Raw genomic sequence first — 55,747 nt, forward strand, 5'->3', positions numbered from 1 at the left:
GCGGGGCACGATGCCTGTCGAGGCGAGGCCCCAGACGACAAGGAAGCAGCCCGCGAAGATCCCGAAGCGCATCAGCGTGTAGCGGAGCATGTCAATCCACTCTTCCGTTCCGAATCGGTCCTACGCACCACCCAGTGAAGCATGCGGCCCCGGAAGGGCATTGAGCGGTACTGCAAGTAATGGTTAGAGTGGCCCAATGACCCTTACGTTTCAGCTGGACCCGCCGATCGATCCGGCGCTGCGGGACGACGTCCTCGCGCTCTGGGCCGACGTGTCCAACGCGGGCGGAGCGGTCGGCTTCGTCCCGCCCGTCACCACCGAGGACATCCGCCCCGAGCTGGTCAGGCACCTCGCCGCGATAGCCGAGGGCCGCACCCGGCTCCTGGTCGGGCGCGACGAGGAGGGCGCCGTCGCGGCGACGGCCTTCTTCACGTACAACCAGCATCGCCTGCAGAAGCACTACATCTGGCTGTACACGGTGATGGTCCACCCGCGGCACCAGGGCAAGGGGTACGGGCGGGAGCTGATGGCCGCCGCGGCCGACGCCGCCCGTGCCTTCGACGGTATCGAGGCGATCCGCCTCACCTGCCGCGGCGGCACCGGCGCCGACCGCTTCTACGCGGCGTGCGGCTACAAGGAGGTCGGCCGCGTCCCCGGCGCGATCCGGGTGGCCCCGGGCGACGACCGCGACGACATCACGATGCTGCTGCCGGTGGCCTGATCCGTGAACGGGCGAAGCCCCGGCCGGCGGCCGGGGCTTCACTCAACTCACCTGTGCCTCAGACGCGCATCGCCTGCGGCGTCTCGCGCCGCGCCGGGTCCGGGCCGTCGTACTCGCGGATGATCTCGTACCGGGTGTTCCGCTCGACGGGCCGGAAGCCGGCGTCGCGGATCAGGTCGAGCAGGTCCTCGCGGGTCAGCTTGTTCGGCGTCCCGTAGTTGTCCGCGTCGTGCGTGATCTTGTACTCGACGACCGAGCCGTCCATGTCGTCGGCGCCGTGCTGGAGCGCGAGCTGGGTGGTCTGCACACCGTGCATGACCCAGAAGCACTTCACGTGCGGCACGTTGTCGAACAGGAGCCGGGAGACCGCGAAGGTCTTGAGCGCCTCGGCGCCGGTCGCCATGGTCGTACGCGCCTGGAGGCGGTTGCGGACCTTGCCGTCCTTCATGTCGACGAAGTCGTGCTGGTAGCGCAGCGGGATGAAGACCTGGAAACCGCCGGTCTCGTCCTGGAGTTCGCGCAGGCGCAGCACGTGGTCGACGCGGTGACGGGGCTCCTCGATGTGCCCGTACAGCATCGTGGACGGGGTCTTGAGCCCCTTCTCGTGCGCGAGGCGGTGAATCCGCGACCAGTCCTCCCAGTGGGTGGCGTGGTCGACGATGTGCTGGCGGACCTCCCAGTCGAAGATCTCCGCGCCGCCGCCGGTCAGCGACTCGAGACCGGCGTCGATCAGCTCGTCGAGGATCTCGGAGGCGGAGAGCCCGGAGATCGTCTCGAAGTGGTGGATCTCCGTCGCCGTGAACGCCTTCAGCGCGACGTTCGGCAGCGCCTCCTTGAGGGCCTTCAGGGAGCGCGGGTAGTAACGCCAGGGCAGCGTCGGGTGCAGGCCGTTGACGATGTGCAGCTCGGTGAGGTTCTCGTTCTCCATCGCCTTGGCGAGGCGGACGGCCTCCTCGATGCGCATCGTGTACGCGTCCTTCTCGCCCGGCTTGCGCTGGAACGAGCAGTACGCGCACGACGCGGTGCACACGTTCGTCATGTTGAGGTGGCGGTTGACGTTGAAGTGGACGACGTCGCCGTTCTTGCGCGTGCGCACCTCGTGGGCGAGCCCGCCCAGCCAGGCCAGGTCGTCCGACTCGTACAGCGCGACGCCGTCCTCACGGGACAGCCGCTCGCCGTCCCGCACCTTCTGCTCCAGCTCGCGCTTGAGCCCTACGTCCATTGCCATTGCTCCTCACCAAAGACTGCGGCCAACCGTACTCCCCCGCCCTTCGGGCGGGAGGGGCCCCCATCAGGCCCTTCGCGCCCGCCTCTACTCCTCCTCCGGCAACTCCCCCACCCGGTTCTCCCACTTGGTGGACAGCACGATCGTGGTGCGCGTGCGCGAGACGCCCTTCGTGCCGCTGAGCCGGCGGATGGTGCGCTCCAGGCCGTCCACGTCGCCGACCCGCACCTTGAGCATGTACGAGTCGTCGCCCGCGATGAACCAGCAGTCCTCGATCTCGTGCAGGTCCTTGAGCCGGCGCGCCACGTCCTCGTGGTCGGCGGCGTCGGAGAGCGAGATGCCGATCAGGGCGGTGACGCCGAGACCGAGCGAGGGCGAGTCGACGGTCGCGCGGTAGCCGGTGATGACGCCGGCCGCTTCGAGGCGGTTGATGCGGTCGGTGACGCTGGGCCCGGACAGGCCTACGAGGCGTCCCAGCTCGGCATACGAGGCGCGGCCGTTCTCGCGCAGAGCCTGAATGAGCTGCCTGTCCACGGCGTCCATAGGTCCATGCCTTTCATTAATCTGCGATGACGCGAGTTTACGTGTAGAATCCAAGGCGTGCAGGGCATTGACCCTGTGAATCTTTCAGCCGAAACCCGGTTTCACCTTCGGCTGACCTTCCAAGCGATCTTCGACTACCGATCAAAGACGATCATTCAGGAGTGTTGCCACCGTGTACACGATCGAGATGGCCTACGCCCGTATGCGCGAGCTGCAGGACCAGGCCAACCGCTCGCGTGCCCACCAGTCCGCCGTCGAGGCGCGTGCCGCCGAGAAGCGGGCCGTGCGCGCCAAGAAGCGCTAACGGTCCCGAGAGCCGCCCCCGAGCTCTCCCTGCCACCGGCGGTAGAGCCGATGCGGCACCCCCGCCGCGTCGAGCGCCCGCCCGGCGACGAAGTCCACCAGATCCTGGATGTGCGTCGCCCCCGCGTAGAACGCCGGAGAGGCGGGCAGCACCACGGCGCCCGCCTCGTCCAGCGTCACCAGATGCTTGAGCGTCTGTCCGTTCAGCGGTGTCTCGCGCACCGCGACGACCAGCCTGCGCCCTTCCTTGAGCGTCACGCTCGCCGCGCGCTGGAGCAGATCCTTCGACAGGCCGAGCGCCACGCCCGCCACGCACGCCGTGGACGCGGGCACGATGATCATGCCCTTCGCCGGATACGACCCGGACGACGGCCCCGCCGCCAGATCCCCGGCGGACCAGTACCTGACCTGGCCGAGCCGGTCGCCCACCGCGAACGTGTCCGGCTTCCCGTCCGCCCCGCGCGCCAGCCACTCACCCAGGTCCTCGCGCCAGTGCGCGTCCCGGAACGCGATGCCCGTCTCATCGAGCAGCGTCAGCCGCGAGGCCCGCGAGACGACGAGGTCCACGCTCTCCCCCGCGTCGAGCAGCGCGCGCAGAACCGCGGCGGCATACGGCGTCCCCGACGCGCCGGACACCCCCACGATCCAAGGCCGGCGCCCAATTTCTCCTGCGGTCATGCCGTCGAGCCTATCCGGCACCCGGCCGCGGTCAGACAGTCAGGCCGCGCACGAGGAGGTCGAGCAGCGCGCACACGAACAGGGCGATCCCGATGAAGCCGTTGACCTGGAAGAAGGCCCGGTTGAGCCGGGACAGGTCGCGCGGCCGCACGATCGTGTGCTCGTAGAGGAAGGCGCCCGCGACGATGACGAGGCCGAGCCAGAAGAACGCACCCGCGTCCGTGGCGAGGGCGTACCAGACGAACAGCGCCGTGGTGAGCGTGTGGCAGCCGCGCGCTCCCCAGATCGCCGCCGGGATACCGAAGCGGGCCGGCACCGACATCACGCCGACCTCACGGTCCGTCTCCACGTCCTGGCAGGCGTAGATGAGGTCGAAGCCGCCGATCCAGATGCCGACCGCGAGCCCGAGGACCACCGCGTCCCACGACCACTCGCCGGTGATCGCCAGCCAGGCGCCGACCGGCCCCATCGCCTGGGCGAGACCCAGGATGGCCTGCGGGAAGTTCGTGAACCGCTTGCCGTACGGATAGACGACCATCGGGATCACCGCGATGGGCGCGAGCGCCAGGCACAGCGGGTTGAGCAGGGCGGCCGAGCCGAGGAAGACGACGAGTGCGATGAGCGCGCCGGTCCAGGCGGACTTCACGGACATCGCGCCCGTGACGAGTTCGCGGTGCGCGGTCCTCGGGTTACGGGCGTCGATCTCGCGGTCGATGATCCGGTTCACGGCCATCGCGAACGTGCGCAGGCCGATCATCGCGATCGTCACGAGCAGCAGCCGCCACCAGTGGATGTTCCCGTCCATACGGAACATCGCGGTGAGCGCGGCGATGTACGCGAAGGGCAGCGCGAACACCGAGTGCTCGATCATGACGAGCCGCAGGAACGCCTTGGTGCGGCCCGGCTGCGGGATCGCGGCGGAAGCGCTGGTCACAGGCCGTACTCCTTCCAGCGGCGGTCGACCGTCGCCGCCGTCTGCGGGTCGGACAGCACCATCTCGGGCCAGCCGCCGTCCCGTGTGTAGCCCTCCTCGGGCCACTTCTTCGTCGCGTCGATGCCCGCCTTGCCGCCCCAGAACTGCTGGTACGACGCGTGGTCGAGGTGGTCGACGGGACCCTCGGCGACCGTCAGGTCACGGGCGTAGTCCGTGTTCCCGAGCGCCCGCCACGCGACCTCGTGCAGATCGTGCACGTCGCAGTCCGAGTCGACGACCACGATCAGCTTGGTCAGCGACATCATGTGGGCGCCCCACACGGCGTGCATCACCTTCTGCGCGTGTTTCGGGTACTTCTTGTCGATCGAGACGATCGCGCAGTTGTGGAAGCCGCCCGACTCGGGCAGGTGGTAGTCCACGATGTCCGGCACGATGATCTTGAGGAGCGGCAGGAAGAAGCGCTCCGTGGCCCGGCCGAGGGGACCGTCCTCCGTAGGCGGGCGCCCCACCACGATGGACTGCAGCAGCGGACGCTTGCGCATCGTCACGCAGTCGATCGTCAGCGCGGGGAAGGGTTCCTGCGGCGTGTAGAAACCGGTGTGGTCGCCGAACGGGCCCTCGGGGAGCATCTCCCCGGGCTCCAGCCACCCCTCGAGGACGACCTCGGCGTTCGCCGGTACCTGGAGCGGCACCGTCTTGCAGTCGACCATCTCGATCCGCTTGCCCTGGACGAACCCGGCGAAGAGGTACTCGTCGATGTCCCCGGGCAGCGGCGCCGTCGACGCGTACGTCACGGCGGGCGGGCAGCCGAAGGCGATCGCGACCGGCAGCTTCTCGCCCTTCCTGGCGGCCACCTGGTAGTGGTTGCGGCTGTCCTTGTGGATCTGCCAGTGCATGCCGATGGTGCGCCGGTCGTGGCGCTGGAGCCGGTAGAGCCCGAGGTTGCGGATGCCGCTCTCGGGGTCCTTGGTGTGCGTGAGGCCGAGGTTGAAGAAGGAGCCGCCGTCCTCGGGCCAGGTGAACAGGGCCGGGAGCTGGTCCAGGTCCACGTCGTCGCCGCGCAGGACGACCTCCTGAACCGGCGCGTCCTTCACCTTCTTCGGCGGCACGTGCACCATCGAGCCGAGCTTGCCGAACGCCTCGCGCACGCCCACGAAGCCGTGCGGCAGCTCGGGGCGCAGCAGGCCGCCGATCTTGTCGCTGATCTCCTCGTAGGACTTCAGGCCGAGCGCCTTGAGCAGGCGCCGGTCCGTCCCGTACACATTCATCGCGAGCGGCATCGAGGAGCCGCGCACGTTCTCGAAGAGGAGAGCGGGGCCGCCGGACTTCTGCACCCGGTCGACGATCTCACCGACCTCCAGGTAGGGGTCGACCTCGGCCTTGATGCGCTTGAGGTCACCCTCGCGCTCCAGCGCCCGCAGGAGGGAGCGAAGATCGTCGTAAGCCATGCGTCCCAGTATCGAGCACCGGCTACCCTGACCCGGTCACCGGGGGCCTGCGTCGTCCCCACGCCGCTCCTTGGGGGATCGCGACACCATGCTCCGCTACTTGCCGTTCCTGCTGGTCCTGGCGTTGTGGATCTACGCCTTCATCGACTGCCTGAACACTCCTGAGGAGGAGGTCAGGGGCCTGCCGAAGGTCGTGTGGGTCATCATCATCCTGCTCTTCGGCGAGGTGCTCGTCGGCCCGATCGCCTGGCTCGTCGCGGGCAGGCACCGGCACGCGCCCGCGAACGGCTCGACACCGTCCGAGTGGCACCGCAGCCACCGCACCACGTTCGTCGCGCCCGACGACAACCCCGAGTTCCTGCACTCCCTGCGCGAGGAGAACAAGAGGGACGAGGCGCTCCTCAAGGACTGGGAGGCCGATCTGCGCCGCCGCGAGGAGGAGCTCAAGAAGCGCGAGGGCGAGCAGGGCGGCGAGCAGGCGTGAGCGCCTTCGACCCCGAACTGGCGCGGACCTGGCTGGCCACGGCCGTCGAGGAGGCGCGGGCGGGGCTCGCCGAGGGCGGCATCCCGATCGGCGCGGCCCTCTACTCGGCGGACGGGAAGGTCCTCGGGCGCGGGCACAACCGCCGTGTGCAGGACGCGGATCCGTCCGTGCACGGCGAGACCGACGCCTTCCGCAACGCGGGCCGGCAGCGCTCGTACAAGGGCACGACGATGGTGACGACGCTCTCGCCGTGCTGGTACTGCTCCGGCCTGGTGCGGCAGTTCGGCATCTCGCGGGTCGTCGTCGGTGAGGCCCGGACGTTCCACGGAGGCCACGACTGGCTGGCCGAGCACGGGGTGGAGATCGTGGTCCTCGACGATCCCGAGTGTGTCGCCATGATGGAGGAGTTCATCGCGGCCCGCCCCGAGCTGTGGAACGAGGACATCGGGGAGTAGGGGGTGCCCGGCCGGTCGGGCGTCGTTGCCCAGGTGCCGCGGCGCGTCCACAGTGGGGTCATGACGGAACCCCGTACTCCACAGCCCCGTATCCCCACGATCGATCTGCGGCCGTGGCTCCTGGGCGGTCCGAACGCGCGCGCCGGGATCGCCCGTACCGTCGACGAGGCGCTGCGGACGGCCGGGTTCCTGCTGGTCACCGGGCACGGCGTGGACCCGGGCCTGCGCTCCGGGATCCGGGAGGCGGCGCGTGGGTTCTTCCGGCTGCCGCCCGCGGCGAAGGAGCCGTACGCCGTGAAGGTCGGCGGGCGCGGCTGGCTGGGCCCCGGCGCCGAGGCGAACGGCTACGCGGAGGGCACCGAGACCCCGCCCGACCTCAAGGAGTCCCTGTCGTACGCCTCCGAACTGCCCACCGGGGACGCGGAGATCGACGCGGAGTGGTTCCTGCCCAACACCTGGCCCGCCGAGACGCCCGGGCTGCGCGCGCTCGTCGAGACGTACCTCGGGCGGATGCGGGAGCTGTCCGACCTGCTGCTCGAACTCCTCGCGGTCGCGCTCGGCGAGGAGGAGGACTTCTTCACCCGGCACACCACGCACCCCACCTGGGGCTTCAACATCAACTGGTACCCGGGCACGGACGTCGTGGGCGAGCCCGAGGAGGGCCAGTTCCGCATCGGCCCGCACACCGACTTCGGGACCGTCACGGTCCTCGACCGGCAGGCCGGCAAGGGCGGGCTCCAGGTCTACACCGACGAGGGCGGGTGGGAGGACGCGCCGTTCGACCCGGACGCGTTCACCATCAACATCGGTGACCTGATGGCGCGTTGGACCGGCGACCGCTGGCGCTCCGGCCGCCACCGCGTCCTGCCGCCCCCGGCCGACCTGCCCGCCGAGGAACTGATGTCGCTCGTCTACTTCTACGAGTGCGACCCGCGCACGACCGTCGAGTCCGTGCCCGCGCCGAAGGGCCGGGTCGCGCACGAGCCGGTCGACTCGCACACGTATCTGCGGGCGAAGCTGGACGCCATCACCGTGGAGCCTTGATCACTGCGGGGTCTGATCCTTGAGAGGCCTGATTTCTGGGGGGCCTGATTTCTGGGGGGCCGATTTCTGAGAGGCCTGCTGAGGGCCTGATCATTTCGGGGTCTCGAGGTAGCCGTCCCTGAGCTCCTGCCAGCGGGACGGGGTCCAGGCCGCCCAGGCGCGCTCGTCCGTGGGGCGCCCGTCGAGCGCGGCGGCCAGGTGCTCGAAGTGGTCGTGCCAGGCGGCCAGGTAGTCCAGGCGCGCCGCGTCGTCACCGTCGATCTCCCTGGTGAACCGCAGGGTCGTCGCGTCGCGGGCCGTCGGCTCCAGGTGGAAGCGCATGCGGCCGTGCGGGCCTTCGAGCGTGTACTCGGCGACGCGCTCGCCGTCCCAGGCGGTGACACGGCCCTGGTGGGCGCGCCCGTTGTTGAGCCACCGCAGCGTGACCGCGCCGCCGAGCCGTGGTTCGAGCACATCGGCGGCGGCCAGCCACCCCGGCAGACCCTCCGGGGTGGCCACCGCCGCCCAGACCTCCTCCACGGGATGCGGAAGAGGGATCGTGAAGTGCAGGGTGTGGGTGTGACCCTCGGTCCGGCTCGTGCCGGGCGCGACGGGTGTGGCGGGTGCCGCGGACTCGGTGGGGTGGCTGGATTCGGTCATACCTCCAGGCTGGCGCGCCCGCGCGCTTCGCGCACCCTTGGGCGCCGGGATCCGTGCTCCGCTCCGCCCTCACACCCTCCCCGGCCGTCCGTACACCGACGGCCCACCCCTTGTGACTCGCATCGCAAAGGGTGGGCCGTCGTCGGCTGTCGCGGTCTCAGACGCCGGCGTAGGAGTGCTTGCCGGTGACGAAGATGTTCACGCCGTAGTAGTTGAACAGCCAGCAGGCGAAGGCGATGAGGGCCAGGTAGGCGGCCTTGCGGCCCTTCCATCCGGCGGTCGCGCGGGCGTGCAGGTAGCAGGCGTAGGCGACCCAGGTGATGAACGACCAGGTCTCCTTGGGGTCCCAGCCCCAGTAGCGGCCCCACGCGTCGCCGGCCCAGATCGCGCCCGCGATGATCGTGAACGTCCACAGCGGGAAGACTGCCGCGTTCACGCGGTAGGAGAACTTGTCGAGCGAGGACGCGGCGGGCAGGCGCTCCATGACCGAGGTCGCGAACTTCCCGGGCTTGCCGCCGTTCGCCAGCTTGTTCTCGTACGAGTCGCGGAACAGGTAGAGCAGCGTGCTGACCGCGCCGACGTAGAACACCGCGCCGCAGAAGATCGCCGTGGAGACGTGGATGTACAGCCAGTACGAGTGAAGGGCGGGAACCAACTGGTCGCTGGCGGTGTACAGGACAGTGACAGCGAGGCCGAGATCGAGGAGGACCGTGGTGACCAGCGGGAGGCCGAGCCAGCCGATGTTCTTCTTCGCCACGAGCAGGCCGAGGTACACAGCGACGGCGACGGTGGAGAAGGTGATGTTGAACTCGTACATGTTGCCCCACGGCGCGCGCTGCACGGAGAGCGCGCGGGTGAGCACACCGCTCGCCTCGACGAGGAACGCGAGCACGGTGAGGGACACCGCGATACGGCCGTAGAGGTCGCCCTGCTCGTCGCCGCCTGAGGCGCCGGGGCCGTCCGGCACGTCACGCGTGCCGGAGACGGCGCGCGTCACGACGCTGGGCCGCTCCAGGACGGCGGTGCCGCCGTTCTTCTCCTTGACCTGCACCTTCACGGAGCCGGCCGCGGCCTGCGCGGTGGCCTTCTGCGTCAGCGCGGCAGCGGTGCGGCCGACCTTGCTGCGGCTGCCGAAGAGCCACTCGGCCATGTGCGCGAAGAAGGCCAGGAGGTACACGGCCATCGACGAGTAGATCAGCACATTGCTGATGTGCGCGAGATTCTCGTTGGTTGCGGCGGCGAGATTCACTTCTCAGCCCCTTCGGCAGGAACAGCAGGTTGGGGATCGGCGGCGCTGGGCGCCTGTTCGTGGAGGTGTGCGGCCAGGTCGCCGAGTTCTTCGGCCACCTTCGAGGACTCGCTGCGGCCGAGACCGCCCATCTCGACGACGGTGACTCCGTCGGCTCCGGGGGTCGCCCGGACCCAGACGCGGCGGCGCTGGATGAACAGGGAGCCGGCGAGGCCCGCGATGGCGGCGAGCGCTCCGGCGAGGGCCCAGCCGTCGCCGGGCTGGTGGGTGATCTGGAAGCTCGCCCACTGCTTGATGTCCTTGTCGAACGTGATCGACCCGGCGCCGTCCGGAAGCTTCATGGTCTCGCCGGGCCGCAGCCGCGTCTTGAGCAGCTCCCCCTTCGAGTCCGTGAACTTCTTCATCTTGGAGGTGTCCAGTTGGTACACGTTCTGCGGGATACCGGAGTCGACACCCAGGCTTCCGTGGTACGCGGACAGCGCGAGGACGGGATAGTCGAGCGCGGGGAACTGGGAGAACATGTTGCCCTTGCCGGACCCCGCGAAGGTCGGCACGAAGAAGGCGTTGAAGCCGAGCTGTTCCTTCTTGCCGTTCTTGTCGCGGTAGCCGTCCATGATCTTGATGGCACCGGTGGAGGTGACGTTCGAGTCGATGGGCAGCAGCGCCACGGCCTGCCGGGAGACGATCTTGCCGCGGCCGTCCCGGACGGTGACGGTGGGCGCGTAGCCGTGGCCGTTGAGGTAGACCTTGGTGCCGTCGATCTCGAGCGGGTCGTTGACCTGGATCGCGGTCTTCTGCTCCTTGCCGGTCGCGCCGACGCTGTAGGTCACGTCGGCGCGGTAGACGCGCGGGCTGCCCTTGTTCGGCCCGTTGCGCTCGTACGTTCCGTCGAACTTGTCGAGCTGGAAGCTGAACGGCGTCAGGTCGGTGTCGGAGTTGAAGAGGTTGCCGGACTTGAAGTCGTCGTACATCGGCAGGGCGTTGGAGAAGCCTCCGTCGCCCTCGACCATCAGCTTGCCGCCCTCGGACTTGAAGAGCTGGCCCCAGGCGAAGGCGATCAGCATCACGATCAGCGCGATGTGGAAGACCAGGTTGCCGGCCTCGCGCAGATAGCCCTTCTCGGAGGCGACGGAGTCACCGGAGATGTGGGCGCGGAAGCGGCGCTTGCGAAGGATGGTGAGGGCCGCCGCGCGGACCTGCTCCGGCTCGGCGTCGGTGCGCCAGGTCGCGGACGCGGGCAGGTGCGTGAAGCGCTTGGGGGCGGCCGGGGCGCGGCCGCGCAGCTGTCCGACGAACTGCCAGGTGCGCGGGACGATGCAGCCGATGAGGGAGATGAACAGCAGGATGTAGATCGCGGAGAACCACACCGAGCTGTAGACGTGGAACAGGCCCAGCTTGTCGTAGACCGGCGAGACCGTGGTGTGCGCGTCCTTGAACGTCTGCACCTTCATCTCGTCGACCCCGGACTGCGGGATCAGCGAGCCGGGGATGGCCCCGAGCGAGAGCAGGAAGAGCAGGATCAGCGCGACGCGCATCGAGGTGAGCTGCCGCCAGAACCAGCGGGCCCAGCCGATGACCCCCAGGCTGGGCAGGTTCGGGCCGCGGTCCTCCTGCGGCGCGGTGGACAGGTGCGAGCCGGCCGCGCCGAGCTCGTCGCCGCCCACCTCGCCGGTCTTGCCGGATTCAGTCGTGCTCATGGATCAGATTCCCACCGTGAAGCCGTTGGACCAGGACTGCATCTGCTGGACGAGGGTGTCCCACGCTCCTGTGAGCAGCAGCACTCCGGTAAAGATCATCATGATGCCGCCGATGCGCATCACCCAGGCGTAGTGCTTCTTGACCCAGCCGAAGGCGCCGAGCGCCTTGCGGAAGGCGACCGCGGCGAGCACGAAGGGGACACCGAGCCCGGCGCAGTACGCAACGGTCAGTATGGCCCCGCGCCCCGCGCTCGCCTCGTTGAAGGACAGGGCGGTCACGGAGGCGAGCGTCGGACCGATGCAGGGGGTCCAGCCGATGCCGAACAGGGCGCCGAGCACCGGGGCGCCGATCAGACCGGTCACCGGCCGCTTGTGGAAGCGGAATTCGCGCTGCGTGAGCCAGGGCATCATGCCCATGAAAAAGATCCCCATCAGGACCATCAGGACGCCGAGGATCTTGGTGAGGGTGTCCTGGTACTCCTGGAGCGTCTGGCCGAAGTAGCCGAAGAGGGCCCCGCCGGAGACGAAGACCCCGGTGAAGCCGAGGACGAAGAGTCCGGCGCCGAGCGCCATCCGGCCGCGCCGCGCGTCGGCCAGGTCGGTGCCGCTGACCCCCGTCACGTACGACAGATAGCCCGGCACGAGAGGCAGGACGCAGGGCGAGAAGAACGAGAGGAGGCCGCCGAGCACGGCGATGGGCAGCGCGAGCAGGAGAGCACCGCTCTCGACGGTGCTGCCCACTCCGCCTTCAGCGGCGAGAGCGGTGAGCGTGGCGTGCACCGTCGCTCACTTCTCCGCGATGACGGGGTCGACCATCTTGCGCAGCTTGTCCTCGCTGAGCGCGCGCAGCGAGCGGGCGGCGATCTTGCCGTCGCGGTCGATGACGAGCGTGGACGGGATGGACTGCGGGTTGAGGGTGCCCTTCTCGAACCGCAGCATCAGCTTGCCCGAGGGGTCGTAGAAGCTCGGGTACGGGATGTTGTGGTCCTTCTCGAACTGGAGGGCCGGTTCGGTCTGCGGATCACGGGTGTTGATCCCGATGAACTGGACGTCCTTGCCCTTGGTCTCGTTCGCGACCTTGGCGAAGTAGTTGGCCTCGGCGCGGCACGGCGGGCACCAGGAGCCCCACACGTTCAGCACGATGACCTTGCCTTTGTAGTCGGCGAGGTCGAGGGGCTTGCCCTCCAGATCCTTGCCGTCCAGCTTGGGCGCGTCGTGTCGGTCGCCCTTGTCGACGGTGGAGATGCCGCCGGAGTTCGTCACGAAGTTGGTGTTGTTGCCGCCGCCCGACGTTCCGCCGGAGCTGCATGCGGAGAGCGTCAGCGCAGCGACCGCGGCTCCCGCGGCGAGGAGGGCGGTACGGCGCTTGGATGCAGCGAGGGGGGAAACGCGGCAGTCGGCACTCATGTGAAAAGTTTCGCATGTCTGTTTAGGGGATCTTCCGCACCCCCCTTGCGTACAGAAAACCCCATTTCAGGAGGGGTCATTCAGGGTGCGGCGCGCGGCTCACGCCGCGGCTTTCAGATAGCTCTTCCAGCCGCCGTCGGGGCGCACTCCGACGTCGAGCGAGCGCAGCTTGTCGAGGACCTTCGGGTCCTGGACGTCCAGCCAGTCGACGAACTGCCGGAAGGAGACGAGGCGTACATCCTTCTGCCCGGCTATGTGCTTGAGCGCCTCTTCGACGGAGTCCATATAGATCCCGCCGTTCCACTCCTCGAAGTGGTTGCCTATGAAGAACGGCGCCCGGTTCGTCTCGTATGCCCGGTTGAAGCCGGCTATGTAGGCCTCGGCCGACTGCCTGCGCCAGCGCGGGTAGTTGTAGGCAGGCGCCCTGGTCGTGTTCACCGACTGGTTGGCCAGCATGTTGTAGTCCATCGAGAGGACCTCGAAGCTGCGCCCGGGGAACGGCACGGCCTGCAGCGGCAGATCCCACACCCCGCCGCGCTTGGAGGGCCAGCGCTGCCGGCCGCCTGGCGACGAGGCGTCGTAGCGCCAGCCGAGCTCGCGGGCCGTGGGCAGCAGATTGTCCTGGCCGAGCAGACAGGGCGTGCGGCCGCCGACGAGTTCCTTCTCGTAGTCGAAGGGCAGCGAAGGCAGGTCGTGCCGGCCCGTGTTGGTGCGCCACTCCTTGACGAACGACTTGGCCTGGTCGATCTCGCTGCGCCACTGCGCCGGGGTCCAGTTGGCGACGGTGCCGGTGCCCGCGCAGAAGTGGCCGTTGAAGTGCGTGCCGATCTCATGGCCTTCCAGCCAGGCCTGGCGGACGTACTTCAGCGTCTCCTTGATGTGGGCATCGGTGAGATAGCCGATGTCGGAGGCGCCGACCCCGTTGTTCGGCGGGCGGTAGAGCCGCTTCTTCGACTCCGGCAGCAGATAGAGGCCGGAGAGGAAGAACGTCATGTGCGCGCCGTGGTTCTCGGCCAGTTCGAGGAAGCGCGGGAAGAGGCCGTTGCCGACCTCGCCCGCGCCGTCCCAGGAGAAGATCACGAACTGCGGCGGCGTCTCGCCGGGTTCGAGGGGGACGGGCCTGCCCGGCTGGTTCGGCTGCTTGCCGGTGTACGACGTCGAGCCGTCGCCGATCGGCCGGGCCGCGGGCTTGTCGGGCTTACCGGCGCCGCCCCCGCCCTTGTCACCCGGCGGCACTGACGCCCTGCCGCTCTGCCCGTTACTGGTACCGCACCCGGCGAGCGCGGCGGCCGCCGCCCCCGCTCCGAGCCCGATCAGTCCCCTTCGTGTGATGTCCGGCATTTCCTGGTCCCCATTCGTCGCGCCCTGCTCCCGTACGAGACGGGCACCCCCTTAGAGGGCGCGACGAACACCGCGGTTCCGGCGCGGAGAACAAAGTTGGGCAATGCCGACGACTTTGCGCCGAATGTTCCGCGTGCCGAAGCCGCTCAGGACCCAAGGCGCTCCGGACCCGAGGCGCTACGCGCCGAACGCCTTGTCCTTCCCCTTCACGGGCTTGGCTCCCGCGAGGAGATGGGCGGGCACGAGATCACGCGCGGGCTCCGTGTAGCCGACGGACACGATCTTGTCCCCGCGATAGGTGAACGTCGTGAGCGAGGCGAGCGTGCACTGCCGCTTGCGCGGGTCGTGCCACAGCCGCCGCTTCTCCACGAAGCTGCGCACGATCCAGATCGGCAGCTGATGGCTGACGCACACCGCCTCGTGACCGCGCGCCGCGTCCTTCGCCGCGTCGAGGGCGCCCATCATCCGCACGACCTGCTCGACGTACGGCTCGCCCCACGACGGCTTGAACGGGTTGACGAGGTGCTTCCAGTTCTCCGGCTTGCGCAGCGCGCCGTCGCCGACGCCGAACGTCTTGCCCTGGAAGACGTTGCCCGCCTCGATGAGCCGGCCGTCGGTCGCCAGGTCGAGCCCGTGCGCCTTCGCGATCGGCGTCGCCGTCTCCTGCGCCCGGTCCAGCGGGGAGGCCACGACATGGGTCACATCACGCGAGGACAGGTGCTCGGCGACCCGGTCGGCCATCTGCCGGCCGAGCTCGGAGAGGTGGTAGTCGGGCAGGCGCCCGTACAGGATCCCCTCCGGGTTGTGCACCTCTCCGTGCCGCATCACGTGGACGACGGTGATGTCCTGGTCGGACTTGCCGGCAGTGGTCATGCTTGCGTGGCCTCCGCAGCCGCGCGCGCGGCACCGGGGAGCGCGGCGGCGATGCGCTCGACCGCCCGCTCGTCATGGGCAGTGGAGACGAACCAGGACTCGAAGGCCGACGGCGGCAGATAGACGCCCTGCTCCAGCATCGAGTGGAAGAACGCGGTGAAGCGGAAGGACTCCTGCGCCTTCGCGTCCTCGTAGTTGCGCACCTCGTTCTCCGTGAAGAACACCGAGAACATGTTGGAGGCGCTCTGCACGCGGTGCGCGACGCCCTCCTTGGTGAGCGCGGCGCTCACCAGGGTGCGCAGCTGCTCGGAGACCGCGTCGATCTTCGCGTACGCGGCGTCGTCGAGCAGCCTCAGCTGCGCGACACCGGCCGCCGTCGCCACGGGGTTCCCGGACAGCGTGCCCGCCTGGTAGACGGGTCCGGCCGGGGCGAGGTGCCCCATGACGTCCGCGCGGCCACCGAACGCGGCGGCCGGGAAGCCACCGCCCATGACCTTGCCGAACGTCATCAGGTCGGGCGCCACCCCGTCGACGCCGTACCAGCCGGCCTTCGACGTGCGGAAGCCGGTCATGACCTCGTCGGAGATGTACAGCGCGCCGTTCTCCCGGCACAGGTCCGCGAGTGCCTGGTTGAAGCCTTCGATCGGCGGGACGACGCCCATGTTGCCCGGAGACGCCTCGGTGATGACACAGGCGACCTGGCCCTCGTTCGCGGCGAACGCGGCCCGCACGGCGTCGAGGTCGTTGTACGGGACGACGATGGTGTCGCCCGCCTGGGCACCGGTCACGCCCGGGGTGTCCGGCAGCCCGAAGGTCGCCACACCCGATCCCGCCGCGGCGAGCAGCGCGTCCACGTGCCCGTGGTAACAGCCGGCGAACTTGATCACCTTGGCGCGCCCGGTGAACCCGCGGGCGAGCCTGATCGCGGACATGGTCGCCTCGGTGCCGCTGGACACCAGCCGCACCTGCTCGACCGGCGCGATCCTCGCGACGATCTCCTCGGCCAGGGCCACCTCGCCCTCACCCGGCGTACCGAAGGACGTACCGCGCGCGACGGCTTCCTGGACGGCCGCGATGACCTCGGGACGGGAATGGCCGAGGATCATCGGCCCCCAGGAGCAGACGAGGTCGACGTACTCGCGACCGTCGGCATCCGTGAGGTACGGACCGGTACCGGACACCATGAACCGGGGCGTACCGCCCACGGCACGGAACGCGCGTACGGGCGAGTTCACGCCGCCCGGCGTCACGAGGGCCGCGCGGTCGAAGAGACCCTGCGAGACCGGTGCTTCATAGGGGTACGGTGCGGTCGCGCCCGACGGCGGCGCCGCGGACCCGGGGATGTTGTTCGCCTCTGCCATGCCTCTCAGCGTACGGGCAGGCTCTCCGGACCCCGGCTCATCCCCTGCTTCTCTGGCCACGGCGGGAACCGACTACCTAAACTCCCAGGGGACGGGCCGCTCGCGGACAGTTCACGCTGCACGCCGGCTCGGGGTTCGCTCCCCGGCCCGCGCGGGTGGTTCACCGCACGTTTCGGCGAGTGACCGTGGGGGAGGTCACTGACACGATGATCGGGTTGCGCGGTGGTGGCCGCGCGGCCTAGAAAAGGGGCCAGGCGCCCTGGAAAAGCAGTCGGGTGGAGATATGCATCGCGGTGGCGGACTGGGCGAGGGGACCGACGATCTGGGCCCGCGGCGTGCCCGGCGGGGAAAGCACCGGCGCGACGCGGAGGCGGCAGCCGCAGCAGCGGGGGACCCGGGCGATACGGACGCCGGGCAGGCACTGAGCGGGACCGGGAGCAGGAATGGTGGCCGGGTGGGGGTGACGTACAAATACTTCGGCGCGCCCGACGGCGCCACGGCGGCCCGTGTCCCCATCTCGATGCGCCCCGAGGAGCTCGGCGGTGACGAGCTCGGCATGGGCGGCATGTTCACCAAGATCAAGCCGGAGACGATGGCCGCGATGGTCCTCACCGGCATCGAGGGCATACCGCTGAACAAGGTCCCCCCGCTGGAACTGGTCGTCCTGCATCCCGACTACGCAGTCGTGAAGCTGCCCATGACGGTCGTCGACCCGCTGCGCGGCGTCGGCGAGGAGGCCGTGGGCGCCGCGGCGTTCATCTGGTCGACGGTCCCGGACCGCGGCGGCCCGCGCGACGCGTTCTACGTGTACCAACTCCTGCACGAATGGCAGGACTTCAGCCACCGGCTGCACGACGCGGGACACCAGGCCTACTGCCTCGTCTGGCCCTGACCCTCACTCCTCGTCGGGCAGCACACCGCGCACCGTGAACCCGATCTCCGCTCCCCCGCCCGTACGCGCCTTCGCGAACGGCGCGCCACCGTGGGCCGCGGCCACCTCCTGGACCATGGACAGGCCGAGGCCGGAGCCCGGCAGGCTGCGGGCGGCCGGCGCGCGGTAGAAGCGGTCGAAGACCCGGTCCATGTCCGAGTCCGCGATGCCGGGCCCCCGGTCGAGCACCTCGACGCGCACGCCGTCCGGGAGGCCTCCCGTGACCACGATCTCGATCGGCCCGGTGCCGTCGCGGTCGAACTTGGCAGCGTTCTCCACCAGGTTCGACACCGCGCGCTGGAGCGAGGCCGGCCGGCCCCGGACCACCGTGTCGCCCCACGAACGCACCGTGACCGTGCGGCCCGTACGGCGGCGCGCGAGGACCGCCGTGTCCTCGGCGGTCTCGGCGAGGGCCACCTCGACGACCGGCTCGTCGTCCTCCTTGCCCGCGGCCAGCTCCACCAGCTCGTTGACCAGATCGGTCAGTTCACGCGACTCCTGCGCCAGGTCGGCGATCAGCTCCTCGCGGGCGGCGGGCGGCAGGTCCTCGATGCGGCGCAGCAGCGAGATGTTCGTACGCAGCGAGGTGAGCGGCGTGCGCAGTTCGTGACCGGCGTCCTGCACCAGGCGGCGCTGGTCCTCCATCGAGCGCGCGAGCCGCCCCAGCATCCGGTCGAAGGAGCGCCCCAGGCTGCCCACCTCGTCACCGCCGGTGACCGGCACCCGCACATCGAGGTGTCCCGTCCCCGCCACGTCCTCCGCCGCCTCCGCGAGCCTCACCAGACGCCCCGTGATCCGGCGCGCCAGCCACCAGCCGACAAGTCCCGCCGCCACGACCACGGAACCCGCCAACAGCCCCGTGCGCTGCTGGAGTTCACGCAGCAGGTCCTCCGTGTCGCTGAACTCCTGCGCGACCTGCACGGCGCCGCGCCCGCCGCCCAGCGACACGGCCGTCATCCGGTACTCGTCCCCGCCGATCTCCACATCGCGCCGCGAGCCGCCCTTCTCCGCCCCGTCGCCCTCCTCCGTCACACCGGCGTGCGCCTCGTCGGCGGTGCGCCGGTCCGCCGCGTTCACCGGCAGCTGCGGGCTGCCGCGGTCGACGACCCGGCCGCCGGGCCCGAGCACCTGGACGTCCGTACGGGCCGGCCGGATCAGGTCGTCGCGCGGCCCGTCGTGGTCGGGGTCCCCCGACGCGAAGTCGTACGGGGTGAGCTCGGCCTCCTTCACCTGCTGCCGCAGATCGGTGACGACCTCGTCGAACACGGCCTGCTGGTCCACGCGGACGAGCCGCGCCGCGGCGTCGTAGGAGAGGAAGCCGACCAGGACGGTGACGGCCGCCGCGACGGCCGCGAACGACACGGCGAACGTCGTCCGCAGGGACCGGGCGCGCGGTCGCCCGTGCAGGAGCGCGCGCAGGCGGGAGCGCGGCATCCTCAGTCCTCCCGCAGCACGTAGCCGACGCCGCGCACGGTGTGGATGAGGGAGGTGGCACCGGGCTCGTCGACCTTGCGGCGCAGATAGCCGACGTAGACGGCGAGGTTCTTCGACCCGGGGCCGAAGTCGTAGCCCCAGATGCGGTCGTAGATCGTGGCGTGGTCGAGGACGATGCCCGCGTTGCGCACGAGCAGCTCCAGGAGGTCGAACTCGGTACGGGTGAGTTCCAGTTCGCGCTCCCCGCGCCAGGCCCGCCGCGCCTGCGGGTCCATTCTGAGGTCGGCCGCCGCGACCTGGCCGACGGGCTCGTGCGACGCGTCGCGCCCGCCGTTCCCGTCGTCGGAGGAGGCGCCGTTGGTGCGGCGCAGCAGGGCACGGAGCCGGGCGAAGACCTCGTCCACGTCGAACGGCTTCACGACATAGTCGTCGGCGCCTGCGTCCAGGCCCGCGATCCGGTCCGGCGTCTCGACGAGCGCCGTCAGCATCAGGATCGGCGTGCGGTCCCCCTCGGCCCGCAGCACCCGGCACACCTGAAGACCGTCGATGCCCGGCATCATCACGTCCAGGACGAGGATGTCGGGCGCGCTGCGGTGCGCCTGCGCGATGGCCTCCACCCCGTCGGCGACGGCCGTGACCTCGTATCCCTCCAGAGTCAGGGCCCGCTCCAGGGCATGGCGGATGGCACGGTCGTCCTCGGCGAGCAGCACGGTCGGGGACGCGGCGTGGGGCGTGGCGGACGCGGCGGTAGGGGACACGCGTTCCAGTGTGCCCTCCGCGCCCGGCGGCATACCCCCTGCCCAGGGACCCGCCCGCCGCCTTCTTACCCGCCTCTCACCCGGGCGCGAACGTTGGCTTACCCGGCTGGACCAGGCTTCCGCCGTATGTTGCGGGCACAGCGCCCGCCGGGAGGGTTTGTCCATGAAGATCGTGTTCCTGCTGCACAACGCGTACGCGATCGGCGGGACCGTGCGAACCACGCTCAACCTCGCCGCGGCGCTCGCCGGGCGCGGCGGCCATGAGGTGGAGATCGTGTCGATGTCCCGGCATCGCGAGATGCCGCGCTTCACGGTCGACCCCGCCGTCTCACTGGTCCCACTCGTCGACACGCGTATCGGCGGCGTCGACACGCGGTACGCGGCGTACGAGGAGCCGGCGCGGGATTTTCCCGCCGCCGAGAAGCGGCACAAGCAGTACACCCGTCTGCACGATCTGCGCGTGCGCGAGTATCTGGAGCGCTGCGACGCTGACGTCGTGATCGGTACGCGCCCCGGCATCAACGTCTATCTGGCGATGTACGGCCCGCGCACCGCACTGCGGATCGGCCAGGAGCACCTGCGCCACGACGCGCACAGCAAGAAGCTCCGGGCGGTGCTCGCCCGCCACTACCGCTCCCTGGACGCCGTCGTCACCATGACCGCGGCGGACGCCGAGGTGTACCGGGCGCGCATGGCCCTGCCGGGCGTACGGGTCCTGTCGGTCCCCAACATCGTGCCTCAGGCGCCCTGCCCGCCGTCCGACGGCGCCGCCAAGGTCATCGCGAGCGCCGGGCGGCTCGCGCCGGGCAAACGCTTCGACCTGCTCCTGGAGGCGTTCGCGGCCGTCGCCGCGCAGGAGCCCGAGTGGCAGCTGCGGATCTACGGCGGCGGGCCCGAGGAAGCGAAGCTGCGCGATCTCGTCGCCGGGCTCGGACTGACCGGGCGCGCCCATCTGATGGGGGCGCGCTCACCCATCGAGCCGGAGTTCGCGAAGGCCTCGATCGTGGTGTCCGCGTCGGATGCGGAGTCCTTCGGGATGACGCTCGTCGAGGCGATGCGGTGCGGAGTTCCGGTGGTCAGCACCGACGCGCCCCTCGGCCCCGCAGAGATCATCACCGACGGCGTCGACGGCCGGCTCGTGCCGGTCGGGGACGCGCGGGCCCTCGCCGAGGCGGTCGTCGGCCTCATCCACGACGCGCCGCTCCGGCACGCCATGGCCCGCGCCGCGTTCGCGTCCGCCCGCCGCTACGACCCCGATCCGATCGTCGCCCGGTACGAGCTCCTGTTCACCGAACTCCGTGAGACGCGGCGCCTGCGGTCGTGGCAGCGGCTGCGCTCACGCGCGGCCGGCTGGGCCCGCCGCAAGGCCCGTTCGACCCACGGCCCGGCGCGGGCCGCGTCCGCGCGCAGCGCCCGCCCGGACCCACGCCCCACGTGACGCACGAGCGGGAAGGCACATGACGACCAACGACACCCAACTCGGCACCCCAGAACCGGCCCGCCCGCAAGGCCCCAAGGCCCCCGGAGCCAAACGGGACCGGGCCACCGAGGGCCGGGGCAGGCGGGCCGATCAGAACCGGCGGCGGCCCGCCCCCCGGCCCGACCCCCAGCCGGGTACGACTGTCCGACCGGAGGCGAGCCGACCGGAGCCCGGAGCCACGGCCCTGACCTGGGCCAAACGAGCCTCCGCACCAAGCGTCACCACACCCCGACCACACCCGGCCGCACCCCCCGACACCCAACCGGACGCGGATCCGGCAACCAGCACCGCCCAGCCCGAGACCGACACGACAGCCACCACTGCCCAGCCCGGGACCGACACGGCAACCACCACCACCCAACCCGGGACCGACACCCCGGCCACCGCCCCCGGCCGCCACACCGAGCCCAGCCCCGACCCCAGCCCCCGAGCCACCACAGCGGCCCCCGGCGTCACCGCTCCCACCGGCGCCACCGCCATCCCCCACCCCTCGTCCTCCCCCGCCACCACATCTGACGCCCCCGAGCGGCGCCCCCGCACCATCCACTGGTTGGCGCTCGTCGCTCTCGGCTACGCCCTCGTTCAGTTCGTGCTCGTCGTGCCGGCGTTCGCGCACGCGCTCGGGTGGGACGAGGCCGTGTACGTGTCGCAGTACGACCCGCGCGTCCCCGCCGCCTTCTTCAGCGCGCCGCGCTCCCGTGGCACCAGCTTCCTGACCGCGCCGTTCATCGCGGTCACCCCGTCCGTGACCGTCCTGCGCATCGCGCTCACGCTGCTCTCCTCGGCCACCCTGTACGCCGCGTTCCGCGTATGGCGTCCGGTCGTCGGGGCCCGTACCACCGCCCTCGCCGCGCTGCTGTTCGCGGGGCTGTGGATCACCCAGATCTCCGGGCCGCAGGCCATGCCCAACCTCTGGGTCGCGTTCGGCTCGGTCGCCGCCACCGGCTGGTTCCTGCGCGCGGTGATCCGGCGCGAACCCGGCGCGAACCGGTGGCTCGCGGGCTGCGTCGCCGTGACCGCCCTGTTCCGCGCTCCGGACGCCGTCTGGCTCGCCCTGCCCCTGATCGCCACGGCCCTGTTCCGCGGCCGCCGCACCCTGCCCTACCTGGTCGGCGGACTCGCGACCGGCCTCGCCCAGTGGGTCACGGAGGCGTACACCCGCTTCGGCTCCGTACAGGAACGGCTGCACGTGTCGAGCGCCACCGAGGGCGACATGGGCCTGCACCTCAACTTCGACCACGCCTGGTCCAGCCTCAACGGCCCCCTGCTGTGCCGCCCGTGCTCGGCGACCGTGGACGCCCCCGGCCTCACCCTGTGGTGGCTGGCCCTGCCCGTCCTCGCCGCCGCCGCACTCGCCTACGCGGTGCGCGAGCGCCGGCTCCTGGCGACCGCGCTCCCCGTGGCCGTCGCCGCCGCGGTCGCCGTGCCGTATCTGCTCATGATCGACTACTCGGCCCCGCGCTTCCTGCTCCCGGCCTACGCGCTCCTCGCCCTGCCGGTCGCGAGCCTGGTCACGCGTCTGGCCTCGCGACGCGCCCTCATCCTCGTAGGACTGATCGTCGCGGCGCAGTTCGTCTCGCAGTCCACCGTCCTGACCGAGGTCACCTCGGCGACCGCCACCACGAACCAGCGCTACCGCGCCGCCGCCGACAGCCTGCGCGCCCTCGGCCTGCGCCCGCCCTGCCTGGTCTCGGGCCCGCGCGCCCTCCCCATCGCCTACGACGCGGGCTGCGCCTCCGCCCAGATCGACGGCAACAACGTCTCGACGACCGCCGCGGGCATCCTCGGCCGCGCCGCGAAGGTGCCGACCGCCGTCCTCACGGCAAAGGGACAGCGCCCACCGCACTATGCGCGCGACTGGACGCCGTACCCCCTGCACCACACCCGCGGCTGGACGGCCTGGCTCGCGCCGGCCGTCCCGCAGGGCCCGTGACTATTCTCACTACGTCCGCAGCGCGGCAAGCTGCCGCTCGAAGGGGATGACGTCGTCGCCCCACTCCACCGGCGCCGGGCGGGCCGCCGCGAGGCCGGTCATGAGCCGCGCGAGCTCACCGCCCGCCCGTTCGACGCGCTGCTCAAGCCCCTCCGCTCCCCAGTCCTGCGACGCCGCGTACACGGCGGTCGGCACGACCACGGCCCGCAGATGCGCGAACAGCGGGCGCATCGCGTGCTCCAGGACCAGCGAGTGCCGCGGCGTCCCGCCGGTCGCCCCGACCAGCACCGGCTTCCCGGTGAGCGCGTCCTTGTCGAGCACGTCGAAGAACGACTTGAACAGACCGCTGTACGAGGCCGAGAACACCGGCGACACGGCGATCAGGCCGTCCGCCCCGGCCACCGCGTCGAGCGCCTCCCTGAGGGCGGGCCCGGGGAACCCGGTGACCAGGTTGTGCGCGATCTCGACGGCCAGGTCACGCAGTTCGACGACGGTCACCTCGACATCGGCGCCCGCGACCTGCGAGGTCACCGCCTGCGTGAGCCGGTCCGCGAGGATCCTGCTCGACGACGGGGCGCTCAGCCCCGCCGACACGACGACGAGCTTCATACGGACGGCACCTCCTTCTCGTTCTCCTGCTGAGCCGTCAGCTCCGCCTCCGCGACGCGCGACGCGTGCGTCGGCGCGTCCGGCACGTTCGCCGGGCGGCTGTTCGCGAACTCCTTGCGCAGCACCGGGACGACCTCCTCGCCGAGGATGTCGAGCTGCTCCAGGACGGTCTTCAGCGGCAGACCGGCGTGGTCCATCAGGAACAGCTGGCGCTGGTAATCACCGACGTGCTCCCGGAACCCGAGCGTCCGCTCGATCACCTGCTGCGGGGATCCCACGGTCAGCGGGGTCTGCGAGGTGAAGTCCTCGAGGGAGGGGCCGTGTCCGTAGACGGGCGCGTTGTCGAAGTACGGGCGGAACTCCCGCACCGCGTCCTGCGAGTTCTTGCGCATGAACACCTGGCCGCCGAGCCCGACGATCGCCTGCTCGGGGGCGCCGTGCCCGTAGTGGGCGAAGCGCCGGCGGTAGAGGTTCACCATCTGCTTGGTGTGCTCCATCGGCCAGAAGATGTTGTTGTGGAAGAACCCGTCGCCGTAGAACGCGGCCTGCTCGGCGATCTCGGGCGAGCGGATCGAGCCGTGCCACACGAAGGGCGCGACCCCGTCCAGCGGGCGCGGCGTCGAGGTGAAGGACTGCAGCGGCGTGCGGAACTTGCCCTCCCACGTCACGACGTCCTCGTCCCACAGGCGGCGCAGCAGGGCGTAGTTCTCGACGGCGAGGTTGATGCCCTCGCGGATGTCCTTGCCGAACCAGGGGTAGACGGGGCCGGTGTTGCCGCGGCCCATCATCAGGTCGACGCGGCCGTCCGCGACGTGCTGGAGCATCGCGAAGTCCTCGGCGATCTTCACTGGGTCGTTCGTGGTGATCAGCGTCGTGGAGGTGGAGAGGATCAGGTTCTCGGTGCGGGCGGCGATGTACCCGAGCATCGTGGTCGGCGACGACGGCACGAAGGGCGGGTTGTGGTGCTCGCCGGTCGCGAAGACGTCGAGCCCGACCTCCTCCGCCTTCAGCGCGATGGCGAGCATGGCCTTGATGCGCTCGTGCTCACTCGGCGTACGGCCCGTCGTCGGATCGGCTGTGACATCACCGACGCTGAAGATCCCGAACTGCATGGCTGCTCACCCTTCGAGGTTGTTGACGATTCAACTATACCTTCGAACGGTGGGGGTGCCGCCCCTATTCCCAGGTCTCGGCCCATGCGCTTCACCGGCCTCGGCCCATGGGGCTTCCCCGGCCTCGGCCCATGGGCCTTCCCCAGGCCCTCAGTGCGCGGGCGGAGCCCACCGCGGATCCCGACCCGTCGCCGCGAGCAGCCGCTCGAACGCCGACGCGTCCGCGGGCTCCGGCACCGCCTCCCCGAACACCCCCATCGACCGCGCCGTCGGCGCCAGCTCCACGACGGTCCCGGCCAGCCGCTCCACGACGGCGAGCGCCTCCCCCTCGGGCACGTACTCCTGCCCGGTCGCCCGCGCCAGGTCCCAGATGTGCACGGTCAGGTCGAGCAGCGCCATGGAGCCGACCGTGGCCGCCGGCATGTTCATCGCCCCGGTCTTCCCCTCCTCGGCACCCGGCGCCGACCAGGCCGCCACCAGCTTCCGGGCCTCCTCACCGAACCGCTCACGCCAGTCGGGCCCCTCGGCCACCCGGTCCGCGGCGGCCTGCGTGAAGTCGGAGTCCTGCTTCGCGGCCAGCCGCTGGAACTGCTCCATCACCTGGAAGACGTGGTTGACCAGGGCCTTCACGTCGTACTCCGCGCACGGCGTCACCGCTTCGAGACGGTCGTCGGGCAGGGCACGGACGACCGGGACGGCCCGCTCCGCGGCCACGCGCAGAAGATCACCGATGCCGCGCGCGTTCTCCTGGCTGCCGTTGTTCTCGTGACTCTCGTTGTTCTCGCGGGTGTGATTCATGCCGCCAAGCTACGAGCCGGAACCCGGCCCGTCCTGAAGAACGGCGACATACGATCCGGCTCGTCACCGATGAGCCGATGACGCACAGCACCGAACACAGGACGGCCGCGGAAAAGATGACGGACATAGGCCTCGTGCCCTGGACGGACGACGACTTCGATCTCCTGCTCAAGAACAACGCGCCCGAGATGACGGCCCACCTCGGCGGCCCCGAGACCCTCGACCAGCTCATGGACCGCCACCGCCGCTACCTCGCCCTGTCCACGCTCGACGGGCACGGCCGGATGTTCCGCATCACCGCGGGACCCGACGCCCCCGCGGCCGGCTCCATCGGCTACTGGGCGACACCGTGGCAGGGCGAACGGGTCTGGGAGACCGGCTGGGGCGTCCTGCCCGGCTACCAGGGCCGCGGGATCGCCGCCGCGGCCGCCCGCCTAGTCGCCGCCCACGCGGCCGCCGACCGGGCGCGCCTGCGCCATCTGCACGCGTTCCCGCCCGTCGACCACCTCGCGTCGAACGGCGTCTGCCGCAGCGCGGGCTTCACCCTGCGCGGCCCCTGCGACCTCGAGTACCCGAAGGGCCGCGCGATCCGCTGCCACGACTGGCACCTCGACCTGAGGACCCTCAGCCGAGCTTCTTCGTGAAGTGGAACGCCGTGATGTCCATGCGCTCCCGCAGATAGAAGCGGTGCGCGTCCGTCCGGCGCGTCCCCGAGTCCAACTGGAGCGTGCGGCAGCCCAGTTCGCGCGCCCGGTCCTCCAGATACGCGAGCAGCGCCCGGCCCACGCCGCCCGACCTGGCCCGCCCGGCGGTCACCAGATCGTCGACGTACAGCTTGCGCAGCGCGCTCGTGTTGGCGGCCACGCGCCACCCCGCGACGCCCGCGCACGACCCGTCGTCGGTGTACGCGGCCGTGAACCGCAGCCCCTGCGGATACCCCTCCGCGTACACCTCGCAGAACAGCTCGGCGGTCAGGTGCGGGCGCAGCTCCTGGAGCACGGGGAGGACCTCGGCGCCGAGGCGCGGATCGCCGGGTTCCATGTCAGTGATCTTCATACCCAAACGATAGGAGCCACGTCCCGGACCCCACACCCCGGTCTCAGAAGCGGCACCGGCTCAGATGCGTCAGGAGTGTCAGGAGTGTCTGGAATGTCAGAAGTAGTAGACGTCCCCGGTGTCCAGAGCCAGGACCTTATGGGTGCTGTTCTGCGGATTGTGGTCCGCCGACCCGCCGCTCCACACCGTGTCGATCCGCACCGTCACCTCCGAAGGCGCCCCCGCCAGCTGCACCGGCACCCTGATCCGCCCGCCCCTGCTGTCCGCCGGCAGCGCGCCCGTACGGCACAGCACCGTCTGCGCGCCCGCCCGCACACACATCGGCGGCAGCCACCGCGTGTCCGCGACCGGCGCCGACCAGCGCAGCCGCACCGTGGCGTCGGTCACCGCCGACGGACCGTGGTTCTGCGGGACCAGCCAGGTCTCCACCCGGCCCCGGGACATGGTGACCTGTCCGTGATACGCCAGATCGACCTCCGGAACGGACCGTGGCAGAGGCCCGTCGGCAACGGCGGGACCAGCCCCCAGCACCACGACAGCGCTCAGCCCCACCACCCCGAGCCCGCGTCCGGCTTCACGGCCTGCACCACGCCCGATTCCACGCCCGATTCCACGCCCGATTCCACGCCTCACCAGCATGTTCTCTCCGCCCTCTCGTCCACCGCCGCAGATCACCGACCAGGAGTCACCGACCACGAGTCACCGGTCACGCATCACCGGTCACGGTCAGGCGGGTCTCCTGATGTATCCCACGCATCCCGCCCCGCAGGCGCCGTCCAACAGGTGACGGTGTGGCGGCCGCGCACGAGCGACATGGCAGCCTGTTCCGCATGCTCGTCGCCCGCTCCGCGCTCCTCTTCGTCGTCGCCGCCCTCTTCGAGATCGGCGGCGCCTGGCTCGTCTGGCAAGGCATACGCGAACACAGGGGATGGGCGTGGATCGGCGCGGGCGTCATCGCCCTCGGCGTCTACGGATGCGTGGCCACGCTCCAGCCCGACGGCGAGTTCGGCCGCATCCTCGCCGCGTACGGAGGCGTCTTCGTCGCGGGCTCGATCGCCTGGGGCATGGTCGCGGACGGCTACCGGCCCGACCGCTGGGACGTCACCGGAGCCCTCATCTGCCTGGCAGGCATGGCCGTGATCATGTACGCGCCCCGCGGCGGCAGGTGACACCACCGCGCGCGCCCCGCCTATCCTGGCGGGAGTCGATCGCCCGTCCGAGGAGACCAGCCATGACCGCCGCCGCGCCCGCAACCGCCTCCCGCATCGCCGTCATCACCGGCGCGAGCAGCGGAATCGGCGCAGCCACCGCACGTCAGCTGGCGGCGGCCGGATACCGGGTCGTGCTCACCGCGCGCCGCAAGGACCGTATCGAGGCGCTGGCCGCGGAGATCAACGACGCGGGACACCAGGCCGCGGCCTACGCGCTCGACATCACGGACCGGGCCGCGGTCGACGAGTTCGCCACGGCCTTCAAGACCATCGGCGTCCTCGTGAACAACGCGGGCGGCGCGCTCGGCGCGGACCCCGTGGCGACGGGCGACCCCGCCGAGTGGCGCCAGATGTACGAGACGAACGTCATCGGCACGCTGAACGTCACGCAGGCCCTGCTCCCCGCGCTCACCGCGAGCGGCGACGGCACCGTCGTCGTCCTCTCCTCCACCGCCGGTCTCAGCACGTACGAGGGCGGCGCCGGCTACGTGGCCGCCAAGCACGCCGAGCACGTCCTCGCCGAGACCCTGCGCCTGGAGATCGTCGGCACCCCGGTCCGCGTCATCGAGGTCGCGCCCGGCATGGTCAAGACCGAGGAGTTCGCCCTCACCCGCTTCGGCGGCGACACCGAGAAGGCCGAGAAGGTCTACGCGGGCGTCGCGCAGCCGCTCTCGGCGGACGACGTGGCCGACACCATCACCTGGGCGGTCACCCGCCCCAGCCACGTGAACGTCGACCTGCTCGTCGTCCGCCCCCGCGCCCAGGCCTCCAACACCAAGGTCCACAGGGAGCTGTGATGCACCCGGAACCCGCGGACCCGCTGGAGATCCTGCAGCGCGAGGCGGACGAGCGCCGCCGCGCGGAGGAGAAGCGCGGCGAGCGCCACATGTGGTGGTACCTGGCCTACTTCCTCTTCGGCATCCACCTGGTCGCCCTGGTCATGATCTACGCGGTCACGCACGCGAAGTAGGCGCGCGGGCCGAGGGCGGTTCAGCCCTTGACGCAGACGACCTGCTTCAGCTTCGCGACGACCTCGACCAGATCGCGCTGCTGGTCGATGACCTTCTCGATCGGCTTGTACGCGCCCGGGATCTCGTCCACGACGCCGGAGTCCTTACGGCACTCCACGCCCCGCGTCTGCTCCTCCAGGTCCTTCGTCGAGAACTGCTTCTTCGCGGCGTTCCGGCTCATCCTGCGGCCGGCGCCGTGCGACGCCGAGTTGAACGACGCCGCGTTCCCGAGGCCCTTCACGATGTACGAGCCCGTGCCCATCGAGCCCGGGATGATCCCGTACTCACCGGAACCCGCGCGGATCGCGCCCTTCCGGGTGACGAGCAGGTCCATGCCGTCGTAGCGCTCCTCCGACACGTAGTTGTGGTGGCAGGAGATGACCGGCTCGAACGTCGGCTTCGCCTTCTTGAACTCGCGGCGGATCACGTCCAGGGAGAGCGCCATCATGACCGCGCGGTTGTACTTCGCGTACTCCTGCGCCCAGAACAGGTCGTTCCGGTACGCCGCCATCTGCGGGGTCTGCGCGATGAACACCGCGAGGTCGCGGTCGACCAGACCCTGGTTGTGCGAGAGCTTCTGCGCGACGCCGATGTGGTGGTCGGCCAGCTCCTTGCCGATGTTCCGTGAACCCGAATGGAGCATGACCCAGACAGAATCGTCCGTATCGAGGCAGAACTCCCAGAAATGATTTCCGGAGCCGAGCGTCCCCATCTGCTTCGCGGCGCGCTCCTCGCGGAACTTCACCGCGTCCGCGATGCCCTCGAACCGGCCCCAGAAGTCGTCCCAGGCCGCCACGCCGAAGCCGTGCAGCCGCCCCGGATCCACCGGGTCGTCGTGCATGCCGCGGCCCACCGGGATCGCCTGTTCGATCTTCGAGCGGAGCCGGGACAGGTCGCCGGGCAGGTCGTTCGCCGTGAGGGACGTCTTCACCGCCGACATGCCGCAGCCGATGTCCACGCCCACCGCCGCCGGGCAGACCGCGCCGTGCATCGCGATGACCGAGCCGACCGTCGCGCCCTTGCCGAAGTGCACATCGGGCATCACTGCCAGACCCTTGATCCACGGCAGCGTCGAGACATTGCGCAGCTGCTGCATCGCCACGTCCTCGACCGACGCCGGATCCGTCCACATCCGGATGGGGACCTTCGCCCCCGGAACCTCTACATACGACATAGTGTCCTCGTTTCCCCCGTACGCTCCCGTACGTTCGCGTACCCGATCAAAAGTCAGTAATCGCAAATACCAGCGCCAAGGTCGACGAATGGGAAATCGGACCGGCGTTCACAGCAGTGCGTGCGATACACATTGTGTCCATCGGCCGTCCTGTGACGGCAACCGAATAAGCGCGTCCGACGACGTGTCACCTTGTCGAGAGGGGCCATCACCGTGCAGCGGAAGGCGTACGTACCCGGCGTCGCCGCGCTCCTCGCAGCGCTGCTCACCGGCTGCACCGGAGGTTCGGGTGCCACCGGTGACGCCACCGACCCCAAGCCCGGCGACGTCGGCACCAGCGCCGCGGCCGCCCGGCCCGGAAAGTACCGCACCCTGCCCGAGCCGTGCCGTCAGCCCGACAAGGGCACCCTCGACAAGATGCTGCCCGGCATCAAGGAGCTCCCCGAGGGCGACCAGCGCGACAAGGCGTACGAGGGCGCGGCCACGGTCACGTACGACACGGACCGGCGCGTGGGCTGCCGCTGGAAGGACGACGGGGCCGACGCGACGCGTCTTCTGATGGTCGACTTCGAGCGGGTCGTGTCCTACGACAACGCGGTGAGCGACGACACGGAAGCCGGCCAGGTCTTCGCCTCGAAGCAGACCGAGGCGCATCTGCCGGACCCCGTCCCCGCGGACCCGACGTCGCCGACCACCTCCCACTCCTCCTCCGCCGGCACCGACAAGGACACCGCGGACGCCGAGAACGGCACGGAGAAGGGCACGGCGGACGAAGAGAAGAACGCGGACAAGCCGGGCGAAGAGGGCTCCGACGAGGCGTCGGCCGACGCCTCGTCGAGCCCGTCGGACGACTCCGTGCCCGGCGCCGACCTGCAGCCCCGCACTCTTGAGGGACTGGCCGACGAGGCGTTCCTCAACGACCAGCTGACGGCGTCCGCGTCCGCGGGCAGCCACCGCACGGTCACTGTGGTGTTCCGCACGTCCAACGTCATCGTGACCGTCGAGTACGAGCAGCAGCCGGGCGCCTCCGCAAAGGTGCCGGACAGCAAGGAAATGCAGGACAGGGCGCGGGAACTGGCCCGCAAGCTGGCCGGGACGCTGAGCGAGTAACCGGTGGTACGGCGGGGGCGCGGGTCCGCGGAAGCGGAGCCGCGCGGCCCGGCTTGGGCGTACGGTGGCCCATCGGACCCGGGCCGCACCTCTCGGGTACGTACCAGGCAAACCGGAGAATAAGGAACCATGCACCGACCGACCAAGCGACTCACCCGCATATCTGTCTGCGCAGCCGCCGTGCCGGTGATCCTCGTGGCATCCGGCTGCACCTCCGGCTCGGACTCCGGCGACGGGGCCGGCAAGGGCTCTTCGAAGGCGTCGGCGTCCGCGAGTGCCGCGGCCGCCAAGGTGAAGGCGGCGGCGTACGACTCGCTGCCGCAGCCGTGTGCCGCGATCTCGAAGAAGACGCTCGACTCTCTCGTGCCGGAGGCGAAGTCGGGCAAGGCGGGCTCCTCCGACGACGAGTCGGTGCGGGGCACCTGCTCCTGGTCGAGCCTCGACAACAAGGGCGTGAAGGGTTCGCAGTTCCGCTGGCTCAACGCGTCGCTGATGCGCTTCGACTCGGACGCGGCGCGCGGCAGCGGCAACAAGCTGGCCCACGCGTACTTCACCAAGCAGGTGACCGACGCGCAGTCCGTGGACGGCGCGAAGTCCCCGAAGTCGGAGCCGGTCAGCGGCACGGGCGACGAGGCGACGGCGGTGACGTACGAGCTGAAGAAGAAGGAAGGCACCTTCAGGCAGCAGACGATCGTCGCGCGGGTCGAGAACGCCGTCGTGACGATCGACTACAACGGTGCGGGTCTCGCGGGCGAGAAGACGCCCGGCGCCGACGAGCTGGTGAAGGACGCCGAGAAGGCCGCGAAGGAAGCCGTCGCGGCGGTCGTCGCGGCGAACGGGGCGGGCGGCTCGGACACCGCCGGTTCCGCCTCGGCGAAGCCGTCGGACAAGACCTCCTCGAAGCCGTCGGCCACGTCTTCGGACAAGCCCTCGGACAAGGCGTCCTCGAAGTCGTGACCACCTAGGCATCCGGCCGCCAAGTGGCCCTCCGTGGCCACCGGCCGGCATCCGGCAGGCCCCAACTCACTTGCCGGTCACGCCTTTTGCGGAGCCCGGTCCCTTATGGGACCGGGCTCCCGCCGTACCCGGCCACGCGCCGCCACGCCGATGTGCGAGGCTGTTGCGCGCAACAAGGCGTACAGGGAGGGGAGCACGTGTGGCCGCGCCACAGCTGACACGGACGCACCGCATACTCATCGGCGTGGTCGTCGCCGGTGCGGTGGTCATCGCCGGCATCGGTTTCGCGGGTTCGTACGCGGCCGTTCGCTCACTCGCGCTCCAGAAGGGGTTCGGGAACTTCAGCTATGTGTTCCCGATCGGCATCGACGCGGGCATCTGCGTACTGCTCGCCCTGGACCTGCTGCTGACCTGGATCCGGATACCGTTCCCGCTGCTGCGCCAGACGGCGTGGCTGCTGACCGCCGCGACGATCGCGTTCAACGGCGCGGCCGCGTGGCCGGACCCGCTCGGCGTCGGCATGCACGCCGTCATCCCGATCCTGTTCGTCGTCTCGGTCGAGGCGGCGCGGCACGCGGTGGGCCGGATCGCGGACATCACGGCCGACAAGCACATGGAGGGCGTGCGCCTCACGCGCTGGCTCCTCTCCCCGCTGCCCACGTTCCTGCTGTGGCGCCGCATGAAGCTGTGGGAGCTGCGCAGTTACGAGGCCGTCATCAAGCTGGAGCAGGAGCGGCTCGTCTACCAGGCGCGGCTGCGGTCCCGCTTCGGCCGGAGCTGGCGCCGCAAGGCGCCCGTCGAGTCCCTGATGCCGCTGCGCCTGGCGCGCTACGGCGTCCCGCTCGCGGAGACCGCCCCCTCGGGCCTGGCCGCCGCCGGCATCGAGCCGGCGCTGCTGCCCCCGGCGCCGGCACCGGCCGCCCCCGTTCCCGAGCTGGAGCGTCCCGCTCCGGCGGCCACCGCTCCGCAGCCGGCTCCCGTGGAGCCCGGGACTCCGGCCGAGGCGGCGGCCGCCGCTGCCGCTGCCGCCGGTGAGGAGTCGAGCCCGTGGTTCGCGCCCCCGCCGCAGGCGATCTCGTACGACGGTGGCTACGACCCGACATACGACCCCGAGCAGCAGTACGAGCAGTGGTACGAGGAGCAGCCTCCGGCCGAGGCCTTCATCCCTGCGCAGTCGGTCCAGGAGCCGGAGTTTCCCGTTCCGTCCGGGCCGGGCCGCACGCGCCAGCTCGGTGAGGGGATCACGGAGACCGGCGACCCGGCGCCGAGCGACGAGGACCTCTACCAGGTGTTCCGGAAGTCGATAGACGGCGAAGGCGGCCCCACGCCCGGGACGTTCCACGCAAACGTGGAGGCGACGTACGGGCTGAATCTGGAGCCGCGTGAACTGCAGCGCTACATGGAGGCGTTCATGCAGCGCCTGAACAGCGAGTTCATCGAGGATCACATCGCCTGACCCGCCGTACACGCGAAAGGGCCGCACCGGAGCATCCGGTGCGGCCCTTTCCCCGCTCAGGCGCCGAGCAGCTTGCGGACCCGGTCCGCGCCCACGGCGAGCAGCAGTGTGGGCAGCCGCGGCCCGGTGTCACGGCCGACGAGCAGGTGGTACAGGAGCGCGAAGAACGACCGCTGGGCCGTCTTGATCTCCGGCGGCAGCTCCTTCGGCGTCGCGTCCGGCGAGAAGCCCGCCTGGATCTTCGGCACGCCGTACACGAGGTGCGTCAGACCGTCGAGGGACCAGTGCGAGTCCAGGCCCTCCAGGAGCAGCCTCAGCGACTCGCGCGCCGCGTCGTCGAGCGCGGCCAGCGCCTGCGTGTCGGGCTCGGCGCGCACCACGGTGCGGGACTCGGCCGGCACGTACTTGCTGATCCACGCGTCGGCCCGGTCGAGCCGCGGCCGTACCTCGTCGAGCGTGGTGACCGGGTTCTGAGGGTCGAGCTCGCTGAGGATGCGCAGGGCCTGGTCCTCGTGGCCGGCGGTGATGTCGGCGACGGAGGCCAGCGTGCGGTACGGCAACGGCCGCGGCGTGCGCGGCAGTTCACCGGCCGCGGTGCCCACGGCGCGCGTGTACGCGGCGGCGTCCGCCGGCAGGACGGAGCCGTCGGCGACCTTGGAGACGAGCTTGTCCCACTCGTCGTAGAGCCGCTGGATCTCCTGGTCGAAGGCGATCTTGAAGGACTGGTTGGGCCGGCGGCGGGCGTACAGCCAGCGCAGGAGCTGCGGCTCCATGATCTGGAGCGCGTCGGCCGGGGTCGGGACCCCGCCCTTGCTGGACGACATCTTCGCCATGCCGCTGATGCCGACGAACGCGTACATCGGGCCGATCGGCTGCTTGCCGCCGAAGATCCCGACGATCTGCCCGCCGACCTGGAACGACGAGCCCGGGGACGAGTGGTCGACACCGGACGGCTCGAAGATCACGCCCTCGAACGCCCAGCGCATCGGCCAGTCGACCTTCCAGACCAGCTTGCCGCGGTTGAACTCGCTCAGCCGGACCGTCTCGCTGTGGCCGTCGAGCGTGCAGGTGTAGGACAGCTCCGTCGTCTCGTCGTCGTACGACGTGACGGTGGTCAGGTCCTTGCCGCACTCGCCGCAGAACGGCTTGTACGGGTAGTAGCCGCCCGCGCCGCCGCTGCCGTCGTCCTCGTTCGCCGCGCCGGAGCCCTCGGCGGCCTCCAGCTCGGCCTCGTCGACCGGCTTCTGCTGCTTCTGCTGCTGCGGCTTCTTGTCGGGGTTCTTCTTGGTCCGGTACTGGTCGAGGATCGCGTCGATGTCGCCGCGGTGCTTCATCGCGTGCAGGATCTGCTCGCGGTAGACACCCGACGTGTACTGCTCGGTCTGGCTGATGCCGTCGAACTCGACGCCCAGGTCGCCGAGCGCCCCGGTCATCGCGGCCTTGAAGTGCTCCGCCCAGTTCGGGAACGCCGACCCGGCGGGCGCCGGGACCGACGTGAGCGGCTTGCCGATGTGATCGGCCCAGGACTCGTCGACGCCGGGGACACCGGCCGGGACCTTGCGGTACCGGTCGAAGTCGTCCCAGGAGATCAGGTGCCGGACCTCGTACCCGCGGCGGCGGACCTCGTCGGCGACCAGGTGCGGGGTCATGACCTCGCGGAGGTTGCCCAGGTGGATCGGGCCGGAGGGGGAGAGGCCGGAGGCCACGACGACCGGTTTGCCCGGGGCGCGGCGCTCGGACTCGGCGATGACATCGTCCGCGTAACGGGAGACCCAGTCCTGGGTCTCCGCGCCTGTGCTCTGGGCCACGATTCGGTCGTCCTTCTCTGCGAGTCGGGTGGAGCGGGTGAGCTCTGCTGGGGCCATTCTCCCAGTTACCGGGCGCTTGGGGGAAACGCGTTCCGCGAGTGCCAAGGCCACGTAAAAAACAGAGGACCCCGCCGTACAACCCCACGGGCCCCACGCGTGTCCTCACTTCGTGATCACAGACAGATTCCGCGCCGGGCTGCGCGTGGGAGCCGCCGGGCTCGCCATGGCACTGCCCTCCGCCTGCCTCGTCCTGGCAGCGCCCTCCGCCGCGGCGGCCGTTACCTGCGGCGACACCACGTTCAAGCGGACGTTCTACACCAATACGTCGTTCTCGGGTACGCCGAAGAAGACGGACTGCGACACCACCATCGACCAGAACTGGACGGGCGCTCCGCTCTCCGGGATGGCCACGAACAACTTCTCCGTGCGCTGGTCGCTCACCCGGGACTTCGGTTCGGGCGGCTGCTTCACGTACCGCCTCTCCGGCACGGACGGACTGCGCCTGTACGTGGACGGCGTCCGCAAGGTGAACAAGTGGACGAACACCGGTGACTCGGGCAACAGCGTTCCGGGCACCTTCTGCATCGGCTCGGGCAGCCACACCGTCCGCGTCGACCACGCGAACTGGACGGGTCTGTCCCGGGTGAAGTTCACCTGGCCCGCCTCCTCCGACAGCAAGGCGCCGCTGGCCCCGACCGGCATCACCACCTCGTACGACGCGGCGACCGGCAAGGCCACCGCGAGCTGGAAGAAGAACCGCGAGCTGGACATCGACCACTACCGGGTCCTCGTGGAGACCTCCACGACCGGGATCGCGAGCTGGAACACCACCGGCACCAGCACCTCGTACGCGCTGCCGAAGGACGGCCGGAAGTACCGGTTCTGCATCCAGGCCGTCGACAAGTGGACGAACTACGGCGCCACCGCGTGCGGCCCGTACGTCGGCACCCCGGACCAGACGGCCCCGGCCGCCCCGGCCGTGCGCCCCTCGGACGTCACCGTGTCGACGGACCTGGGCACGCCGCGCGTCAACGTCTGGCTCGGCCAGGTCCAGCCGTCCGACGGCCCCGTCTTCACGCTGTGGCGCGCCACGGCCGAGGCGGGCCCGTACACCAAGGTCGCGACCCTCGACCTGCGCGAGACCCCGGACGAGCAGTACCTGTACGACGAGACGCCCGCCGAGAAGCAGACGTACTACTACGCGGCGTCGGCCACCGACGCCGCCGGCAACACCTCGGCGCGCACCACGCCCGTCGCGGTGACCACGCCGGACACGTCGGCGCCGGGTGCCGTGACGAGCCTCGCGGCCAAGGCGGACCCCGACAAGGTCGCGCTGACCTGGGCCGCACCGGCCGACGACGCGGTGCGCTGGCAGGTGTACGGGGCCGACGGCACCGCGACACCGACCCTGCTCGGCACCGCCGACTCCGCCGCGTACTCCGACACCACGGCCAAGCCCGGCGTCGTCCGCACGTACACCGTGTACGCGGTCGACGCGGCCGGGCACCGCTCGTCCGGCGTGAAGATCTCCGCGCGCCGCCAGGTGGCACCGGCCGTGCCCGTGTACCTGCGCCCCGACGCGGACGGCCGTCCCGAGCTGCGCTTCAGGGTGGCGGCGGACAACGACCACAGCGGCGGCTTCCGGGTCTACTCCGGCACCAACGCCTCCACGGCCCGCACGAACCCGCGCGCCTGCGAGCCGAAGGAACTCCTCGCCACCGACACGTACATCGAGTACGGCTGCGTCCTCACCGACTTCCGCGACTCGACGGACCACTACGTCACCGTCATCGCCGTGGCCGGCAACGGCGTGACCTCGACCGACCTCAAGACGATCCGCTACGACGACACCGCCGCGCCGTCCGCCGCGTCCGGTCTCACAGCGACCCCCGAGCCGTGGGGCACGGCCCTGCGCTGGGACAAGTCCACCGCCGCAGACGTGCACGCGTACTGGGTGCGGGCCGGCCGGCCCGAGACGGTCGACGGGGTGCTGACCTGCGCGGGCGGCAACACGACGGTCGTCGACGGGAACGTCACGTCGTTCCAGGACACGTCGGGCCTGCCGGACGGCGAGGAGCGCTGCTGGGAGGTGCGCGCGGTCGACGGCGCGGGCAACGCCTCGGAGCCGGTCACCGTCCACGCCACGGAGCAGGACACCCGCCCCACGGAGGCGACCGCACCGGGCTCCCCCATCGCGGGTCTGGAAGCCGGGGAGAACACCGGTGACGCCGCCCTGAACTGGGACACCCTCGACGGCGCCACCAGCTACCGGGTCTACCGCTGGAACCGCACCACGAGCACCTACGAGCGGATCGCCGACGGCGCCCTCGAGAACCCGTACTCGCAGCAGTTCCGTCACTACCGCGACGAGAACGCCCCCGCCGGGACCGCCGCCTACTACCGGGTGACGGCGGTGTACGCGGACGGCACCGAGTCGGCACCCGCGCTCGCGGCCGTGTCCCTCGCGCCCGCGGCCTGACAAGGCGGCCACCGGGGGCGGGCGGGAATCCATGCGACCACCCGCCCGCCCCCGTGGGAGACTGAAGACGTTTTCTGCACCTCTTCTGTACTCCTACGAGCGGAACGGCAACCACTCCATGGCCTCGGTCACGTCCCTCACGTCCTCCGTCAACCAGCGTCTCTCCGACGCCCTCAGCGCCGCCCTCCCCGAGGCCGGTGCGGGCGCGGACCCGCTGCTGCGACGTAGCGACCGGGCCGACTACCAGGCCAACGGGATCCTCGCGCTCGCCAAGAAGGCCAAGGCGAACCCGCGGGAGCTGGCCACGCAGGTCGTCGAGCGGATCACGGCCGGCGACCTGCTCGCCGAGGTCGAGGTCTCGGGCCCCGGCTTCCTGAACGTCACGGTCACCGACAAGGCGATCACCGAGACGCTCGCCGCCCGCGCCGCCGACGGCGACCGCCTCGGCGTCCCGCTGAAGGACAACGCGGGCGTCACGGTCATCGACTACGCCCAGCCGAACGTGGCGAAGGAGATGCACGTCGGCCACCTGCGCTCGGCGGTCATCGGCGACGCCCTGCGCGGCATGCTCGACTTCACGGGCGAGCAGACGATCGGCCGGCACCACATCGGCGACTGGGGCACGCAGTTCGGCATGCTCATCCAGTACCTGATCGAGCACCCGGGCGAGCTGGCCCCGGCCGACGAGGTCGACGGCGAGCAGGCCATGTCGAATCTCAACCGGATCTACAAGGCGTCCCGCGCCGTCTTCGACGCGGACGAGGACTTCAAGGAGCGGGCCCGTAAGCGGGTCGTCGCGCTGCAGTCGGGCGACAAGGAGACGCTCGACCTGTGGCGGCGGTTCGTGGACGAGTCGAAGGTCTACTTCTACTCGGTCTTCGAGAAGCTCGACATGGAGATCCGCGACGAGGAGATCGTCGGCGAGAGCGCGTACAACGACATGATGGCCGAGACGGCGCGGCTCCTGGAGGAGTCGGGCGTCGCCGTCCGCTCCGAGGGCGCCCTCGTGGTCTTCTTCGACGACATCAAGGGCAAGGACGACCAGCCGGTCCCGTTGATCGTGCAGAAGAAGGACGGCGGCTTCGGGTACGCGGCCTCCGACCTGTCCGCGATCCGCGACCGCGTCTTCGACCTGCACGTCACGTCGCTGATCTACGTCGTGGACGTGCGCCAGTCGCTGCACTTCAAGATGGTCTTCGAGACGGCACGCCGCGCGGGCTGGCTGGGCGACGAGGTCACGGCCCACAACATGGGCTACGGCACGGTCCTCGGCGCGGACGGCAAGCCGTTCAAGACGCGTGAGGGCGAGACGGTCCGCCTGGAGGACCTGCTCGACGAGGCCGCCGAGCGGGCCACGGCGGTCGTGCGCGAGAAGGCCGAGAAGGTGGGCCTGACCGAGCAGGAGATCGTGGAGAACGGCCGCTACGTGGGCATCGGCGCGGTGAAGTACGCCGACCTGTCGACGTCGCCGAGCCGGGACTACAAGTTCGACCTGGACCAGATGGTGTCCCTGAACGGCGACACGTCGGTGTACCTGCAGTACGCGTACGCCCGGATCAAGTCGATCCTGCGCAAGGCCGAAGGCGCGGCCCCGGCCGCCCACCCGGAGCTGGCCCTGGCCCCGGCGGAGCGGGCGCTCGGCCTGCACCTGGACGCGTTCGGCGACACGGTCTTCGAGGCCGCCGCCGAATACGCCCCGCACAAGCTGGCCGCGTACCTGTACCAGCTGGCGTCGCTCTACACGACGTTCTACGACCAGTGCCCGGTCCTGAAGGCGGACACCCCGGAGCAGGTGGAGAACCGCCTGTTCCTGTGCGACCTGACGGCCCGCACGCTGCACCAGGGCATGGCGCTCCTGGGCATCAGGACGCCCGAGCGTCTCTGACCCGGCCTCGGCCTTCCGATACCCGGTAGCCCGATACGCCGGCTGTGCCCCGCCGGAAGTCCCCGGCGGGGCACAGCCGTCCGGGCCCCGGCCGCTATGCGCTGGGGCGCTCGCCCCAGCTGCCCGACCCGATCGGGTAGTCGTAGCCGGGACGGCCGACATCGGCGCTGGTGCGAAACGCCCGCCCCTGGTCGTCGACCTTCAGGACACCGTGGCGACTGCCGCTCGACCACTTCAGCTCCAGGACCCAACTGACGTCGTGGGCCTTGGCGTCCGCCTTGATGTAGAAGACCTCGGGGTCGCTCTCACTGACCTTGTACGGGAAGTCGCGCTGCCCGTTCTCCGGCGCCGAGACCGGGCGGGGCGCGTCGAGATCCACGCCGAACGACTTCGTTTCCACGTTGCCCCCGCAGCCCACGCCCATCGAGTAGTCGTTCCACGCGAGCGGCGCACCGGACTTCATGACGCGGACGTCCATGTCCTCCAGGACCACGGTGCCGCTGCCCGTCCCCTGAACGGTGAGCTTGATCAGCTGCTCCCCCGACGCGACCGCGCCGATCGCGCCGACCCAGTTCGGGGCGTCCTGTTCGAGGGGCGGCGGGGGCACCTGGGACGGCGGCCGGTCGATCAGGAAGTGCTGGCTGCAGGGGCTCTCGTAGATGTACGGGGTGGTGGCGACGGTGAGCGGGGTGCCGGTGGCCGCGCCTGCCGCCGGGGCGGACGGGCTGCCCGGCGCGTCACCGGCCGGGCTGTCACTGCGGGACGGGCTCGTGGAGGGCTTGCGCTGGTGGCCCGGTGACGGGGACGCCTTGCCCGACGGGTCCGCGGAGCGCGCTCCCGGCGTGACGGACGAGGTGGCCCCGGCGTGGTCCTTCCGGTCGCCGCCGTCACCGCCTCCGTCTCCGGCGAGGTGCACGGCGAACGCGCCGGCTCCCCCGGCCACGACGACGGCCAGGGCGGCGGCGAGCACGGCCGCGCGCCGGGAGCGGCGCTTCTCCGGAGCGGGCGCGGGCTCCGTATCGGACACGGGCGCCACGGGTTCCACCGCTACGGCCACTGGTTCCGCCGCTACGGCCACTGGTTCCGCCACGGCCGCCGGTTCCTTCGATGCCGCCGCCGGCTTCGTCCGCCGTGCCGCGTCCGCGAGGACCCACAGCCGGTGCAGCTCGACGAGCTCCTCGGGACCGGCCTTGCACACCCGGGCCAGCCGCTCGACCGGCGCGTAGTCGACCGGCACCGCGTCCCCGTTGCAGTACCGGTGCAGCGTCGACGTACTCATGTGCAGCCGCTTCGCCAGTACGCCGTAACTCAGCCGCGAGCGCTCCTTCAGTCCTCGCAGCAGCGCCGCGAACTCGGCGGTCCCGTCAACCTCAGCCACCGTTCCCCACCCCCCTCATCCCAGTCCGGCGTTCCAGGGCACGGTCGTTTCCCCAGGTCAGAGCCGGTAAGAACGTTCCAGCGTCCCAAGTGGTCCCGCGGTGCTGGCGATGGGGACGGATCACCGCACAAGCTCTGGTCATCCAAGCACGCCGCTTTGAAGGGGATCACCAGTGTCCGTCGCCGCACCCACCCGCTCCCGTGTCCGCCTCCTCACGGCCGCCGCCACGGTCGCCCTGGCCGCACTCTCCCTGACCGCCTGCGACAACGGGGACGGGGTCCGCGACGAGGGCGCGTCGCAGCACCCCTCGAACTCGGCGCCGGCCGACGGCGACAACGGCAAGGACGCGAACGCCGGATCGACGACGGGCTCCAGTACAGGCACAAGCACAGGCACGGGCTCCGGCACCGGAAGTGCGGTCACCGCCAAGCCGAAGTCCCCGCCCGCCTCCACCGGAAAGAGCAACCCCACCGCCCGCGTCACGTGCAACGGCTCCACGGTCAAGGTCGCCGCCCAGTCCGTCACGCGCCCCGTCAACCACATGCTCCTCACAGTGACCAACACGGGCTCGAAGCACTGCGATCTGTACGGCTACCCGGCCGTCCGCTTCGGCGAGGCCCAGTCGGTCCCGCCGGTGATCGACGACTCGCAGCCGCAGGCGGTGGTGTCCCTGTCGCCGGGCCAGTCCGCCTACGCGGGCGTCGCACTCTCCGGCGGCGACGACGGCGGCGGTTCCAACGGGCGTACGGAGAACACGCTTGAGGTGTTCTTCCAGGGCCGCGACACGAACGACGGCGGCCCCGGCGCCAAGGCCGCGCTGCCCGCGAAGGGCGTCTACATCGACGACTCGCTCAAGGTCACCTACTGGCAGCAGTCGATGAGCGACGCCCTGACCTGGTGAGCGGAAGAACGTAAAAAGCTGCCCCGCCGGTCAAGTACCGGCGGGGCAGCGGGAGTTCAGTGGACGGGCGCGGTCACAGGCCGCGCGCGACCTCCGTCGCCCAGTACGTGAGGATCATGTTCGCGCCGGCCCGCTTGATGCCGAGGAGCGTCTCCAGGATGGCCCGGTCACGCTCGATCCAGCCGCGCTGAGCGGCGGCCTCGATCATCGCGTACTCGCCGCTGATCTGGTACGCGGCCACCGGCACGTCCACCGACTCGGCGACCTTGGCGAGAATGTCGAGGTAGGGTCCGGCCGGCTTGACCATCACCATGTCGGCGCCCTCCTCGAGGTCGAGCGCCAGCTCCCGCAGGGACTCCCGCACGTTGGCCGGGTCCTGCTGGTACGTCTTGCGGTCGCCGGTCAGCGACGAACCGACGGCCTCGCGGAACGGCCCGTAGAACGCCGACGAATACTTCGCGGTGTAGGCGAGGATCGAGACGTCCTCCTTGCCGATGGTGTCGAGCGCGTCGCGGACGACCCCGACCTGCCCGTCCATCATGCCGCTGGGGCCCACGACATGGGCACCCGCGTCGGCCTGGACCTGCGCCATCTCCGCGTAACGCTCCAGCGTCGCGTCGTTGTCGACGCGCCCATCGGCGTCCAGGACACCGCAGTGCCCGTGGTCCGTGAACTCGTCGAGGCACAGGTCGGACATGACGATGAGATCGTCGCCGACCTCGGCGCGCACGTCGCGCAGCGCCACCTGGAGGATGCCGTCGGGGTCCGTACCGGCCGTCCCGAGGGCGTCCTTCTTCGCGTCGTCCGGCACACCGAAGAGCATGATCCCGGAGACCCCGGCCTCCAGCGCCTCGACGGCCGCCTTCTTCAGGGTGTCCCTGGTGTGCTGCACGACACCGGGCATGGACCCGATCGCGACCGGCTCACTGATGCCCTCCCGCACGAACGCGGGAAGGATCAGGTCGGCCGGGTGCAGCCGCGTCTCCGCGACCATGCGCCGCATGGCGGGGGTGGTGCGCAGCCGCCGCGGCCGCGCACCCGGGAAGGATCCGTACTCAGTCACACCAACACTCCACGTCGATCTGTACGCCGGACTGTGCCCACGGCCCCTCGGGCCCTACGGCGCCGCCCGACGCCTGCGGGCCCCGGGCCGCCGCTCGCTCGGCCGGGACACAGGATCCCCCGCCTCGAGCGCGGTGGCACGACGCCGCGCGCCGAAGTCGGCCAGCGCCTGCGCCAGCCGGTGAACCGACGGCTCCGGGGACATCACGTCCACGCGCAGCCCGTGCTCCTCGGCGGTCTTGGCCGTCGCGGGGCCGATGCACGCGATCACGGTCACGTTGTGCGGCTTGCCGGCGATGCCCACCAGGTTCCGCACGGTCGACGACGACGTGAACAGCACGGCGTCGAAGCCGCCGCCCTTGATCGCCTCGCGCGTCTCCGCCGGCGGCGGCGACGCCCGCACCGTCCGGTAGGCGGTCACGTCGTCGACCTCCCACCCGAGTTCGATGAGCCCGGCGACGAGCGTCTCGGTGGCGATGTCGGCGCGCGGCAGGAAGACACGGTCGATCGGGTCGAAGACCGGGTCGTACGGCGGCCAGTCCTCGAGGAGACCGGCGGCGGACTGCTCACCGCTCGGCACGAGGTCGGGCTTCACACCGAACGCGACGAGCGCGGCGGCGGTCTGCTCGCCCACCGCGGCGACCTTGATCCCGGCGAAGGCACGGGCGTCGAGCCCGTACTCCTCGAACTTCTCGCGCACGGCCTTGACCGCGTTCACGGAGGTGAAGGCGATCCACTCGTAGCGTCCGGTGACGAGGCCCTTGACCGCGCGCTCCATCTGCTGGGGCGTGCGCGGCGGTTCGACCGCGATCGTCGGCACCTCGTGCGGCACGGCGCCGTACGAGCTGAGCTGGTCGGAGAGCGACGCCGCCTGCTCCTTGGTCCGCGGTACGAGCACCTTCCAGCCGAACAGCGGCTTGGACTCGAACCACGAGAGCTGGTCGCGCTGGGCGGCCGCGGAGCGCTCGCCGACCACGGCTATGACGGGGCGACCGCCCTCCGGGGAGGGCAGCACCTTCGCCTGCTTGAAGGTCTGGGCGATCGTGCCGAGCGTCGCGGACCAGGTCCGCTGGCGCGTCGTCGTACCGGCGACCGTGACGGTCAGCGGGGTGTCCGGCTTGCGGCCCGCCGCGACCAGCTCGCCGGCGGCCGCGGCCACCGCGTCGAGCGTCGTCGAGACGACGACCGTGCCGTCGGACGCGCCGACCTCGGTCCAGCAGCGCTCGGAGGCGGTGCGGGCGTCGACGAACCGCACGTCCGCGCCCTGCGCGTCCCGCAGCGGAACACCGGCGTACGCGGGCACACCGACAGCCGCCGCGATGCCGGGCACGACCTCGAAGGAGACCCCGTCGGCCGCGCAGGCCAGCATCTCCCCGGCCGCGTAGGTGTCGAGTCCGGGGTCGCCGCTGACGGCACGTACGACCCGCTTGCCGCCCCGTGCGGCCTCCATGACAAGATTGGCGCAGTCCCTCAACGCGGGGACCACGGCGGCAGTTGACGCGTCGTCAGCAGCCGCCTGCCCCGGTGCGCCCGGGATCTCCGCGCCGAGGACGGTCACGCCCGCCTTCGCGTGTGTGCGGACGACGTCGAGCACATCGGGCTCGGCGATCAGCACATCCGCTCGGGCGAGCGCCTCCACGGCGCGCAGCGTCAGTAGTCCTGGATCTCCGGGACCGGCACCGAGGAAGGTGACGTGCCCGGTTGCCCAGGTGGCCGAAGGGTCAGAGGTGGTGGGGCTCAAAGTGCTCGCTCCCCCATCAGACCGGCCGCGCCCTTGGCAAGCATCTCGGCAGCGAGTTCTCGACCGAGCGCCAGCGCCTGGTCTTCTGTCTCGGGCACGGGACCGGTGGTGGACAGCTGCACCAGCGCGGAGCCGTCGGTCGTACCGACGACACCCCGCAGGCGCATTTCGTTGGCAATCTGCCCGTCGGCCAGCAGGTCGGCCAGGGCACCCACAGGTGCACTGCAGCCGGCCTCCAGGGCGGCGAGCAGGGATCGCTCGGCGGTCACGGCGACTCGCGTGAACGAGTCGTCGAGCTCTCCGAGCATGGCGGCGAGGTCCGCGTTCGACGCGGAGCACTCGACCGCCAGCGCCCCCTGGCCGGGGGCGGGAAGAACAGTGTCGACCGCGAGGAAGTCCGTCACTTCCCCGATGCGGCCGATCCGGTTCAGTCCGGCGGCGGCGAGCACGACGGCGTCGAGCTCCCCGTTGTGCACGTAACCGACGCGGGTGTCGATGTTCCCGCGGATCGGCACGGTCTCTATGTGCATGCCGTGGCTGCGCGCGTACGCGTTCAGCTGCGACATGCGGCGCGGCGCACCGGTACCGATGCGCGCTCCGTCGGGGAGCTGCGCGAAGGTCAGTCCGTCGCGGGCGACGAGTACGTCGCGCGGGTCCTCGCGCAGCGGCACGGCCGCCAGCGTGAGGTCCGGGTGGGGCGTGGTCGGCAGGTCCTTGAGGGAGTGCACGGCGAAGTCGACGTCGCCGCGCAGCAGCGCCTCGCGCAGCGCCACGACGAACACGCCGGTACCGCCGATCTGCGCCAGCTGCTCGCGGGACGTGTCCCCGTACGTGGTGATCTCGACCAGCTCGACGGGCCGTCCCGTCACCTGCCGTACGGCCTCAGCCACGCGCCCCGACTGGGCCATGGCGAGCTTGCTGCGCCTGGTCCCGAGCCTGAGTGCCCTGTCCGTCATGATGCCCGGCCTCGATTCTTGGCTACCGGCTCGTTCAGCTCGTTCAGATCGGCCCGCGAGACGGCGGCCACCGCCTCCGGGTCGAGGTCGAAAAGGGTCCGCAGCGCGTCCGCGTACCCGGCACCGCCGGGCTCGGCGGCCAGCTGCTTGACCCGTACGGTCGGCGCGTGCAGGAGCTTGTCCACCACGCGCCGCACAGTCTGGGTGATCTCCGCGCGCTGCTTCTCGTCGAGCTCCGGCAGGCGCCCGTCGAGCCGCGCGATCTCGCCGGTGACCACGTCGGCGGCCATCGTGCGCAGGGCGACGACGGTCGGCGTGATGGTCGCGGCGCGCTGAGCGGCGCCGAACGCGGCGACCTCGTCGGAGACGATGCCCCGCACCTGGTCCACATCGGCGGCCATGGGCGCGTCGGCCGAGGCCTCGGCGAGGGACTCGATGTCGACGAAGCGCACGCCGCCGATGCGGTGCGCGGCGCCGTCGATGTCACGCGGCATCGCGAGGTCGAGCAGCGCGAGGCCGCCCGTACGTCCCTCGACGGCGCGCAGGATCTCGGCCTCGCTCAGCACGAGTCCGGTCGCTCCGGTGCAGGAGACGACGACATCGGCACGTGTCAGTTCGTCGCCGACGGCGTCCATGGGAACCGCGCGCGCGGCCACTCCGGTGCCGCCGGGCTCGCTCAGGATCTGTGCGAGCCGCTCGGCGCGCTCCAGCGTGCGGTTGGCGACGACGATCTCGGCGACACCGGCGCGCGCGAGCGTCGCCGCGGCCAGCGAGGACATCGAGCCCGCGCCGATCACCAGCGCACACTTGTCCTTGGCCCATACATCTACAGGGCGCCCGGCGGTCAGCTGCTCCAGGCCGAACGTGACCAGGGACTGCCCGGCACGGTCGATCCCGGTCTCCGAGTGGGCCCGCTTGCCGACCCGCAGGGCCTGCTGGAACAGGTCGTTGAGGAGGCGGCCCGCGGTGTGCAGCTCCTGGGAGCGCGCGAGGCCGTCCTTGATCTGGCCGAGGATCTGGCCCTCGCCCACGACCATCGAGTCCAGCCCGCACGCCACCGAGAACAGGTGGTGAACGGCCCGGTCCTCGTAGTGCACATAAAGATAAGGAGTGAGCTCCTCGAGACCGACGCCGCTGTGCTGGGCGAGCAGCGTCGAGAGCTCGGCGACACCCGCGTGGAACTTGTCCACGTCGGCGTACAGCTCGATGCGGTTGCACGTCGAGAGCACCGAGGCCTCGACGGCGGGCTCGGCGGCGAGCGTGTCCTGGAGCAGCTTCGCCTGGGCGTCCGCGGAGAGCGCGGCGCGCTCGAGGACGCTCACGGGAGCGCTGCGGTGGCTCAGGCCTACGACGAGGAGACTCATGCCGGCATCACGGCGGGGACATCCCCGTCGGGTCCCTTGCGGGCCGGCTTCGCAGCGGCGGCGGCCGGGGGCTCGGCGCCGGCCTCGTCCACCGTGTCGTCCTGGCCCTCGCCGGCCTTGCGCTGCTCGTGGAAGGCGAGGATCTGGAGCTCGATGGAGAGGTCGACCTTGCGCACGTCGACGCCGTCCGGCACGGACAGGACGGTCGGCGCGAAGTTGAGGATCGAGGTGACACCGGCGGCGACGAGCCGGTCGCAGACCTGCTGGGCCGCGCCCGCGGGCGTCGCGATGACGCCGATGGAGACGCCGTTGTCGTCGATGATCTTCTCGAGGTCGTCGGCGTGCTGCACGGCCATGCCCGCGACGGACTTGCCGGTCATCGCCGGGTCGGCGTCGATCAGGGCGGCGACACGGAAGCCACGCGAGGCGAAGCCGCCGTAATTGGCAAGAGCGGCGCCGAGGTTACCGATACCGACCATCACGATCGGCCAGTCCTGGGTGAGGCCGAGCTCGCGGGAGATCTGGTAGACGAGGTACTCGACGTCGTAACCCACACCGCGGGTGCCGTAGGAGCCGAGGTACGAGAAGTCCTTGCGCAGCTTCGCGGAATTGACCCCCGCGGCGGCCGCGAGCTCCTCGGAGGAGACCGTGGGAACCGAGCGCTCCGACAGGCCGGTGAGGGCCCGAAGGTACAGCGGAAGGCGGGCGACGGTGGCCTCGGGAATTCCTCGGCTGCGGGTCGCCGGTCGGTGAGTTCGGCCAGTTGCCACGGTGCTCCTGCGGGTAGAGCGGGGCTGCGGGCGGTCGTACGTCCCAGGACCGCCCCGTCGAATGCAGGCTATGTCTTTGTGAACGCGTGCACAAAGATTGTGTCCGATTTGCCCGGGCAACGTGACCGGGGTCACGCGCCCCTGGCGCGCGCATATGGAACCGGCGCGCAAGCCGCTTCGTTGCCTGCATGAAGGGGGCAAAACCGCACACTCTCCTCTACGATCCGCGCCCCCGAGACCAAACCGCCCCCGATCCTAGGCGACTTTCCGGACCACTTGGACTGCTCAGTCAGTGACGGTCGCTACTCACGCGGGGGCCACTGACGTATCAGCCCGTCAGCGCACGCCGAAGTCGATCTTCGTTCACCTTCCAGAAGTCGTGCTGTGCTCCGTCCACGAGCACCACGGGGATCTGCTCCCAGTACAAGCGGTACAGCTCGTCGTCCTGATTGATGTCCTTCTTCTCCCAGGACGCACCGAGCTCGCCGCACACCTTCTCGATCACCTCCTGCGCGTCGTCACACAGATGGCAGCCGGGCTTCCCGATCAGGGTGACCAGACGCTCCTCGGGGTTCTTCTTCTCGCTCCGGCGAAAAATGGGGCTCATACCGGCCATTCTCGCTCCGTCGACGCCTCCTGACGCACCTCTCCCGCCAGTTGTTTAACGACTCGGTCGCGGAGAGTTCACAGCGCCGAATCCTCACGACTCCGGAACCACCGAACAGACTGGCTATGCTCACGACATGGCCGCTCTCGGATGGCTCACACCCCGTAGGCGCTCCGCCACCGCGCGGAGCGTATTGGCTGGCGAGGCCTCGGCCGAGGCCGCCCGCAAGTCGTCGCAAGAGCTGGAGCAGCTCGGCGAGGCGACACAGCCCGATGAAGGCACCCCGGAAACGGAGTTCCCCGTCGTCGGCGACGACAGGGCCGCCGCCTTCTTCGACCTCGACAACACCGTCATGCAGGGCGCCGCGATCTTCCACTTCGGCCGCGGCCTCTACAAACGGAAGTTCTTCCAGCGCCGCGAACTGGTCAAGTTCGGCTGGCAGCAGGCCTGGTTCAGGATCGCCGGGGTCGAGGACCCCGAGCACATGCAGGACGCACGCGACAGCGCGCTGTCCATCGTCAAGGGCCACCGCGTCGCCGAGCTGATGTCCATCGGCGAGGAGATCTACGACGAGTACATGGCCGAGCGCATCTGGCCCGGCACCCGCGCCCTCGCCCAGGCCCACCTGGACGCGGGCCAGAAGGTGTGGCTCGTCACCGCCGCCCCCGTGGAGACCGCGACGATCATCGCCCGCCGCCTCGGCCTGACCGGCGCCCTCGGCACGGTCGCCGAGTCCGTCGGCGGCGTCTACACGGGCAAGCTCGTCGGCGAACCCCTGCACGGCCCCGCGAAGGCCGAGGCCGTCCGCGCCCTCGCCGCCGCCGAGGGCCTCGACCTGGGCCACTGCGCCGCGTACAGCGACTCGCACAACGACATCCCGATGCTGTCGCTCGTAGGACATCCGTACGCGATCAATCCGGACACCAAACTGCGCAAGCACGCACGCGAACGTGACTGGCGGCTGCGCGACTACCGCACGGGCCGCAAGGCCGCGAAGGTCGGCATCCCGGCCGCGGCGGGAGTCGGCGCACTGGCCGGCGGCACGGCCGCCGCGGTGGCCCTGCACCGCCGTCGCCGCTGACCCGCGCCGCTCCCGGGCACGAGCCCCAATCGCATCCCCTTACCCCCGCACGGCTCCCGCCAGTCCCGTTGGTTCAACTCGGCCACAACACGCCCCGCGCTCAGACGGAACATGACCTAATCCGATCAACAAGCGGTCACTCTCCGGCACTTGAACCGACTCCGTTCAGTTACGGAAGCGACGTAATCGGTGATTTGAGCAACTGGGTGTAGCGCTCCCTGCACGAAGCGTTATTCTCCTCAGACGCAAACCGGTACCCACGCGTCAACACGACGAGTGAACGGTCCCGCACTGCACGTGATGGAAGCTCTGCCTCTGGGAGTCCCGTGTACCCACACGTCGGGGTTGACGCCTCGGGCCTGGCTACGCTGCGCGCAACGGTCTCCGACCGCTTGCGCGGCTTCGTCCCCACCGCGTACGCCGTCCCCGCCCTCGCCGTCGCGGCACCCGCCGCGAACGGCCCTACCGGTCCTTGCTATGCCCTGGCTGACGGGAGCACCACGGTCGGAAGACGAGCCCGATCCGGTTCCGCCGGTACGTCCACCGCACGCCGCCCCGCCGCGGACAGCGACAGCGCCCGCATGATGGATCTCGTCGAGCGCGCCCAGGCGGGCGAGGCCGACGCGTTCGGCCGTCTCTACGACCAGTACAGCGACACCGTCTACCGCTACATCTACTACCGCGTCGGCGGGAAGGCGACGGCCGAGGATCTCACCAGCGAGACCTTCCTGCGGGCCCTGCGCCGCATCGGCACCTTCACCTGGCAGGGGCGCGACTTCGGCGCCTGGCTGGTCACGATCGCGCGGAACCTGGTCGCCGACCACTTCAAGTCGAGCCGTTTCCGCCTCGAAGTGACCACCGGCGAAATGCTCGACGCGAACGAGGTCGAGCGCAGCCCGGAGGACTCCGTCCTCGAATCCCTGTCGAACGCGGCCCTGCTCGACGCGGTGCACCGGCTCAACCCCCAGCAGCAGGAGTGCGTCACCCTGCGCTTCCTGCAGGGCCTGTCGGTAGCCGAGACCGCCAAGGTCATGGGCAAGAACGAGGGCGCGATCAAGACCCTGCAGTACCGCGCCGTACGCACTCTGGCACGCCTGCTCCCGGACGACGCCCGTTAGCGACCGGTGGGGCCCACCCCACCCGCCGCGTCGCTCCGTAGCCGTCAACTCACCTTCTGTGAGGGGCAGATGGGATCGCGGTCCGATCATCCGCCGTCCGTAACCCAAGTGCCGCGTCGCTCGTTATGCGGGATGCAGGCTCCCTGTGGTCACTCCCCGACTGCTTCCACTCACTCGATCGTGTGGAAGTGCTCAGGGTGTGCAACCCTCAGGACCCCCTGGGGAGTCGACCGTCATGACGAGAGGAGGTGCCGCCAGTGATCGCGAACGTATCGGCACACCGGCGGGCGAACGCCTTCGCCCAGGCCCTGGAGGAGCAGTCCGACCGGGAAGCGGCGGCTGTACAGCAGGAAGAGCCCCCCGCCGAACAAGGCGAGCAGGGCAAGCTGTTGGCGCTGGTGACCGGACTGGACGAACTTCCCAAGCCTGAGCTTGACCCCGAGGTCAAGGTGGTTCAACGAGCCCAGCTCGTGGCCGCCATGGAGGCCATGCTGCTCGAGGGCACGGCTGCGGGGGGTGCGGGGCCAGGCCCTTCCGTGCCCGAGCAGCGCGCGCGCAAGGGCGCTCACCGGGCGAGCCCGCTGCGGAAGTTGCGACCCCGCTCACGCCTGTCCAAGGGCATCGCGGCCGGCGGCCTCACCGTCGGTGTCGCCGCGGGAGCCTTCGGCGGCGTCGCCGCTGCCAGCTCCGACGCCCTCCCCGGTGACCATCTCTACGGACTGAAACGCGGGATGGAGGACCTGAAACTCGGCATGGCCGACGGCGACTCCGACCGCGGCCAGATCTATCTCGACCAGGCCTCCACCCGCCTCAGCGAAGCGCGCCGGCTCATGGAGCGCGGCCGCAGCGGACAGCTCGACCACGAGTCCCTCGGCGAAGTCAGGCGCACGCTCTCCGGCGTCCAGTACGACGCCTCCGAGGGCCACCGCCTGCTCCTCGAGGCCTACCGCAGGGACGGCTCGCTCGGCCCCATCCAGGCCCTGTCGTCGTTCACCCGGTCCCACCGTGAGAACTGGGACGCGCTGCGCGACCGCCTGCCCGTACAGCTCGGTGACGTGGGCGCGCAGGTCAGCTCGGTCTTCGACGCCATAGACCAAGAGGTCGACCCGCTGCGGTCCCTGCTCCCGCAGGCCCCCGAGCAGGACGGCCGCAGCGGCGGACAGCCCGGTGTCCACGACCGGACGCCCGGCTCCTCCGGCGGCGACCGCTCCACCCCGACGGCCGGCGGAGCGTCGCACGGCCACCAGGACAGCTCGGGCAAACCCCGGCCGTCCTCCTCCGGCACCCACGACGACGGCCTCCTCGGCGACGCCGCCGGCGGCCTCCTCGACCCGCCCAAGGACGACACCAGCCCCACCCCGTCCGAAGGCAGACACACCACCCCGAAGCCCGACGTCACGCTCCCGCCCCTCCTCCCAGGCCTGCTGCCCGGCCTGGGAATCGACAGCGAGGACGCGAACTAGTCACTTCGTCACGTGATTACGTGAAGGGGGCGGCCACCGAAATCCGGTGACCGCCCCCTTCACGTATGCCCCTATGTCCCTACGGGCACTTCTGCCGCCCTCGCACCGCTCCGCGGCTTCGGACGTCTGCGCCCGACTCCGTCCGTCGGCCCGGACCATGGCCGGCGTCAGAAGAACACCGACCGCCGCTGCACCAGCAACTTGGCCCCTCCCGTCTGCCGCCCTCGCACCGCTCCGCGGCTTCGGACGTCTGCGCCGGACTCCGTCCGTCGGCCCGGACCATGGCCGGCGTCAGAAGAACACCGACCGCCGCTGCACCAGCAGCTTGTACAGCGTGTGCTGGATCTGCTCCCGCACCTGGTCCGTCAGGTTGAACATCAACATCGGGTCCTCGGCCGCCTCCGGCGGGAAACCGTCCGTCGGGATCGGCTCGCCGAACTGGATCGTCCACTTCGTCGGCAGCGGCACCGCGCCCAGCGGGCCGAGCCACGGGAACGTGGGCGTGATCGGGAAATACGGGAAGCCGAGCAGCCGCGCCAGCGTCTTCGCGTTGCCGATCATCGGGTAGATCTCCTCCGCCCCGACGATCGAGCACGGCACGATCGGCGTCCCGGCGCGCAACGCCGTCGAGACGAACCCGCCACGCCCGAACCGCTGGAGCTTGTACCGCTCGCTGAACGGCTTGCCGATGCCCTTGAACCCCTCCGGCATCACCCCGACCAGCTCGCCCTGCTCCAGGAGCCGCTGCGCGTCCTCCGCACAGGCCAGCGTGTGGCCGGCCTTGCGCGCCAGCTCGTTGACCACCGGCAGCATGAACACCAGGTCCGCGGCCAGGAGCCGCAGATGCCGGTTCTGCGGATGGTTGTCGTGCACGGCGACCTGCATCATCACGCCGTCCAGCGGCAGCGTCCCCGAGTGATTGGCGACGATCAGCGCACCGCCGTCCGCCGGGATGTTCTCGATGCCCTTCACCTCGACCCGGAAGTACTTCTCGTACAGGGGCCGCACCAGGGACATCAGGACCTGGTCGGTGAGTTCCTTGTCGTAGCCGAACTCGTCGACGTCGTAATCGCCCGTCAGGCGCCGCCGCAGGAACGCGAGGCCGCCCGCGATGCGCCGGTCCAGGCCACCGCCTGCCTGCGGCCGCTCCCGCGGCTCCGGCTCCCGCGCGGCGGCCGGCGGTGTCGGCTCGTGGTCCTGCTGCTCGGGCAGCGGCGCGACCTCGCGTACGGCCGCGGGCTCGCCCTTGCGCCGGCCGCTCGCGCCACGGCGGCGCGGAACCACCTTGCCGGCGCCGGTGCGCGAGCGGTCGTCGTCGAACGGAATGACCTTGGCATCCGCCATCGTTGATGCGCTCCTCAGCTGGCGCTCTGCGTCGGGGGGTGACCGCCGCCCAGGAAGGGCAGCGAGGCGAGCCGGTCGACGGCCCCCGCGAGGGCCTCCGGCGGCAGCAGTCCGGGCCCGCGGCCACGGACGAACTCCGCGAAGGTCTCCGCCGTCGTGTACTCGGGCCGATAGCCCAGTGTCTCGCGCATCTGGGCCGTCGACACGACCCGCCCGTGCGTGAGCAGCCTGATCTGCTCGGGCGAGAAGTCCGTCGCGCCCAGCGTGCGCAGGGCCGATCCCACCCAGGTCACGGCAGGCAGGAATACCGGCACCGTCGGCCGCCCGAGCCGGCGCGAGCACTGCGACAGGAGTAGCACGCCGTCACCGGCAACATTGAACGTGCCGCTGTTGAGCGTCCCCCGCGCCGGCTCGTGCGACGCGATCCGCAGCACCTCGATGACATCGTCCTCGTGCACGAACTGGAGCCGCGGGTCATAGCCGAGGACGGTCGGCAGGACCGGCAGCGAGAAATACTCGGCGAGCGGCGAATCGGCGGCGGGACCGAGGATGTTCGCGAACCGCAGCACGCACACCGCGACATCGGGCCGGCGCCGGGCGAACCCGCGCACATACCCCTCGACCTCCACGGTGTCCTTGGCGAAGCCGCCGCTGGGCAGCGACTTGGGCGGCGTCGTCTCGGTGAACACGGCCGGGTCGCGCGGCGCGGACCCGTACACGTTCGTACTGGACTTCACCACGAGCCGCTTGACCGCCGGCGCCTTCTGGCAGGCGCCGAGCAGCTGCATCGTGCCGATGACGTTGGTCTCCTTGACGGAGCCCCGGCCGCCGCTGGCCAGCGGCGTACCCGTGACATCCAGGTGGACGACCGTGTCGACGGAGTGCTCCGCGAGCAGCCGGGCGATCGCGGGCTGCCTTATGTCCGCCTGGAGGAACTCAGCACCCCCCAGATGATGCGCGGGCGCCACCGCGTCCACGCCGATCACCCGGTCCACCTCGGGATCACGCTGGATGCGTCGTACGAAACGGCCCCCGAGCTGCCGGGCCACCCCGGTCACGAGCACGACCTTGCCCAAGATCAGCGCCTACCTTCCGTCGCAGCCCTGCCGCGCCCCAGTTCCGCACCGCCTGCCTCTCGCCGCCACGTTAGCGGTTTGATGTTGCGCTGTGATGACCGCGCGATGCAGGAAGTGACGACAGCCACAGACGTACGTACAGACCGAGGTCGCCGGGACGTGGCCCTACGTTCCCACACGAGCCCGCGAAAGCGGCGCCATAAGGGCCGTGGAACGACTGTGGCCCCTCCACCGGACGGTGGAGGGGCCACAGAGCGCGCTTGATGCAGCGGTCGCTTACTTCTTGTTGCGACGCTGCACGCGGGTGCGCTTCAGCAGCTTGCGGTGCTTCTTCTTGGCCATCCGCTTACGCCGCTTCTTGATAACAGAGCCCACGACTACCCTCGCTCACTTCTCTTCACTCGGTGCGGGGCGTCTGGGCCCACACGACCTACGTCGGCCTAGCCTACCCGGCCCAGCGCTGAGCCTGTAATCGAGGGATCCCGGAGGATGCCGTCAGGCTGTCTCCACCCCCACGTAGGACTCGCGGAGGTACTCGTGAACCGCTTGCTCCGGGACTCGGAAGGACCTTCCGACCCGGATCGCGGGCAGATGACCACTGTGCACCAGCCGGTACACGGTCATCTTCGAGACTCGCATCACCGAGGCGACTTCCGCCACGGTCAGGAACTGCACCTCGTTCAGAGGCCTACTCTCACCAGCAGCCATGACACACCTGAACCTTCCGCACTCGACGGCCACCGGCTTCCCCTTCCGGTGACTCAACGTCGTTGCGTGCTCACTCCCCAGACTAGGGGCGTGTGGTGCGAGTGGGGAAGAGGAGCAGCGGATGGCCGCCTACTGTGACAGACACGCTCGATTGAGTACATAGCGAGTAAGCGGCCGGTAGTAATCAGACCGCACAGCGTCATCAAGCGGAACGACTACGGACACCTGCCCCTCGGCCTCCCCCACGAACAACGCGGGGTCATCCGTATCGGCGAGCCCGATCGCGTCGAACCCCAACTGACCTGCACCGCAGACCCATCCATGGTCGCCCACGACCAGTTCCGGCAGCAGCCCGCCGGCCTGCGCCGCGGCCGCGAGCACCGTGCGAACCGGGAGGGGTGAGTGGGTATGTGCGCCGGTCTCACTCCCCGGCTCACGCGCGCCGGGTTCCCGCACCAGCGCGACTCCACGGACGTAGTCGAGGTCGTACGTACGTAGGCCGAACCGGGTCGTTATGTCGACACTCTCACCCTGCGCGGGGGTGAGGACGGGACATCCCGCCGCCGACAGGGCGT

At 70.5% G+C, this 55,747-nt stretch carries 56 protein-coding genes (2 of these 56 only partly in view); 21 read left to right on the top strand and 35 right to left on the bottom strand.

The window, feature by feature from the left end; translation table 11 throughout:
* On the bottom strand, positions 1–90 hold the beginning of the coding sequence (locus ACWIGU_RS23225; protein ID WP_329571391.1) for a DUF4229 domain-containing protein. It extends 207 nt beyond the left edge of the window; 90 of the gene's 297 nt are visible here — the first part of the coding sequence; the start codon lies at positions 88–90; the stop codon falls past the left edge of the window.
* Between the two features lie 106 nt (positions 91–196).
* Here ACWIGU_RS23225 and ACWIGU_RS23230 point away from each other — a divergent pair, with 106 nt between their 5' ends.
* Entirely contained in the window at positions 197–721 is a 525-nt protein-coding gene (locus tag ACWIGU_RS23230) for an N-acetyltransferase family protein (protein WP_454403583.1), read from the top strand.
* A gap of 58 nt (positions 722–779) precedes the next feature.
* Here ACWIGU_RS23230 and mqnE read toward each other — a convergent pair whose 3' ends face one another.
* Positions 780–1,943, bottom strand: a complete 1,164-nt coding sequence (gene mqnE / locus ACWIGU_RS23235) for an aminofutalosine synthase MqnE (RefSeq protein WP_453719702.1) — start codon at positions 1,941–1,943, stop codon at positions 780–782.
* A 90-nt stretch (positions 1,944–2,033) separates the two neighbouring features.
* Complete coding sequence (locus ACWIGU_RS23240; RefSeq protein ID WP_329571395.1) at positions 2,034–2,489, bottom strand: Lrp/AsnC family transcriptional regulator; 456 nt, start codon at positions 2,487–2,489, stop codon at positions 2,034–2,036.
* Positions 2,490–2,661: 172 nt separating this feature from the next.
* Here ACWIGU_RS23240 and ACWIGU_RS23245 point away from each other — a divergent pair, with 172 nt between their 5' ends.
* Entirely contained in the window at positions 2,662–2,793 is a 132-nt protein-coding gene (locus ACWIGU_RS23245; protein ID WP_454403671.1) for a hypothetical protein, read from the top strand.
* Here the strand turns inward: ACWIGU_RS23245 and ACWIGU_RS23250 are convergent.
* From ACWIGU_RS23250 to ACWIGU_RS23260, 3 genes are read right to left on the bottom strand one after another with little or no spacing between them, the layout of a single operon-like run.
* Complete coding sequence (locus ACWIGU_RS23250) at positions 2,790–3,470, bottom strand: UbiX family flavin prenyltransferase (protein WP_454403585.1); 681 nt, start codon at positions 3,468–3,470, stop codon at positions 2,790–2,792. The two genes, ACWIGU_RS23245 and ACWIGU_RS23250, sit on opposite strands and share 4 nt — an antisense overlap.
* Before the next feature lie 31 nt (positions 3,471–3,501).
* Positions 3,502–4,404, bottom strand: a complete 903-nt coding sequence (gene mqnP, locus ACWIGU_RS23255) for a menaquinone biosynthesis prenyltransferase MqnP (RefSeq protein WP_454403587.1) — start codon at positions 4,402–4,404, stop codon at positions 3,502–3,504.
* Complete coding sequence (locus tag ACWIGU_RS23260) at positions 4,401–5,852, bottom strand: menaquinone biosynthesis decarboxylase (protein ID WP_356278961.1); 1,452 nt, start codon at positions 5,850–5,852, stop codon at positions 4,401–4,403. The genes mqnP and ACWIGU_RS23260 overlap by 4 nt, the downstream gene beginning before the upstream one ends.
* Positions 5,853–5,940: 88 nt before the next feature.
* On the opposite strand from ACWIGU_RS23260, the gene ACWIGU_RS23265 reads away from it, so the two are divergent.
* From ACWIGU_RS23265 to ACWIGU_RS23275, 3 genes are read left to right on the top strand one after another with little or no spacing between them, the layout of a single operon-like run.
* Positions 5,941–6,336 carry a PLD nuclease N-terminal domain-containing protein gene (locus ACWIGU_RS23265; RefSeq protein ID WP_454403589.1) on the top strand — a complete coding sequence of 132 codons (396 nt, stop codon included), beginning with the start codon at positions 5,941–5,943 and terminating at the stop codon, positions 6,334–6,336.
* Positions 6,333–6,791 carry a nucleoside deaminase gene (locus ACWIGU_RS23270; protein ID WP_454403591.1) on the top strand — a complete coding sequence of 153 codons (459 nt, stop codon included), beginning with the start codon at positions 6,333–6,335 and terminating at the stop codon, positions 6,789–6,791. The genes ACWIGU_RS23265 and ACWIGU_RS23270 overlap by 4 nt, the downstream gene beginning before the upstream one ends.
* Positions 6,792–6,851: 60 nt before the next feature.
* Entirely contained in the window at positions 6,852–7,835 is a 984-nt protein-coding gene (locus tag ACWIGU_RS23275; RefSeq protein WP_454403593.1) for an isopenicillin N synthase family dioxygenase, read from the top strand.
* 90 nt (positions 7,836–7,925) lie between these two features.
* On the opposite strand, the gene ACWIGU_RS23280 is transcribed toward ACWIGU_RS23275, so the two are convergent.
* The 8 genes from ACWIGU_RS23280 to hemL all read right to left on the bottom strand — a co-directional run bounded on the left by ACWIGU_RS23280 (position 7,926) and on the right by hemL (position 16,402).
* On the bottom strand, positions 7,926–8,474 hold the full coding sequence (locus tag ACWIGU_RS23280; RefSeq protein ID WP_454403595.1) for an SRPBCC family protein: 549 nt from the start codon (positions 8,472–8,474) through the stop codon (positions 7,926–7,928).
* A gap of 157 nt (positions 8,475–8,631) precedes the next feature.
* Entirely contained in the window at positions 8,632–9,723 is a 1,092-nt protein-coding gene (gene ccsB, locus ACWIGU_RS23285; RefSeq protein WP_454403597.1) for a c-type cytochrome biogenesis protein CcsB, read from the bottom strand.
* Entirely contained in the window at positions 9,720–11,420 is a 1,701-nt protein-coding gene (resB, locus tag ACWIGU_RS23290) for a cytochrome c biogenesis protein ResB (RefSeq protein ID WP_454403599.1), read from the bottom strand. The genes ccsB and resB overlap by 4 nt, the downstream gene beginning before the upstream one ends.
* Before the next feature lie 3 nt (positions 11,421–11,423).
* Positions 11,424–12,200, bottom strand: a complete 777-nt coding sequence (locus ACWIGU_RS23295) for a cytochrome c biogenesis CcdA family protein (RefSeq protein WP_454403601.1) — start codon at positions 12,198–12,200, stop codon at positions 11,424–11,426.
* Positions 12,201–12,206: 6 nt separating this feature from the next.
* Positions 12,207–12,827: a TlpA family protein disulfide reductase gene (locus ACWIGU_RS23300; RefSeq protein ID WP_329571421.1), complete on the bottom strand. Its 621-nt coding sequence runs from the start codon at positions 12,825–12,827 to the stop codon at positions 12,207–12,209.
* Positions 12,828–12,926: 99 nt separating this feature from the next.
* A complete protein-coding gene (locus ACWIGU_RS23305; protein WP_454403603.1) occupies positions 12,927–14,168 on the bottom strand; it encodes a hypothetical protein in 1,242 nt (413 codons plus the stop codon).
* Positions 14,169–14,345: 177 nt separating this feature from the next.
* Positions 14,346–15,041, bottom strand: coding sequence for a histidine phosphatase family protein (locus tag ACWIGU_RS23310; RefSeq protein ID WP_453778028.1), 696 nt, complete (start codon positions 15,039–15,041; stop codon positions 14,346–14,348).
* Entirely contained in the window at positions 15,038–16,402 is a 1,365-nt protein-coding gene (gene hemL / locus ACWIGU_RS23315; RefSeq protein WP_454403606.1) for a glutamate-1-semialdehyde 2,1-aminomutase, read from the bottom strand. Before hemL ends, ACWIGU_RS23310 begins: the two co-directional genes overlap by 4 nt.
* Before the next feature lie 283 nt (positions 16,403–16,685).
* On the opposite strand from hemL, the gene ACWIGU_RS23320 reads away from it, so the two are divergent.
* Positions 16,686–17,294 carry a hypothetical protein gene (locus tag ACWIGU_RS23320; RefSeq protein ID WP_454403608.1) on the top strand — a complete coding sequence of 203 codons (609 nt, stop codon included), beginning with the start codon at positions 16,686–16,688 and terminating at the stop codon, positions 17,292–17,294.
* Between the two features lie 3 nt (positions 17,295–17,297).
* On the opposite strand, the gene ACWIGU_RS23325 is transcribed toward ACWIGU_RS23320, so the two are convergent.
* Together ACWIGU_RS23325 and ACWIGU_RS23330 are read right to left on the bottom strand one after the other, a co-directional pair.
* Positions 17,298–18,767 carry a HAMP domain-containing sensor histidine kinase gene (locus tag ACWIGU_RS23325; RefSeq protein ID WP_454403610.1) on the bottom strand — a complete coding sequence of 490 codons (1,470 nt, stop codon included), beginning with the start codon at positions 18,765–18,767 and terminating at the stop codon, positions 17,298–17,300.
* A 2-nt stretch (positions 18,768–18,769) separates the two neighbouring features.
* Positions 18,770–19,477 carry a response regulator transcription factor gene (locus tag ACWIGU_RS23330; protein ID WP_454403668.1) on the bottom strand — a complete coding sequence of 236 codons (708 nt, stop codon included), beginning with the start codon at positions 19,475–19,477 and terminating at the stop codon, positions 18,770–18,772.
* 211 nt (positions 19,478–19,688) lie between these two features.
* Here ACWIGU_RS23330 and ACWIGU_RS23335 point away from each other — a divergent pair, with 211 nt between their 5' ends.
* Both ACWIGU_RS23335 and ACWIGU_RS23340 read left to right on the top strand, forming a co-directional pair.
* Positions 19,689–20,963 carry a glycosyltransferase family 4 protein gene (locus tag ACWIGU_RS23335; RefSeq protein WP_454403612.1) on the top strand — a complete coding sequence of 425 codons (1,275 nt, stop codon included), beginning with the start codon at positions 19,689–19,691 and terminating at the stop codon, positions 20,961–20,963.
* 19 nt (positions 20,964–20,982) lie between these two features.
* Entirely contained in the window at positions 20,983–22,938 is a 1,956-nt protein-coding gene (locus ACWIGU_RS23340; RefSeq protein ID WP_454403614.1) for a hypothetical protein, read from the top strand.
* Between the two features lie 9 nt (positions 22,939–22,947).
* On the opposite strand, the gene ACWIGU_RS23345 is transcribed toward ACWIGU_RS23340, so the two are convergent.
* The 3 genes from ACWIGU_RS23345 to ACWIGU_RS23355 all read right to left on the bottom strand — a co-directional run bounded on the left by ACWIGU_RS23345 (position 22,948) and on the right by ACWIGU_RS23355 (position 25,457).
* Positions 22,948–23,547 carry an FMN reductase gene (locus ACWIGU_RS23345; RefSeq protein WP_454403616.1) on the bottom strand — a complete coding sequence of 200 codons (600 nt, stop codon included), beginning with the start codon at positions 23,545–23,547 and terminating at the stop codon, positions 22,948–22,950.
* The gene (locus tag ACWIGU_RS23350; RefSeq protein WP_356278912.1) at positions 23,544–24,659 is read right to left on the bottom strand and encodes an LLM class flavin-dependent oxidoreductase; all 1,116 of its coding nucleotides are present in this window, start codon (positions 24,657–24,659) and stop codon (positions 23,544–23,546) included. Before ACWIGU_RS23350 ends, ACWIGU_RS23345 begins: the two co-directional genes overlap by 4 nt.
* Before the next feature lie 150 nt (positions 24,660–24,809).
* Positions 24,810–25,457 (bottom strand): TIGR03086 family metal-binding protein, encoded by a 648-nt coding sequence (locus tag ACWIGU_RS23355; protein ID WP_454403618.1) that lies wholly within the window; start codon positions 25,455–25,457, stop codon positions 24,810–24,812.
* 77 nt (positions 25,458–25,534) lie between these two features.
* Here ACWIGU_RS23355 and ACWIGU_RS23360 point away from each other — a divergent pair, with 77 nt between their 5' ends.
* Positions 25,535–26,101, top strand: a complete 567-nt coding sequence (locus ACWIGU_RS23360) for a GNAT family N-acetyltransferase (RefSeq protein WP_454403620.1) — start codon at positions 25,535–25,537, stop codon at positions 26,099–26,101.
* Here the strand turns inward: ACWIGU_RS23360 and ACWIGU_RS23365 are convergent.
* Both ACWIGU_RS23365 and ACWIGU_RS23370 read right to left on the bottom strand, forming a co-directional pair.
* Positions 26,082–26,513: a GNAT family N-acetyltransferase gene (locus ACWIGU_RS23365; protein WP_454403621.1), complete on the bottom strand. Its 432-nt coding sequence runs from the start codon at positions 26,511–26,513 to the stop codon at positions 26,082–26,084. The two genes, ACWIGU_RS23360 and ACWIGU_RS23365, sit on opposite strands and share 20 nt — an antisense overlap.
* Before the next feature lie 96 nt (positions 26,514–26,609).
* Positions 26,610–26,957, bottom strand: coding sequence for a hypothetical protein (locus tag ACWIGU_RS23370; RefSeq protein ID WP_454403622.1), 348 nt, complete (start codon positions 26,955–26,957; stop codon positions 26,610–26,612).
* A gap of 386 nt (positions 26,958–27,343) precedes the next feature.
* On the opposite strand from ACWIGU_RS23370, the gene ACWIGU_RS23375 reads away from it, so the two are divergent.
* The 3 genes from ACWIGU_RS23375 (at position 27,344) to ACWIGU_RS23385 (ending at position 28,694) form a co-directional block, all read left to right on the top strand.
* Entirely contained in the window at positions 27,344–27,682 is a 339-nt protein-coding gene (locus ACWIGU_RS23375; RefSeq protein ID WP_454403669.1) for a YnfA family protein, read from the top strand.
* A 62-nt stretch (positions 27,683–27,744) separates the two neighbouring features.
* The gene (locus ACWIGU_RS23380; RefSeq protein WP_454403623.1) at positions 27,745–28,521 is read left to right on the top strand and encodes an SDR family NAD(P)-dependent oxidoreductase; all 777 of its coding nucleotides are present in this window, start codon (positions 27,745–27,747) and stop codon (positions 28,519–28,521) included.
* Complete coding sequence (locus ACWIGU_RS23385; RefSeq protein ID WP_454403624.1) at positions 28,521–28,694, top strand: hypothetical protein; 174 nt, start codon at positions 28,521–28,523, stop codon at positions 28,692–28,694. The genes ACWIGU_RS23380 and ACWIGU_RS23385 overlap by 1 nt, the downstream gene beginning before the upstream one ends.
* 20 nt (positions 28,695–28,714) lie before the next feature.
* Here the strand turns inward: ACWIGU_RS23385 and ACWIGU_RS23390 are convergent, their stop codons facing one another.
* Positions 28,715–29,908: an RtcB family protein gene (locus tag ACWIGU_RS23390; RefSeq protein WP_454403625.1), complete on the bottom strand. Its 1,194-nt coding sequence runs from the start codon at positions 29,906–29,908 to the stop codon at positions 28,715–28,717.
* 213 nt (positions 29,909–30,121) lie between these two features.
* Between ACWIGU_RS23390 and ACWIGU_RS23395 the strand changes: the two genes are divergently transcribed.
* From ACWIGU_RS23395 to ACWIGU_RS23405, 3 genes are all read left to right on the top strand, one after another.
* On the top strand, positions 30,122–31,018 hold the full coding sequence (locus ACWIGU_RS23395) for a DUF3558 domain-containing protein (protein ID WP_454403626.1): 897 nt from the start codon (positions 30,122–30,124) through the stop codon (positions 31,016–31,018).
* 129 nt (positions 31,019–31,147) lie between these two features.
* Positions 31,148–31,975: a DUF3558 domain-containing protein gene (locus tag ACWIGU_RS23400; protein WP_454403627.1), complete on the top strand. Its 828-nt coding sequence runs from the start codon at positions 31,148–31,150 to the stop codon at positions 31,973–31,975.
* Positions 31,976–32,174: 199 nt separating this feature from the next.
* A complete protein-coding gene (locus ACWIGU_RS23405; protein ID WP_454403628.1) occupies positions 32,175–33,431 on the top strand; it encodes a DUF2637 domain-containing protein in 1,257 nt (418 codons plus the stop codon).
* 56 nt (positions 33,432–33,487) lie between these two features.
* Here the strand turns inward: ACWIGU_RS23405 and lysS are convergent, their stop codons facing one another.
* Positions 33,488–35,296, bottom strand: coding sequence for a lysine--tRNA ligase (gene lysS / locus ACWIGU_RS23410; protein ID WP_454403629.1), 1,809 nt, complete (start codon positions 35,294–35,296; stop codon positions 33,488–33,490).
* A 112-nt stretch (positions 35,297–35,408) separates the two neighbouring features.
* Here lysS and ACWIGU_RS23415 point away from each other — a divergent pair, with 112 nt between their 5' ends.
* Entirely contained in the window at positions 35,409–37,718 is a 2,310-nt protein-coding gene (locus ACWIGU_RS23415) for a PA14 domain-containing protein (RefSeq protein WP_454403630.1), read from the top strand.
* Positions 37,719–37,836: 118 nt separating this feature from the next.
* Positions 37,837–39,603 (top strand): arginine--tRNA ligase, encoded by a 1,767-nt coding sequence (gene argS / locus ACWIGU_RS23420; protein ID WP_454403631.1) that lies wholly within the window; start codon positions 37,837–37,839, stop codon positions 39,601–39,603.
* A gap of 94 nt (positions 39,604–39,697) precedes the next feature.
* On the opposite strand, the gene ACWIGU_RS23425 is transcribed toward argS, so the two are convergent.
* The gene (locus tag ACWIGU_RS23425; RefSeq protein WP_454403632.1) at positions 39,698–40,981 is read right to left on the bottom strand and encodes a helix-turn-helix domain-containing protein; all 1,284 of its coding nucleotides are present in this window, start codon (positions 40,979–40,981) and stop codon (positions 39,698–39,700) included.
* 172 nt (positions 40,982–41,153) lie between these two features.
* Between ACWIGU_RS23425 and ACWIGU_RS23430 the strand changes: the two genes are divergently transcribed.
* Positions 41,154–41,882 (top strand): DUF4232 domain-containing protein, encoded by a 729-nt coding sequence (locus ACWIGU_RS23430; protein WP_454403633.1) that lies wholly within the window; start codon positions 41,154–41,156, stop codon positions 41,880–41,882.
* A 73-nt stretch (positions 41,883–41,955) separates the two neighbouring features.
* On the opposite strand, the gene hemB is transcribed toward ACWIGU_RS23430, so the two are convergent.
* The 6 genes from hemB to ACWIGU_RS23460 all read right to left on the bottom strand — a co-directional run bounded on the left by hemB (position 41,956) and on the right by ACWIGU_RS23460 (position 48,391).
* Positions 41,956–42,945, bottom strand: coding sequence for a porphobilinogen synthase (gene hemB, locus ACWIGU_RS23435; RefSeq protein WP_454403634.1), 990 nt, complete (start codon positions 42,943–42,945; stop codon positions 41,956–41,958).
* 54 nt (positions 42,946–42,999) lie between these two features.
* Positions 43,000–44,685, bottom strand: a complete 1,686-nt coding sequence (locus tag ACWIGU_RS23440; RefSeq protein ID WP_454403635.1) for a uroporphyrinogen-III synthase — start codon at positions 44,683–44,685, stop codon at positions 43,000–43,002.
* Positions 44,682–45,641 carry a hydroxymethylbilane synthase gene (hemC, locus tag ACWIGU_RS23445; RefSeq protein ID WP_100599397.1) on the bottom strand — a complete coding sequence of 320 codons (960 nt, stop codon included), beginning with the start codon at positions 45,639–45,641 and terminating at the stop codon, positions 44,682–44,684. Before hemC ends, ACWIGU_RS23440 begins: the two co-directional genes overlap by 4 nt.
* Positions 45,638–47,005 (bottom strand): glutamyl-tRNA reductase, encoded by a 1,368-nt coding sequence (locus ACWIGU_RS23450; RefSeq protein ID WP_454403636.1) that lies wholly within the window; start codon positions 47,003–47,005, stop codon positions 45,638–45,640. The genes hemC and ACWIGU_RS23450 overlap by 4 nt, the downstream gene beginning before the upstream one ends.
* Positions 47,002–47,775 (bottom strand): redox-sensing transcriptional repressor Rex, encoded by a 774-nt coding sequence (locus ACWIGU_RS23455; protein WP_329571474.1) that lies wholly within the window; start codon positions 47,773–47,775, stop codon positions 47,002–47,004. Before ACWIGU_RS23455 ends, ACWIGU_RS23450 begins: the two co-directional genes overlap by 4 nt.
* A 328-nt stretch (positions 47,776–48,103) precedes the next feature.
* Positions 48,104–48,391: a glutaredoxin family protein gene (locus ACWIGU_RS23460; RefSeq protein WP_454403637.1), complete on the bottom strand. Its 288-nt coding sequence runs from the start codon at positions 48,389–48,391 to the stop codon at positions 48,104–48,106.
* Between the two features lie 127 nt (positions 48,392–48,518).
* Here ACWIGU_RS23460 and ACWIGU_RS23465 point away from each other — a divergent pair, with 127 nt between their 5' ends.
* The 3 genes from ACWIGU_RS23465 to ACWIGU_RS23475 all read left to right on the top strand — a co-directional run bounded on the left by ACWIGU_RS23465 (position 48,519) and on the right by ACWIGU_RS23475 (position 52,044).
* Positions 48,519–49,463, top strand: a complete 945-nt coding sequence (locus tag ACWIGU_RS23465) for an HAD family hydrolase (protein ID WP_454403638.1) — start codon at positions 48,519–48,521, stop codon at positions 49,461–49,463.
* 326 nt (positions 49,464–49,789) lie between these two features.
* Positions 49,790–50,581: an ECF subfamily RNA polymerase sigma factor, BldN family gene (locus ACWIGU_RS23470; protein ID WP_100599392.1), complete on the top strand. Its 792-nt coding sequence runs from the start codon at positions 49,790–49,792 to the stop codon at positions 50,579–50,581.
* A gap of 257 nt (positions 50,582–50,838) precedes the next feature.
* Complete coding sequence (locus ACWIGU_RS23475) at positions 50,839–52,044, top strand: DUF5667 domain-containing protein (RefSeq protein ID WP_454403639.1); 1,206 nt, start codon at positions 50,839–50,841, stop codon at positions 52,042–52,044.
* 291 nt (positions 52,045–52,335) lie between these two features.
* Here the strand turns inward: ACWIGU_RS23475 and ACWIGU_RS23480 are convergent, their stop codons facing one another.
* The 5 genes from ACWIGU_RS23480 to ACWIGU_RS23500 form a co-directional block, all read right to left on the bottom strand.
* Positions 52,336–53,388, bottom strand: coding sequence for a lysophospholipid acyltransferase family protein (locus ACWIGU_RS23480; protein WP_399970970.1), 1,053 nt, complete (start codon positions 53,386–53,388; stop codon positions 52,336–52,338).
* A 14-nt stretch (positions 53,389–53,402) separates the two neighbouring features.
* Complete coding sequence (locus ACWIGU_RS23485) at positions 53,403–54,464, bottom strand: NAD-dependent epimerase/dehydratase family protein (protein WP_329571480.1); 1,062 nt, start codon at positions 54,462–54,464, stop codon at positions 53,403–53,405.
* A gap of 276 nt (positions 54,465–54,740) precedes the next feature.
* The gene (locus tag ACWIGU_RS23490; RefSeq protein ID WP_003948845.1) at positions 54,741–54,839 is read right to left on the bottom strand and encodes a 30S ribosomal protein bS22; all 99 of its coding nucleotides are present in this window, start codon (positions 54,837–54,839) and stop codon (positions 54,741–54,743) included.
* 120 nt (positions 54,840–54,959) lie between these two features.
* Positions 54,960–55,172, bottom strand: coding sequence for a helix-turn-helix domain-containing protein (locus ACWIGU_RS23495; RefSeq protein ID WP_159032723.1), 213 nt, complete (start codon positions 55,170–55,172; stop codon positions 54,960–54,962).
* A gap of 129 nt (positions 55,173–55,301) precedes the next feature.
* Positions 55,302–55,747 carry the 3' portion of a phosphatase gene (locus ACWIGU_RS23500; protein WP_454403640.1) on the bottom strand. The gene runs 370 nt beyond the window's last position, so 446 of the gene's 816 nt are visible here — the last part of the coding sequence; its start codon lies off the right edge, out of view; the stop codon is at positions 55,302–55,304.

The sequence above is a fragment of the Streptomyces sp. NPDC055400 genome (assembly GCF_053644375.1).

Coding starts and splice junctions, on each gene's coding strand:
- ACWIGU_RS23230 (WP_454403583.1), top strand. CDS start 197: ATGACCCTTACGTTTCAGCTGGACCCGCCGATCGATCCGGCGCTGCGG.
- mqnE (WP_453719702.1), bottom strand. CDS start 1,943: ATGGACGTAGGGCTCAAGCGCGAGCTGGAGCAGAAGGTGCGGGACGGC.
- ACWIGU_RS23240 (WP_329571395.1), bottom strand. CDS start 2,489: ATGGACGCCGTGGACAGGCAGCTCATTCAGGCTCTGCGCGAGAACGGC.
- ACWIGU_RS23250 (WP_454403585.1), bottom strand. CDS start 3,470: ATGACCGCAGGAGAAATTGGGCGCCGGCCTTGGATCGTGGGGGTGTCC.
- ACWIGU_RS23260 (WP_356278961.1), bottom strand. CDS start 5,852: ATGGCTTACGACGATCTTCGCTCCCTCCTGCGGGCGCTGGAGCGCGAG.
- ACWIGU_RS23265 (WP_454403589.1), top strand. CDS start 5,941: ATGCTCCGCTACTTGCCGTTCCTGCTGGTCCTGGCGTTGTGGATCTAC.
- ACWIGU_RS23275 (WP_454403593.1), top strand. CDS start 6,852: ATGACGGAACCCCGTACTCCACAGCCCCGTATCCCCACGATCGATCTG.
- ACWIGU_RS23280 (WP_454403595.1), bottom strand. CDS start 8,474: ATGACCGAATCCAGCCACCCCACCGAGTCCGCGGCACCCGCCACACCC.
- resB (WP_454403599.1), bottom strand. CDS start 11,420: ATGAGCACGACTGAATCCGGCAAGACCGGCGAGGTGGGCGGCGACGAG.
- ACWIGU_RS23300 (WP_329571421.1), bottom strand. CDS start 12,827: ATGAGTGCCGACTGCCGCGTTTCCCCCCTCGCTGCATCCAAGCGCCGT.
- ACWIGU_RS23305 (WP_454403603.1), bottom strand. CDS start 14,168: ATGCCGGACATCACACGAAGGGGACTGATCGGGCTCGGAGCGGGGGCG.
- ACWIGU_RS23310 (WP_453778028.1), bottom strand. CDS start 15,041: ATGACCACTGCCGGCAAGTCCGACCAGGACATCACCGTCGTCCACGTG.
- hemL (WP_454403606.1), bottom strand. CDS start 16,402: ATGGCAGAGGCGAACAACATCCCCGGGTCCGCGGCGCCGCCGTCGGGC.
- ACWIGU_RS23320 (WP_454403608.1), top strand. CDS start 16,686: ATGCATCGCGGTGGCGGACTGGGCGAGGGGACCGACGATCTGGGCCCG.
- ACWIGU_RS23325 (WP_454403610.1), bottom strand. CDS start 18,767: ATGCCGCGCTCCCGCCTGCGCGCGCTCCTGCACGGGCGACCGCGCGCC.
- ACWIGU_RS23335 (WP_454403612.1), top strand. CDS start 19,689: ATGAAGATCGTGTTCCTGCTGCACAACGCGTACGCGATCGGCGGGACC.
- ACWIGU_RS23340 (WP_454403614.1), top strand. CDS start 20,983: ATGACGACCAACGACACCCAACTCGGCACCCCAGAACCGGCCCGCCCG.
- ACWIGU_RS23345 (WP_454403616.1), bottom strand. CDS start 23,547: ATGAAGCTCGTCGTCGTGTCGGCGGGGCTGAGCGCCCCGTCGTCGAGC.
- ACWIGU_RS23350 (WP_356278912.1), bottom strand. CDS start 24,659: ATGCAGTTCGGGATCTTCAGCGTCGGTGATGTCACAGCCGATCCGACG.
- ACWIGU_RS23355 (WP_454403618.1), bottom strand. CDS start 25,457: ATGAATCACACCCGCGAGAACAACGAGAGTCACGAGAACAACGGCAGC.
- ACWIGU_RS23360 (WP_454403620.1), top strand. CDS start 25,535: ATGACGCACAGCACCGAACACAGGACGGCCGCGGAAAAGATGACGGAC.
- ACWIGU_RS23365 (WP_454403621.1), bottom strand. CDS start 26,513: ATGAAGATCACTGACATGGAACCCGGCGATCCGCGCCTCGGCGCCGAG.
- ACWIGU_RS23370 (WP_454403622.1), bottom strand. CDS start 26,957: ATGTCCCGGGGCCGGGTGGAGACCTGGCTGGTCCCGCAGAACCACGGT.
- ACWIGU_RS23375 (WP_454403669.1), top strand. CDS start 27,344: ATGCTCGTCGCCCGCTCCGCGCTCCTCTTCGTCGTCGCCGCCCTCTTC.
- ACWIGU_RS23380 (WP_454403623.1), top strand. CDS start 27,745: ATGACCGCCGCCGCGCCCGCAACCGCCTCCCGCATCGCCGTCATCACC.
- ACWIGU_RS23385 (WP_454403624.1), top strand. CDS start 28,521: ATGCACCCGGAACCCGCGGACCCGCTGGAGATCCTGCAGCGCGAGGCG.
- ACWIGU_RS23390 (WP_454403625.1), bottom strand. CDS start 29,908: ATGTCGTATGTAGAGGTTCCGGGGGCGAAGGTCCCCATCCGGATGTGG.
- ACWIGU_RS23400 (WP_454403627.1), top strand. CDS start 31,148: ATGCACCGACCGACCAAGCGACTCACCCGCATATCTGTCTGCGCAGCC.
- lysS (WP_454403629.1), bottom strand. CDS start 35,296: ATGGCCCCAGCAGAGCTCACCCGCTCCACCCGACTCGCAGAGAAGGAC.
- argS (WP_454403631.1), top strand. CDS start 37,837: ATGGCCTCGGTCACGTCCCTCACGTCCTCCGTCAACCAGCGTCTCTCC.
- hemC (WP_100599397.1), bottom strand. CDS start 45,641: ATGACGGACAGGGCACTCAGGCTCGGGACCAGGCGCAGCAAGCTCGCC.
- ACWIGU_RS23450 (WP_454403636.1), bottom strand. CDS start 47,005: ATGAGTCTCCTCGTCGTAGGCCTGAGCCACCGCAGCGCTCCCGTGAGC.
- ACWIGU_RS23460 (WP_454403637.1), bottom strand. CDS start 48,391: ATGGCCGGTATGAGCCCCATTTTTCGCCGGAGCGAGAAGAAGAACCCC.
- ACWIGU_RS23465 (WP_454403638.1), top strand. CDS start 48,519: ATGGCCGCTCTCGGATGGCTCACACCCCGTAGGCGCTCCGCCACCGCG.
- ACWIGU_RS23480 (WP_399970970.1), bottom strand. CDS start 53,388: ATGGCGGATGCCAAGGTCATTCCGTTCGACGACGACCGCTCGCGCACC.
- ACWIGU_RS23495 (WP_159032723.1), bottom strand. CDS start 55,172: ATGGCTGCTGGTGAGAGTAGGCCTCTGAACGAGGTGCAGTTCCTGACC.